This window comes from Rothia nasimurium (genome assembly GCF_928381705.1).
Taxonomy (GTDB): Bacteria; Actinomycetota; Actinomycetes; order Actinomycetales; family Micrococcaceae; genus Rothia; species Rothia nasimurium_G.
In genome coordinates, this window is sequence record NZ_CAKMSR010000008.1 from 1 (window position 1) to 57,512 (window position 57,512).

General features: G+C 61.4%; 52 protein-coding genes (1 of these 52 running past the window's edge). 33 read left to right on the top strand and 19 right to left on the bottom strand.

All coding sequences use genetic code 11. From position 1 onward, the window contains the following. The first annotated feature begins 128 nt into the window (after positions 1–128). Positions 129–635, top strand: coding sequence for a hypothetical protein (locus tag L6762_RS07640; protein WP_237186490.1), 507 nt, complete (start codon positions 129–131; stop codon positions 633–635). Positions 636–684: 49 nt separating this feature from the next. Here the strand turns inward: L6762_RS07640 and L6762_RS07645 are convergent, their stop codons facing one another. Further along, the gene (locus L6762_RS07645; protein WP_237186491.1) at positions 685–1,374 is read right to left on the bottom strand and encodes a TetR/AcrR family transcriptional regulator; all 690 of its coding nucleotides are present in this window, start codon (positions 1,372–1,374) and stop codon (positions 685–687) included. A 163-nt stretch (positions 1,375–1,537) separates the two neighbouring features. On the opposite strand from L6762_RS07645, the gene L6762_RS07650 reads away from it, so the two are divergent. The 9 genes from L6762_RS07650 to L6762_RS07690 all read left to right on the top strand — a co-directional run bounded on the left by L6762_RS07650 (position 1,538) and on the right by L6762_RS07690 (position 13,408). Further along, entirely contained in the window at positions 1,538–2,968 is a 1,431-nt protein-coding gene (locus L6762_RS07650; RefSeq protein WP_237186492.1) for a flavin monoamine oxidase family protein, read from the top strand. Between the two features lie 3 nt (positions 2,969–2,971). Then, the gene (locus L6762_RS07655) at positions 2,972–3,871 is read left to right on the top strand and encodes a universal stress protein (RefSeq protein WP_237186494.1); all 900 of its coding nucleotides are present in this window, start codon (positions 2,972–2,974) and stop codon (positions 3,869–3,871) included. Between the two features lie 222 nt (positions 3,872–4,093). Next, entirely contained in the window at positions 4,094–5,650 is a 1,557-nt protein-coding gene (locus tag L6762_RS07660) for an APC family permease (protein WP_237186495.1), read from the top strand. A 140-nt stretch (positions 5,651–5,790) separates the two neighbouring features. Further along, complete coding sequence (locus tag L6762_RS07665; RefSeq protein ID WP_237186497.1) at positions 5,791–7,278, top strand: NAD-dependent succinate-semialdehyde dehydrogenase; 1,488 nt, start codon at positions 5,791–5,793, stop codon at positions 7,276–7,278. Positions 7,279–7,387: 109 nt separating this feature from the next. Then, a complete protein-coding gene (gabT, locus tag L6762_RS07670) occupies positions 7,388–8,734 on the top strand; it encodes a 4-aminobutyrate--2-oxoglutarate transaminase (protein WP_237186507.1) in 1,347 nt (448 codons plus the stop codon). Positions 8,735–8,887: 153 nt separating this feature from the next. After that, positions 8,888–10,264, top strand: a complete 1,377-nt coding sequence (locus L6762_RS07675) for an NAD-dependent succinate-semialdehyde dehydrogenase (RefSeq protein WP_237186509.1) — start codon at positions 8,888–8,890, stop codon at positions 10,262–10,264. Between the two features lie 124 nt (positions 10,265–10,388). Next, positions 10,389–11,846, top strand: a complete 1,458-nt coding sequence (locus tag L6762_RS07680; RefSeq protein WP_237186538.1) for an amino acid permease — start codon at positions 10,389–10,391, stop codon at positions 11,844–11,846. A 168-nt stretch (positions 11,847–12,014) separates the two neighbouring features. Beyond that, positions 12,015–12,791 carry a sulfite exporter TauE/SafE family protein gene (locus L6762_RS07685; protein WP_237186540.1) on the top strand — a complete coding sequence of 259 codons (777 nt, stop codon included), beginning with the start codon at positions 12,015–12,017 and terminating at the stop codon, positions 12,789–12,791. Positions 12,792–12,805: 14 nt separating this feature from the next. Next, positions 12,806–13,408 (top strand): rhodanese-like domain-containing protein, encoded by a 603-nt coding sequence (locus L6762_RS07690; protein ID WP_237186542.1) that lies wholly within the window; start codon positions 12,806–12,808, stop codon positions 13,406–13,408. A gap of 102 nt (positions 13,409–13,510) precedes the next feature. On the opposite strand, the gene L6762_RS07695 is transcribed toward L6762_RS07690, so the two are convergent. After that, a complete protein-coding gene (locus L6762_RS07695; protein ID WP_237186546.1) occupies positions 13,511–13,768 on the bottom strand; it encodes a metal-sensitive transcriptional regulator in 258 nt (85 codons plus the stop codon). A gap of 129 nt (positions 13,769–13,897) precedes the next feature. Here L6762_RS07695 and L6762_RS07700 point away from each other — a divergent pair, with 129 nt between their 5' ends. Continuing rightward, complete coding sequence (locus tag L6762_RS07700; protein ID WP_237186552.1) at positions 13,898–15,286, top strand: MBL fold metallo-hydrolase; 1,389 nt, start codon at positions 13,898–13,900, stop codon at positions 15,284–15,286. A 22-nt stretch (positions 15,287–15,308) separates the two neighbouring features. Here L6762_RS07700 and L6762_RS07705 read toward each other — a convergent pair whose 3' ends face one another. The 3 genes from L6762_RS07705 to L6762_RS07715 form a co-directional block, all read right to left on the bottom strand. Beyond that, the gene (locus L6762_RS07705) at positions 15,309–16,964 is read right to left on the bottom strand and encodes an alpha-keto acid decarboxylase family protein (protein WP_237186554.1); all 1,656 of its coding nucleotides are present in this window, start codon (positions 16,962–16,964) and stop codon (positions 15,309–15,311) included. A gap of 156 nt (positions 16,965–17,120) precedes the next feature. Then, positions 17,121–17,360, bottom strand: a complete 240-nt coding sequence (locus tag L6762_RS07710; protein ID WP_336603591.1) for a toxin — start codon at positions 17,358–17,360, stop codon at positions 17,121–17,123. Next, a complete protein-coding gene (locus L6762_RS07715) occupies positions 17,357–17,608 on the bottom strand; it encodes a ribbon-helix-helix protein, CopG family (protein ID WP_083091871.1) in 252 nt (83 codons plus the stop codon). The genes L6762_RS07710 and L6762_RS07715 overlap by 4 nt, the downstream gene beginning before the upstream one ends. A 46-nt stretch (positions 17,609–17,654) precedes the next feature. On the opposite strand from L6762_RS07715, the gene L6762_RS07720 reads away from it, so the two are divergent. After that, positions 17,655–18,644, top strand: coding sequence for an alpha/beta hydrolase (locus tag L6762_RS07720; RefSeq protein WP_237186564.1), 990 nt, complete (start codon positions 17,655–17,657; stop codon positions 18,642–18,644). Between the two features lie 99 nt (positions 18,645–18,743). Then, positions 18,744–19,490 (top strand): VIT1/CCC1 transporter family protein, encoded by a 747-nt coding sequence (locus L6762_RS07725; protein ID WP_423817094.1) that lies wholly within the window; start codon positions 18,744–18,746, stop codon positions 19,488–19,490. Positions 19,491–19,668: 178 nt separating this feature from the next. Here L6762_RS07725 and L6762_RS07730 read toward each other — a convergent pair whose 3' ends face one another. From L6762_RS07730 to L6762_RS07740, 4 genes are all read right to left on the bottom strand, one after another. Next, the gene (locus tag L6762_RS07730) at positions 19,669–21,465 is read right to left on the bottom strand and encodes a DUF2326 domain-containing protein (RefSeq protein ID WP_237186572.1); all 1,797 of its coding nucleotides are present in this window, start codon (positions 21,463–21,465) and stop codon (positions 19,669–19,671) included. Beyond that, the gene (locus L6762_RS12070; RefSeq protein ID WP_423817095.1) at positions 21,452–21,706 is read right to left on the bottom strand and encodes an ABC-three component system middle component 8; all 255 of its coding nucleotides are present in this window, start codon (positions 21,704–21,706) and stop codon (positions 21,452–21,454) included. The genes L6762_RS07730 and L6762_RS12070 overlap by 14 nt, the downstream gene beginning before the upstream one ends. After that, positions 21,669–22,655 carry an ABC-three component system protein gene (locus L6762_RS07735; protein WP_237186580.1) on the bottom strand — a complete coding sequence of 329 codons (987 nt, stop codon included), beginning with the start codon at positions 22,653–22,655 and terminating at the stop codon, positions 21,669–21,671. Before L6762_RS07735 ends, L6762_RS12070 begins: the two co-directional genes overlap by 38 nt. 259 nt (positions 22,656–22,914) lie before the next feature. Then, positions 22,915–23,865: a sucrase ferredoxin gene (locus L6762_RS07740; protein WP_237186589.1), complete on the bottom strand. Its 951-nt coding sequence runs from the start codon at positions 23,863–23,865 to the stop codon at positions 22,915–22,917. Positions 23,866–24,012: 147 nt separating this feature from the next. Here L6762_RS07740 and L6762_RS07745 point away from each other — a divergent pair, with 147 nt between their 5' ends. The 5 genes from L6762_RS07745 (at position 24,013) to L6762_RS07765 (ending at position 28,122) form a co-directional block, all read left to right on the top strand. Then, positions 24,013–24,420, top strand: a complete 408-nt coding sequence (locus L6762_RS07745; RefSeq protein WP_237186591.1) for an RNA-binding S4 domain-containing protein — start codon at positions 24,013–24,015, stop codon at positions 24,418–24,420. 2 nt (positions 24,421–24,422) lie between these two features. Next, on the top strand, positions 24,423–24,944 hold the full coding sequence (locus L6762_RS07750) for a GNAT family N-acetyltransferase (RefSeq protein ID WP_237186593.1): 522 nt from the start codon (positions 24,423–24,425) through the stop codon (positions 24,942–24,944). 196 nt (positions 24,945–25,140) lie between these two features. Next, positions 25,141–25,548 carry a GNAT family N-acetyltransferase gene (locus L6762_RS07755; RefSeq protein WP_237186607.1) on the top strand — a complete coding sequence of 136 codons (408 nt, stop codon included), beginning with the start codon at positions 25,141–25,143 and terminating at the stop codon, positions 25,546–25,548. A gap of 185 nt (positions 25,549–25,733) precedes the next feature. Beyond that, the gene (locus tag L6762_RS07760) at positions 25,734–26,573 is read left to right on the top strand and encodes a shikimate 5-dehydrogenase (protein ID WP_237186610.1); all 840 of its coding nucleotides are present in this window, start codon (positions 25,734–25,736) and stop codon (positions 26,571–26,573) included. 94 nt (positions 26,574–26,667) lie between these two features. Next, positions 26,668–28,122 (top strand): MATE family efflux transporter, encoded by a 1,455-nt coding sequence (locus tag L6762_RS07765; RefSeq protein ID WP_237186612.1) that lies wholly within the window; start codon positions 26,668–26,670, stop codon positions 28,120–28,122. Here L6762_RS07765 and L6762_RS07770 read toward each other — a convergent pair. From L6762_RS07770 to L6762_RS07780, 3 genes are read right to left on the bottom strand one after another with little or no spacing between them, the layout of a single operon-like run. Further along, positions 28,119–29,963, bottom strand: coding sequence for a hypothetical protein (locus L6762_RS07770; protein WP_237186626.1), 1,845 nt, complete (start codon positions 29,961–29,963; stop codon positions 28,119–28,121). The genes L6762_RS07765 and L6762_RS07770 overlap by 4 nt on opposite strands. A gap of 27 nt (positions 29,964–29,990) precedes the next feature. Further along, the gene (locus L6762_RS07775; protein ID WP_237186632.1) at positions 29,991–31,823 is read right to left on the bottom strand and encodes an HSP90 family protein; all 1,833 of its coding nucleotides are present in this window, start codon (positions 31,821–31,823) and stop codon (positions 29,991–29,993) included. Positions 31,824–31,825: 2 nt separating this feature from the next. Then, on the bottom strand, positions 31,826–32,299 hold the full coding sequence (locus L6762_RS07780) for a YbjN domain-containing protein (RefSeq protein ID WP_237186634.1): 474 nt from the start codon (positions 32,297–32,299) through the stop codon (positions 31,826–31,828). A 151-nt stretch (positions 32,300–32,450) separates the two neighbouring features. Between L6762_RS07780 and L6762_RS07785 the strand changes: the two genes are divergently transcribed. Next, entirely contained in the window at positions 32,451–32,924 is a 474-nt protein-coding gene (locus L6762_RS07785) for a nucleotidyltransferase family protein (protein ID WP_237186636.1), read from the top strand. 109 nt (positions 32,925–33,033) lie between these two features. On the opposite strand, the gene L6762_RS07790 is transcribed toward L6762_RS07785, so the two are convergent. Beyond that, complete coding sequence (locus L6762_RS07790; RefSeq protein ID WP_237186637.1) at positions 33,034–35,622, bottom strand: YhgE/Pip domain-containing protein; 2,589 nt, start codon at positions 35,620–35,622, stop codon at positions 33,034–33,036. A 53-nt stretch (positions 35,623–35,675) separates the two neighbouring features. Then, positions 35,676–36,284 (bottom strand): TetR/AcrR family transcriptional regulator, encoded by a 609-nt coding sequence (locus L6762_RS07795; RefSeq protein ID WP_237186646.1) that lies wholly within the window; start codon positions 36,282–36,284, stop codon positions 35,676–35,678. 116 nt (positions 36,285–36,400) lie between these two features. Here L6762_RS07795 and L6762_RS07800 point away from each other — a divergent pair, with 116 nt between their 5' ends. The 4 genes from L6762_RS07800 (at position 36,401) to L6762_RS07815 (ending at position 40,326) form a co-directional block, all read left to right on the top strand. Beyond that, positions 36,401–37,885: a phospholipase D-like domain-containing protein gene (locus L6762_RS07800; RefSeq protein WP_237186648.1), complete on the top strand. Its 1,485-nt coding sequence runs from the start codon at positions 36,401–36,403 to the stop codon at positions 37,883–37,885. Between the two features lie 118 nt (positions 37,886–38,003). Next, the gene (locus L6762_RS07805; protein ID WP_237186651.1) at positions 38,004–38,465 is read left to right on the top strand and encodes a helix-turn-helix domain-containing protein; all 462 of its coding nucleotides are present in this window, start codon (positions 38,004–38,006) and stop codon (positions 38,463–38,465) included. Between the two features lie 53 nt (positions 38,466–38,518). After that, positions 38,519–39,112, top strand: a complete 594-nt coding sequence (locus L6762_RS07810; RefSeq protein WP_237186666.1) for a putative toxin-antitoxin system toxin component, PIN family — start codon at positions 38,519–38,521, stop codon at positions 39,110–39,112. A 200-nt stretch (positions 39,113–39,312) separates the two neighbouring features. Continuing rightward, positions 39,313–40,326, top strand: a complete 1,014-nt coding sequence (locus L6762_RS07815) for a TPM domain-containing protein (RefSeq protein ID WP_237186668.1) — start codon at positions 39,313–39,315, stop codon at positions 40,324–40,326. Positions 40,327–40,433: 107 nt separating this feature from the next. On the opposite strand, the gene pdxT is transcribed toward L6762_RS07815, so the two are convergent. Further along, entirely contained in the window at positions 40,434–41,072 is a 639-nt protein-coding gene (pdxT, locus tag L6762_RS07820; protein ID WP_237186670.1) for a pyridoxal 5'-phosphate synthase glutaminase subunit PdxT, read from the bottom strand. A 124-nt stretch (positions 41,073–41,196) separates the two neighbouring features. Next, positions 41,197–42,114, bottom strand: coding sequence for a pyridoxal 5'-phosphate synthase lyase subunit PdxS (gene pdxS / locus L6762_RS07825; protein WP_237186672.1), 918 nt, complete (start codon positions 42,112–42,114; stop codon positions 41,197–41,199). Between the two features lie 533 nt (positions 42,115–42,647). On the opposite strand from pdxS, the gene L6762_RS07830 reads away from it, so the two are divergent. From L6762_RS07830 to L6762_RS07845, 4 genes are all read left to right on the top strand, one after another. After that, complete coding sequence (locus tag L6762_RS07830; protein WP_237186680.1) at positions 42,648–44,099, top strand: glycoside hydrolase family 16 protein; 1,452 nt, start codon at positions 42,648–42,650, stop codon at positions 44,097–44,099. A gap of 201 nt (positions 44,100–44,300) precedes the next feature. Then, positions 44,301–45,902, top strand: coding sequence for a PLP-dependent aminotransferase family protein (locus L6762_RS07835; RefSeq protein WP_237186682.1), 1,602 nt, complete (start codon positions 44,301–44,303; stop codon positions 45,900–45,902). Positions 45,903–45,960: 58 nt separating this feature from the next. Continuing rightward, complete coding sequence (locus tag L6762_RS07840; protein WP_237186685.1) at positions 45,961–46,596, top strand: hypothetical protein; 636 nt, start codon at positions 45,961–45,963, stop codon at positions 46,594–46,596. 68 nt (positions 46,597–46,664) lie between these two features. Then, positions 46,665–47,060 (top strand): hypothetical protein, encoded by a 396-nt coding sequence (locus L6762_RS07845; RefSeq protein ID WP_237186692.1) that lies wholly within the window; start codon positions 46,665–46,667, stop codon positions 47,058–47,060. A gap of 90 nt (positions 47,061–47,150) precedes the next feature. Here the strand turns inward: L6762_RS07845 and L6762_RS07850 are convergent, their stop codons facing one another. Continuing rightward, complete coding sequence (locus L6762_RS07850) at positions 47,151–49,046, bottom strand: FAD-binding monooxygenase (RefSeq protein ID WP_237186699.1); 1,896 nt, start codon at positions 49,044–49,046, stop codon at positions 47,151–47,153. Positions 49,047–49,279: 233 nt separating this feature from the next. Between L6762_RS07850 and L6762_RS07855 the strand changes: the two genes are divergently transcribed. The 6 genes from L6762_RS07855 (at position 49,280) to L6762_RS07880 (ending at position 56,024) form a co-directional block, all read left to right on the top strand. Then, positions 49,280–50,821, top strand: a complete 1,542-nt coding sequence (locus tag L6762_RS07855) for a fumarylacetoacetate hydrolase family protein (protein ID WP_237186705.1) — start codon at positions 49,280–49,282, stop codon at positions 50,819–50,821. Positions 50,822–50,843: 22 nt separating this feature from the next. Continuing rightward, entirely contained in the window at positions 50,844–51,542 is a 699-nt protein-coding gene (locus L6762_RS07860) for a GntR family transcriptional regulator (RefSeq protein ID WP_237186790.1), read from the top strand. 46 nt (positions 51,543–51,588) lie between these two features. After that, on the top strand, positions 51,589–53,106 hold the full coding sequence (gene hpaE, locus L6762_RS07865; protein WP_237186706.1) for a 5-carboxymethyl-2-hydroxymuconate semialdehyde dehydrogenase: 1,518 nt from the start codon (positions 51,589–51,591) through the stop codon (positions 53,104–53,106). 79 nt (positions 53,107–53,185) lie between these two features. Beyond that, positions 53,186–54,292, top strand: a complete 1,107-nt coding sequence (hpaD, locus tag L6762_RS07870; RefSeq protein ID WP_237186707.1) for a 3,4-dihydroxyphenylacetate 2,3-dioxygenase — start codon at positions 53,186–53,188, stop codon at positions 54,290–54,292. 155 nt (positions 54,293–54,447) lie between these two features. Next, complete coding sequence (gene hpaH, locus L6762_RS07875) at positions 54,448–55,233, top strand: 2-oxo-hept-4-ene-1,7-dioate hydratase (RefSeq protein ID WP_237186708.1); 786 nt, start codon at positions 54,448–54,450, stop codon at positions 55,231–55,233. After that, positions 55,218–56,024, top strand: a complete 807-nt coding sequence (locus L6762_RS07880) for an HpcH/HpaI aldolase family protein (protein WP_237186709.1) — start codon at positions 55,218–55,220, stop codon at positions 56,022–56,024. Before hpaH ends, L6762_RS07880 begins: the two co-directional genes overlap by 16 nt. A gap of 103 nt (positions 56,025–56,127) precedes the next feature. On the opposite strand, the gene L6762_RS07885 is transcribed toward L6762_RS07880, so the two are convergent. Next, positions 56,128–56,898 carry an enoyl-CoA hydratase/isomerase family protein gene (locus L6762_RS07885; protein ID WP_237186710.1) on the bottom strand — a complete coding sequence of 257 codons (771 nt, stop codon included), beginning with the start codon at positions 56,896–56,898 and terminating at the stop codon, positions 56,128–56,130. Between the two features lie 13 nt (positions 56,899–56,911). Next, on the bottom strand, positions 56,912–57,512 hold the 3' portion of the coding sequence (paaE, locus tag L6762_RS07890; RefSeq protein WP_237186711.1) for a 1,2-phenylacetyl-CoA epoxidase subunit PaaE. 551 nt of this gene lie beyond the right edge of the window; 601 of the gene's 1,152 nt are visible here — the last part of the coding sequence; its start codon lies beyond the right edge, outside the window — the gene reads right to left on this strand; the stop codon is at positions 56,912–56,914.

Below are 57,512 nucleotides of genomic sequence, written 5' to 3' on the forward strand. Positions count from 1 at the left end.
CTCACATCAAGACTTGGCGGATTCTTCATACGGGGTTTAGGCGGCCGTTGGGGTTGTATGGGCGGGTGTTTGCGGTGGTGCGGGGGTTGGTGTTTTTGGCTGCGGGTGGGACTTTTGAATAAGCCTCTATGTCTACCACCATTAACCGCCGCGGTCTTGTGCGCGGCGCAGCCTGGGCAGCACCCGTTGTTGTGGCCACCGCAGCTGTTCCTGCCTACGCGGCATCCTCTCTGGTCTGCCCGACTGACTATATGCTCAACAACCCGGTCATAGACCAGGAAGTATCGGCAGACACTGTAGATGGTTACTACATTGTTCTGTTTTCTTATGCCTTTACTTCAACAGGTAACTACAACACCATTACCTTTGTCGCGAGCGATGAAGTATCGGTTTTTCAGTCATACGATGCTCAGAACTACACCATCGGTTCAGATAGCCGCACCATTACTGTTGTCAATGATGGTGCTCTTGATGCACTTGGTTTTGATGTATACGTTAAGGTTCCTGCGTCCAAGGTTATAGAAGCAGGATCTACTGGCGGTTACACCACCTCTGTGAATTTCACTATTGATGGTGAATGTGCAACTAGCGATGGTTTCTCGGAGTTCAGTGGGTCAAATACTATCCGTAACTAGATTATGGATTTGCAAAGAGGTGGGCTATGGGCTCACCTCTTTGTGTTGTTCAGAGTCCTAGTGTGGCACTTAGCCCCGTGAGCAGCGCTGAGAGGCCTATATTAAAGGCTTCATCCTGGGGGGTGTCTCCCAGTGCTTTGTAGGCCTCTGCCATGGTGGGGTGTTCGGCGGCGTGGTTGCCGGGGTTGAAAATATCCACGGGTGCATGCAGGTCGGTGGCTGCCCCTAAGAGGAAAGCCTCGATAGCCTCTACGGTGAGCAGGGCTTGCCTGGGGCTCATGCCGAAGGCGGTAAAGGCAGAAGTTACCTGCTCATACATGGCCAGGGTTGCAGGTGCCCTGCGTACCGGCGTCACCGCCAGCGTCATCACGACCGCGGGTGCCACTGAAAAGGCCTGTCGATACGATCTAGCCCACCGCTCGGTTGCCTCCAGCCATAGTGCCCGCGCCCCCAGGGAGCTGACGGTTCCGCCGCGAATCTGGGTGGCGGCGTCCTGCAAAGCCTGTGTGTCGATGCTCTGCGCCACCTGGTCCGAAATTGCCGCCAAAACCTCATCGCGCGAGGCCACATGGTTGTAGAGGGAAGATGGTGCGACCCCCAATGCCCGCGCCAGCTTCGCCATGGTGAAATCACCCTCTGTAGCCATGAGCTTCTGAGCGGTTTCGGTGATTTTATCCGAGGTCAGTAAGGACGCGCTGGGGCGGCCGGCATTGCGCGGTGAAGTGGGAGTAGGGGTCATGAATATAACGGTAGCACTGTGCCAGTAGGCGGGTGCTGATGAGGTGTGAAGCTGCCCCACCTATATATTTTCGTAAGGTACTTCACAGGCATTAGGGTTCAAGCTACACTAAAACGAACGGTATTCGTTTAGTGTAGCTAGCGCTGCAGAAAGGCTGAGCACCATGGCTCCCCAGGAAATTACCCGCGATGTCGTCATTATCGGCGCAGGCCCCTCGGGTCTTACCGCCGCCTACCGTCTGCAGCAGGCCGGGCACTCGGTTGCCGTCCTCGAAGCCCGCCACCGCGTCGGTGGCCGCACTTGGAATGGCGACCTTGATGGTGCCTTTATCGAAATTGGTGGCCAGTGGGTTTCCCCAGATCAGACTGCTCTCAAAGCCCTACTCGACGAGCTCAACCTCAAAACCTTCTCCCGCTACCGCGAGGGTGACTCCATTTACAAAACCCTCGATGGTCAGGTCAAGCGCTACTCTGGCGACATCTTCCCTGTTGATGAAGCCACCAAGGCCGAAATGCTGCGCCTCATCGACATGATGGACGAAATCGTCGCCGAAGTTGGTGCCGAAGCCCCCTGGGCCCACCCCCGCGCCAAGGAGCTCGACTCCGTCAGCTTCCGTGAGTGGCTCAAAACCAAGACCGATAACGAAGAAGCCCTCAACAACATCTCCCTCTTCATCGCCGGAGCCATGCTGACCAAGCCCTCTCACGCTTTCTCAGCCCTGCAGGCTATTTTGATGGCGGCCTCCGCAGGTTCTTTCTCTAACCTGGTCGACGAAAACTTCATCCTCGACAAGCGCGTGCTTGGCGGTATGCAGAAGGTCTCCCTCACCCTGACCGAAAAGATCGGCCACGAGAACATCATCCTGGGCCACCCCGTGCGCGTGCTGCGCTGGCAGGAGGAGGGGGATTACCCCGTCCTGGCCGAAGCTGAAGACTTCACCGAGGACGGCGTCGCCAACCCCGATGGGGCCGTGAAGGTTCGCGCCAAGTACGCCATCATGGCCGTCCCGCCCAACCTCTACTCCCGTGTCTCCTATGTACCTGCCCTGGATCGCCGCCAGCACCAGATGCACCAGCACCAGTCGCTGGGCCTGGTTATCAAGGTGCACGCTGTCTACGACCGCCCCTTCTGGCGCGAGAAGGGCCTGTCTGGCACCTCCTTCGCCTGTGACAACCTGGTGCAGGAAATCTACGACAACACCAACTACGATCCGGCTACTGGCCAGGAAGAAGAGCGCGGCACCCTGGTTGGCTTTGTCTCTGACGAAAAGGCTGACCGCATGTTCACTCTCTCAGCTGAGGAACGCAAGCGTGCCATCCTTGAATCCATGGCAGAGATGCTGGGTGAAGAGACCCTGAACCCCATCCGCTACTACGAATCCGACTGGGGGGCTGAAGAGTGGACTCGTGGCGCCTACGCCGCCAGCTTCGACCTGGGCGGCCTCTCTCGCTACGGTGCCTACCAGTCAGACCCTGTTGGCCCCATCCACTGGTCTTGCTCCGACCTGGCAGCTGAAGGCTACCAGCATGTTGACGGCGCGGTTCGTATGGGTGAAAAAACCGCCGCTATGATTAGCGAAAAACTCAAGGGATAAAACATGCGTTACGTTGTCGGCTATTCTCCCTCGTCCCGGGGGCGGGATGCGCTCAATCTGGCGGTTGCTCTCGCCTCATCGCTGGGTGCTGAGCTTGATGTGGTCTATGTGCTCAAGCAGCAAAACCCGCGCCTAGCTGCCCCGCGTTCTAACTTCGGAGCCATGTTGCAGGAGCAGGCTGTGGGCTGGCTTGAGGAGGCCCAGCAGCGGGTGCCCACCAGTCTCAAGGCCCGTTTCCACCTGCGCCAGGCGGAGTCCACCGCAGCCGGGCTGATGGAGTTCGCTAGCGCTATCGGGGCCGGTGCCATCATTGTGGGTGGTGCTAAGACCGGTGGCTGGCTCTTCCACTCCATCGGCTCAGTAGGTAATGCCCTGCTGCACCGGGCTTCAGTGCCGGTGATTCTTGCGCCCCACAACTACGATGCGGCTACCCATATCACCCAGATTGACTGTGCGGTTTCCCCCGATATCGACTCGATTGGCCTGGTGGAAGAAGCTGTGGCTACCTGCAACCGCACCGGCCTTGCGGTGCGCCTGGTGTCCCTCATCGAGGACGCCGCCGCTGACGGTTCTGCTGCCCGTGAAGCTGAGGAGGGTGTGCGGGACCTGCTGGAGCAGTCCTCCCTGGTACCCGAGCGTCCGGACCTCATCACTGTTGCTGTCGGGCACGGCGCCAGTGTGCCTGATGCCGTGGAATCGGTGGACTGGTCTGCCGGGTCCGTGCTCATGGCTGGGTCGTCTAAGCTGGCTCAGCGTGGGGAGCTTTTCTTGAGTTCTAACACCGCCAAGATTCTCACCCGCCTGCCGATTCCCCTGGTGGTTGTTCCCCGCGACTATTCGCCAGGACGCCGCGGCTCGGCTCAGGAGCCCTGGACCGGCTCGATTCCCGTGGTGGGTCGCTAGTTCCTCATGGGTGTGCGTGCGCCGCGCTGCTCGATGCCTACTCCTTGGGTGGGTGTCGGGCAGGGTGGCGCACCTTGCATTCTGGGGCGGTTGCTGTGTAAAAATTTCGTTACGCACTTCACAAGAACCACTTAAGGTTGTAATCTAACTAACTAAACGAATGATGTTCGTTTTACTGTTCTGCTTGCAACCTCTGAAGGTGATAGTGAAAAGGAGTCAGTGATGACCCAGACCCCAGCTACCTCGGGAGCCAAACCCCACGGCTCCGTCGACGTCAGCGCCGCCAACAAAAAAGGCCTCTCCTCGGGTAACGTCACCCTCTTCTCCTCCATCATCATCGGCATCTCCGTTGTAGCTCCCGCCTACTCCCTCTCAGGTGCCCTCGGCCCCGTCGCCGCAGAAGCCGGAATCTACATGCCCGCCATGTTCCTCATCGGCTTCATCCCCATGCTCCTGGTCGCCATCGGCTACCGCGAACTCAACGCCGCCATGCCAGATGCCGGAACTACCTTCACCTGGACCACCAAGGCCTTCGGCCCCTACATCGGCTGGATGGGCGGCTGGGCCCTGCTGGTTGCCACCATCCTGGTGCTCTCCAACCTGGCCGGCATCGCCGTTGACTTCTTCTACCTCTTCCTCTCCCAGGCCCTGGGCAACCCCGACATCGCAGACCTCGCCTCCAATAACCTGGTCAATATCGCCACCTTCCTCGCTTTCATGGCCTTTGGTTGCTACATCACCTACCGCGGCCTGGATGCCACCCAGAAACTCCAGACCGTCCTCATCATTTTCCAACTGATCGTCCTGGCCCTCTTCTCCGCCGTCGCCCTCTACAAGGCAGTCACCGGCACCGGCTTTGCTAACCTGACCTTCAGCTTGGAGTGGTTCAACCCCTTCGGCATCGACTCCTTCTCAACCCTGGCTGCTTCCATGTCGCTGGTCTTCTTCCTCTACTGGGGATGGGACGCTGTGCTCACCATGAATGAAGAAACCGAGGGTAAGCACACCACCAGCGGAACCGCTGCCGTCGGCACGATTCTGACCATCGTCGTCCTCTACCTTTTCCTCTCCGTCGGCACCCTCTCCTTCGCGGGCACCAGCGAGGACGGCCTGGGCCTGGGGAATCCCGACAACCAGGAAAATATCTTTGCCGCCCTCTCCGGCCCCGTGCTCGGCTCCCTGGGTATCCTCATGTCCATTGCCGTGATGGTCGCAGCGCTTGCCTCCCTACAGTCCACCGCTGTCTCCCCGGCCCGCACCCTGCTGGCCATGGGCTACTACCGGGCACTGGGCCCCAAATTCGCCCGACTGTCGCCCAAGTACCAGGCACCCTCCTACGCCACTATCGCCTCCTGCCTGATCGCCAGCATCTTCTACGTGGCCATGCGCTTTATCTCCACCTCGGTACTCTGGGACACCATCGCGGCTCTCAGCCTCATGGTCTGCCTCTACTACGGTGTTACCGCCTTCGCCTGCGTCTGGTACTTCCGCAAGACCTCCCTTAAGAGCGGGGCTCGCAACCTCTTCAACCAGTTCATCTTGCCCCTTATTGGTGGCATCATCCTGGTGGTCTTCTTCGCCCAAACCTTCGTTGATTCCATGGACCCCGCCTACGGCTCCGGCTCAGAAATCGGTGGTATCGGCCTGGTCTTCATCCTCTCCCTGGTCCTCCTTGCCCTCGGTGTTGCCGTCATGTTCTACCAGCGGGTCAAGCGCCCCGACTTCTTCGCAGGCCGAGTACCCATGGACGTTGAGCACATGCTTGACCTGCCCGAATAAGCTCCGCCCCGGGGCGGGCGTCCGCTCAGGGCGTGTGAGACAGGCTACCTGCCGACCGGTAGGGGGCGTAAGATAAGCAGAAGAATGGGTCTAATGACGCACCCATCACATATATAGTTCACGAAAGGTGCACACCGGCTATGACCGTAGATGTGAAAGAACTTTTGGCAAAGGTGCCTACCGGCCTACTCATCGATGGGCAGTGGTGTGAGGCTTCCGATGGGGGAACCTTCGACGTTGAAAACCCCGCCACCGGTGAAGTCATCGCAACCCTGGCCTCCGCCACCGAAGAAGACGCCCTCGCCGCCCTCGACGCAGCCTGCCGGGCAGAAAAAGAAGCCGGTGAGCACGGTTGGGTCGCCACACCCCCGCGCGAACGCGCAGAGATCCTGCGCCGCGCCTTCGAACTCGTCACCGAACGGGCTGAAGAGTTCGCCACCCTCATGACCTTAGAGATGGGCAAGCCCTACGCCGAAGCCCTCGGCGAGGTCAAATACGGCGCTGAGTTCCTGCGCTGGTTCGCCGAAGAAACCCCCCGCCACTACGGCCGCTCCCTCGACATGCCCGAGGGCACCCTGCGCATGATCACCCGCCGCAAGCCCGTCGGCCCCTGCCTGCTGATTACCCCCTGGAACTTCCCCCTGGCCATGGGCACCCGCAAGGTCGCCCCCGCCATCGCAGCAGGCTGCACCATGGTGCTCAAGCCCGCCCGCCTGACCCCGCTCACCAGCCAGTACTTCGCCCAGACCATGCTCGACGCTGGCCTGCCCGCCGGCGTCCTCAACGTCGTCTCCTCCAAATCGGCAGCAGCTATCTCCGAGCCCATCATGAGCGATTCCCGCCTGCGCAAGGTCTCCTTCACCGGCTCCACCCCCGTCGGCAAGGACCTGCTCAAAAAGGCTGCCGACAACGTGCTGCGCACCTCCATGGAACTGGGCGGCAACGCCCCCTTCCTGGTCTTCGAGGACGCCGACCTCGACCAGGCTGTCGCTGGCGCCATGGCTGCCAAAATGCGCAACATCGGCGAAGCCTGCACCGCCGCCAACCGCTTCATCGTGCACGAATCCCTAGCCGAAGAGTTCTCCCGGAAGTTCGCCGAAAAAATGGGCGAACTTAAGGTCGGCAACGGCCTGGACGAAGGCGTTACCTGCGGCCCCCTCGTCGAAAAGAAAGCCCAGGACTCCATGGTTGCCCTCGTCGAGGACGCCGTCGCCAAGGGTGCCCGCGTACTCACCGGCGGCGAAAAGGGCGAGGGTGCAGGCTACTTCTTCAAGCCCACCGTGCTCGTTGACGTACCCCTCGATGCCCGCGTCGCCCGCGAAGAAATCTTCGGCCCCATCGCCCCCATCTTCACCTTCAAGGACGAATACGAGGCCTACGCCCTAGCCAACGACACCGAATACGGCCTGGCCTCCTACGTCTACACCGAATCCATCAACCGCCTCTACCGCGCCAGCGACCATCTAGAGTTCGGCATCATGGGCTTCAACGCTGGTGTGGTATCCAACGCGGCTGCCCCCTTCGGTGGTGTCAAGCAGTCCGGCATGGGCCGCGAAGGCGCAGCCGAAGGCATCGACGAGTACTCCTCCATCCAGTACATCGGCATCCGCGACCCCTACGCCAACTAAAACCCCAAACCCCGCGGACGCCCACCCCGGCGCCGTTGCCCCAGTGCGGGCGTCCGCACCCCAACTTTTTGTAGTTACACAAAATCCATCACTAAAGGAACCCTCAACCATGGCCGACATCGCCTACCGCCTACCTCAGCAGATCAGCCTCAAGGGCACCGTCCCCGGCCCCAAATCCGCCGAACTAGCCGCCCGCCGCGCCGCCAACGTCCCCGCCGGTGTAGCCTCCACCCTGCCCGTCTACGCAGCGGACGCCGACGGCGGCGTCATCGTCGACGTCGACGGTAACTCCTTCGCCGACCTCGGCTCCGGCATCGCCGTCACCTCCGTCGGCGCCTCCGCCCCCAAAGTCGTAGACGCCGTACGCGAAGCAGCCACCCACTTCACCCACACCTGCTTCATGGTCACCCCCTACGAAGGCTACGTAGCCGTCGCCGAAAAACTCAACCAGCTCACCCCCGGCGACTTCGACAAGCGCACCGTACTCTTCAACTCCGGCGCCGAAGCCGTCGAAAACGCCGTCAAAATCGCCCGCGCAGCCACCGGCCGCAACGCCGTCGTCGTCTTCGACCACGCCTACCACGGCCGCACCAACCTCACCATGGCCCTCACCGCCAAGGCCGCCCCCTACAAGAAGGGCTTCGGCCCCTTCGCCCCCGAGGTCTACCGCGCCCCCATGAGCTACCCCTACCGCGACGGTGATCTAGGTGGCAAGGAAGCCGCTGCCCGCGTCATCAACATGATCGAAAAGCAGATCGGCTCCGAATACGTTGCCGCAATCCTCATCGAACCCATCCAGGGCGAAGGCGGCTTCATCGTCCCCGCCGAAGGCTTCCTGCCCGAGCTGGTCACCTGGGCCCGCGAAAAGGGCATCGTCTTCATCGCGGACGAAGTCCAGGCAGGCTTCTGCCGCACCGGCAGCTGGTTCGCCTCCGACCACGAAGGCATCGAACCCGACCTCATCACCACCGCCAAGGGCATCGCCGGCGGTATGCCTCTCTCCGCCGTCACCGGCCGCGCCGAACTCTTCGACAAGGTCCAGCCCGGCGGCCTCGGCGGCACCTACGGCGGCAACCCCGTCGCCTGCGCCGCAGCCCTAGCCGCCATCGAAACCATGGAAGAGTGGGACCTCAACGCCCGCGCCACCCGCATCGAAGACATCGCCCGCGAAAAGCTCGGCCCCCTCGTCGACGAACTCGACATCGTCGGCGAAATCCGCGGCCGCGGCGCCATGTTCGCCGTCGAATTCGTAGCAGACTCCGACTCCAAGGAACCCCACGCCACCGCCGCCAAAGACATCGCAGCAGCCTGCGCCGAACACGGCGTCCTGATCCTCACCTGCGGCACCTACGGCAACGTCGTGCGCCTGCTGCCCCCGCTGACTATCAGCGAAGAGCTCCTGGGCCAGGCCCTGGACATCTTCGTGGAAGAAATCCGCAAGGTCGCGGGGAACTAATCACCTGTTTTGTACGGGCAGGGCAGGTGCCCCTCTATCGGCTAACCTTCTCGAGCTCGCGCGGGGCGCTCGCTCGATTCATGCCAGACCCAGCCAGCCGACTGCCGGGGCACCTGCCCCGCCCCAACCTACAAACACAAAGGAACTAAACCCATGAGCTACCGACTTGAAGACCCCACCACCGGCGAGGTGCTCGAAACCTTCGACACCCTCACCGACGAACAGGCCGTCGAGGCTGTAGAGCGTGCCCACGCCGCCTACCTTTCCTGGCGCACCACCAGCGTCGAAGAGCGCGCCGCTATCGTCAACCGCATCGCCGAGCTCTTCGAAGAGCGCAAGCAGGAACTGGCCGAAATCATCTCCCAGGAGATGGGTAAGCCCATCTCAGAAGGTATCGAAGAAGCCGAATTCTCCTCCGCTATCTTTGCCTACTACGCCGGAATCGCTGCTGACCATCTCAAAGACGAGCCGATTCCCTCAGAGACCGAAAACTCCGAGGCCTACATCCAGCGCAAGCCTCTGGGCGCCCTGCTGGGTATCATGCCCTGGAACTTCCCCTACTACCAGGTCGCCCGCTTCGCTGCCCCCAACCTCATGCTGGGCAACACCATCGTGCTCAAGCACGCCGAAATCTGCCCCAAATCAGCGCTCGTAATCGCTGAGATTATGAAGGACGCCGGGCTGCCCGAAGGTGCCTACGAGGCAGTTTTCGCTAGCCACGACCAGATCGAAACCATGATTGGTCACCGCCACATCCAGGGTGTCTCACTGACCGGCTCCGAACGCGCTGGCGCTATCGTTGCCGGTATTGCCGGGCGCAACCTCAAGAAGGCCGTACTCGAACTGGGCGGCTCCGACCCCTACATCGTGCTCGACACCGACAACGTCGCTGAAGCCGCCGCCACAGCCTGGGGCTTCCGCATGTACAACACCGGCCAGGCCTGCAACTCCAACAAGCGCATGATCGTCATGGCCGACATCTACGACGAGTTTGTCGCCGAACTCGTCAAGCTGGCCGAGGCCATGAAGCCGGGCAAGCCCGCTGAGGCGGACGAGACCACCTACATGTCCCTCTCCTCCCGCTCGGCAGCCGAAGGCCTCAAGAAGCAGCTCGACGAGGCCGTTGCCGCCGGTGCCACCCTGCGCGTCGGTGGGCAGCTGCTGGACGATAAGAGCGCCTACCTCTCCCCGGCCGTCCTCACCGATGTGCCTGTTGGCTCTGAGGTCTACTACCAGGAGCTCTTTGGCCCCGTCGCCACCGTCTACCGGGTAGAGAGCGATGAGGAAGCCATTGAGTTGGCCAACAACACCCAGTACGGTCTGGGTGGGGCTGTCTTCTCGCAGGACGAGGCTCGCGCCCGCCGCCTGGCCCAGCAGATTGACGCTGGCATGGTCAACGTCAACACCCCCGCCGGCGAAGGTGCCGAAATCCCCTTCGGCGGCGTGAAGAACTCCGGCTACGGCCGTGAACTCGGCCCCTACGGCATGGACGAATTCGTCAATAAGCGCCTCTACTTCGTCCAAAAGTAGCGCCGTACAATAAACATACGTTGCAAGGACGCAGCCGCCCGCCACCCTGCCCCCGGCAGAGTAGGCGGGCGGCGGCGTCCTTAAAAATTCCCAGCGCACCCAGCGCGCACCCCTAGGAAAACACATGACACAACCCCACTCACCCTACGACGACGCGGTCTCGCCCGAGACCTCCGTCGGCATGCGAGTCAACCAGCACACCGCCCCACCCATCACCGGGGACGCCACCGTGCGCAAACTCCGCCCCCGCCACGTCACCATGATTACCCTCGGCGGCATTATCGGCGCCTCCCTCTTCGTGGGCTCCGGTAACGTGATTCGCTCCGTCGGCCCCGCCGCCCTCATCTCCTACCTCATCGGCGGCCTGCTGGTCTTCCTCGCCATGCGCATGCTGGGCGAAATGGCTGCTGCCCGGCCCGCCATCGGCTCCTTCATGGAATACGCCCGCGTAGGCCTGGGCAACTGGGCTGCCTACCTGGTCGGCTGGCTCTACTGGTACTTCTGGGTCGGCGTGCTCGCCTATGAGGCGGTACTCGGTGGCGAAACCATCGCGGGCTGGTTCCCCGGCGTGCCCGCCTGGGCCGCCTCCCTCGTCCTTCTCGCCATCTTTGTGGGCACCAACCTCATCTCTGTGCGCACCTTCGGTGAAGTCGAATTCTGGTTGGCCTCCATCAAGGTGATTGCCATCGTGGTCTTCTTGGCCGCCGGTCTGCTCTTCGCCCTTGGCCTGTGGCCCGACTCCACTAACACCGTCAACTACCTGTGGAGCCATGGCGGCTTCGCCCCCAACGGTTACGGCATCGCGCTCACCGGTGTCGCCCTGGTGATCTTCTCCTACTTCGGTACCGAAATTGCCGTCATGGCAGCGGCCGAATCGGAAGACCCCGCCAAGGGTATCCGCCAGGCTTCCTCGACCGTTATCTGGCGCATCCTGCTCTTCTTCGTCGGCGCTATCGCCGTGATCTGCATGGTGATTCCTTGGGACGAACTGCCCGAACCCACCAACGTGTCGGTCGCCCCCTTCACCCTGGTCTTTGAGCGCCTGGGCGTGCCCGGGGCCTCGGTCATTATGCAGCTGGTTATCTTCACCGCCGTTATCTCGGTGCTGAACTCCGGCCTGTACTCTGCCTCCCGCATGGCAGCAGCCCTCTCCCAGCAGGGCTTCGGCCCCGACCTGCTCGCTAAGAAGTCCCGCCGCGGCGTGCCCGTCTACGCCCTACTGGCATCCACCATCGGCGGCGTCATTGCCTCCATCGTGAACTTTGCCGCCCCCAACTCGGGTATCTTCGAGTTCATCATGAACTCAGCGGGCCTGGTCGCCCTCTTCGTCTACGTCTTTATCGCCCTGACCCAGTGGAACATGCGCCGCAAGATGACCCCCGAAGAAGTTGCCGGGCTCAAACTCAAGATGTGGCTCTTCCCCTGGCTCAACATCGTGCTCATCGTGGGCATTCTCTTCGTGCTGATCGTGATGCTGGGCAGCGAGTCGGGCCGCACCCAGGTCTACACCTCGCTCATTGTCACCGTAGCCATGCTGGCCCTGTGGCCCCTGGCCCGTAAGAAGGTGGCGGCGAAGAGCTAGATCGCCTTTGCAAGGTATTCCCAACCCCACGCCCTGTCACGAAATTGCGCGGACGCCCGCAGCGGTTTGTGGCAGGGTGTGGAGTTGGGTGCCTTAGCGAGGGCAGCCTTGTTTTTTATATACCCCTGGGGGTATTATCTCTAGGGTGAAGAAAGAGAAAGAGGAACTGTGCTGTTAGCTCTTGCAGGCGGCCTGGCTATAGGTTTGCTCATGGGTGCCCTGGGCGGGGGTGGGGCTATTTTAGCGATTCCCCTGTTGGTCTACGGGTTCGGGTTTAGCCCGGCCCAGGCGACCCTAGCTTCCCTCGTAGTCGTGGGTATTGGTGCTGTCGCCGGTGTGCTGACCCAAGCCCGCTCTGTTGACTGGCGTCGCGGCGCTTTCTTTGGGGCGCTTGGTTTGGCTGGCGCCTACAGTGGTCGAATGTTAGCCCATGGCCTCGATGGGCGGCTGCTCCTGCTGGCCTTCTCTACCCTGTTGCTGGTAGTGGCCAGTCTAATGGTGCGCAAGGCACGCAGAAGCTCTGTGCGAGCCCAGGGTATGAACGCCACCTCCCGCCCCTCCGCCTTCCGGCAGGGCGCTACGCTGATGGGGGCGGCTACAGGGGTTGGCTTTTTGACCGGCTTCTTTGGTGTGGGTGGCGGTTTTGCTATCGTGCCCGTCCTGACTCTCATCTTGGGGCTCAGCATGGCAACTGCTGTGGGGACATCCCTGCTCGTTATCCTCATCAACAGCCTCGTTGCCCTCGCCCTGGGAGCTGGGGCTCTGCCGTCCTTGGATTGGTCAGCGCTCGCACCCCTGCTGGCTGCAACTGTGGTGGGTACCCTGGTGGGTACCTGGGGCGGCAAGAGGCTGCCCCAGCGGGCCTTGCAGATGGTTTTTGCTATCTTCCTTTACATTGTTGCGGTCTACATGGCAGCTACCACTCTCGTTGAACTGATGGCATAAGGAAAGGAAAAAATATGTCAGATACTACAAGCGTCCTCCCCTCCACTCTTGAGGTGCAGCAGTTGGCACAGAACATCAAAGACTCTCATGTGGCCCTGCTGCTCGATGTGCGCACCGCAGCGGAATACGAGGGTGCCCATATTCCCGGGAGTGTAAACGTACCCCTGGCTCTGATTGAAAAGCATCCTGAAGAACTGAGCGCCTTTATCGATAATGAAGCTGTCATTATCTGTCGTTCCGGTGCTCGCGCCACCCGCGCCCAGAAGCTCCTGGCTGGGGCTGGTGTTACCCGCACCAGCGTTCTGACCGGTGGTATGGAGGCCTGGAAGAAGGCAGATCAGCCAGTCAATGTGGGCCCGGCCCGCTGGGATCTCGAGCGTCAGGTGCGCCTGGTTGCGGGTTCTCTGGTGCTGGGTGGGGTAGCAGCTAGCACCATTTTCCCGAAGGCTAAGTACCTGGCCGGTGCCATTGGTGGAGGCTTGACCTTTGCTGCAGTCAGTAACACCTGTGCCATGGGCGCGGCGCTCTCCAAGTTGCCCTACAACAAGGGTGGGGATGTGACCCTGCGCGAAGCCAAGCGTCGCCTGGCTGCCACTGGTGCCCCTCAAGTGAGCTAGGCCCCGGTTTGGTGTAAAGACGCCGCACCCCGGTTCTCGCCCCGCACCTTGCTGGTGCTGGGGTGGGAGCCGGGGTGCGGTGTTTTGATTTGTGGGTGGGGCCTAGGCCAGGGAGAGGAACATTTTCTCGAGCTGTTCGGGGGTCATCTCGGGCTTATCTGAGGTAAGGCACTGCTGGAGTCCGCTGGCGACCACGGCAAAGCTGGCGCGGTCGACCGCTTTAGAGGCGGCGGCGAGCTGGGTGACGATTTTTTGGCAGTCATCGCCCTCTTCGAGCATGCGAATGATGCCGTTAAGCTGCCCCTGGGCGCGCTTGAGGCGGTTGATGACGGGTTTCATTTCTTCCGGGTTGAGTTGCATAGCTCCTGCTTTCTAGTAAAAACTTTCTCTCTATTATACCCCCGGGGGTTTATTTTCGGGTGGGACTCTGGTATCTTTTAAATACCCCCAGGGGTATTTTTTAAACGAGTGTTACCGAAAGGACCTACCGTGCTCTTTGAACGCATTTACGAAGAAGGCCTTGCCCAGGCCAGCTACTTTATCGGCTGCCAGCGCAAGGGCGAAGCCATCGTGGTCGATGCCCGTCGCGACATCCAGGTCTACCTCGACCTCGCCGCCAAAAACAACATGAAAATCGTGGCCGCCACCGAAACCCACATCCACGCCGACTACCTCTCCGGAACCCGAGAACTGGCGTCCGCAACCGGCGCCACCATGTACCTCTCCGGCGAAGGCGGGGACGACTGGCAGTACGACTTCGACGGCACCCGTCTCTACCACGGCGACACCATCCAGCTAGGTAAAATCACCGTCACCGCCCAGCACACCCCCGGCCACACCCCAGAGCATCTTTCCTTCCTTATTACTGATGGCGCTGTGGCTGATGCCCCTGGCTACATGCTCACCGGCGACTTTGTCTTCGTCGGCGACCTGGGTCGCCCCGACCTGCTTGATGAAGCGGCCGGCGGCGTCGATACCCGCTTTGCCGGTGCCCGCGATCTGTTCGCCAGCCTCAAAAATGTCTTCATGCCCCTGCCCGATCACGTACAGGTGCACCCTGCTCACGGCGCAGGCTCCCCCTGCGGTAAGGCTCTCGGTGCAGTGCCCTCGAGTACCGTCGGCTACGAAAAGGCCTACGCCTGGTGGGCCCCCTACGTACGCGACAATGACGAGCAGGGCTTTATCGACGAGCTGCTCAACGGCCAGCCTGACGCCCACGCTTACTTTGCCCGCATGAAGAAGGAAAACCGGGTCGGGCCAGCCCTCATCGGCTACCCCGCTCCCGAGCCCGCTGAACTTACCGCAGCTCAAGTGGCAGAAAAACTTGAGACTGATGAGGTAATCTTCGTTGACACCCGCGGTCAGAACGAGGTGCACAGTGGCACCGTAGAGGGTTCCCTGAACGTTCCGGCAGGCCCCCAGGTATCTAACTTCGCCGCCTGGGTCGTGGACCCCGAACGCGAAAGTCGTCCCCTGGTCGTCCTCGCCGATGCTGAAACCCAAGCAGTTGACCTGCGCGATGCCCTCTACCGGGTAGGCATCGATACCGTGCGCTACTACACCACCGACATCGAACCCCTGGTGAACTTCACCTCGCCCCTGGTCACAGTGGACGAGCTGGACGCCACCGACCGCGACGCCCTGGTCGATGTGCGCGCTAAAAACGAGTACGCCGCAGGCACCATTCCCGGTGCCCAGCAACTTTCGGGAGGTTCAGCCCTCTGGCGTCTTGATGAACTGCCCGCCCCCGGCTCAACCTTGCTGACTTTCTGCCAGTCCGGCGTTCGCAACTCGGTGGTTGCTAGCGGCTTGCGCAGAGCCGGTTACACCGTGCTTGAGCTAGAAGGCAGCTACGCCGCCTGGGCGGCGCAGAACTAGCCGGGTGCGGGCCCACCTACTCTTAGGAGTTAGCGCGGGTGAGCGCGGCGGCGACGTCGGCCAGCAGGGCGGGCACGTCATCCTTATCCATCATGACCTCCAGGAAAACCAGCTTGTCGCGCGTGGCCTGGGTCAGGGCGGTCGCTTCCAGTAGCTCAGCGGCGGTGGTCACGCGCAGCATGAGCACGTCGTCCTCGGTTGCCCCCAGCGCTGCCGGGATGAGCTGCCAGTTATAGCGGCGAATATCGTTGTAGGGCTGGGTGGGGCCGTGAATGGCACGCTCTACCGTGTACCCGTCATTGTTGATCAGCACCACTACCGGGTTGGTCTTCTGCTCCAGCATGGTGCCGATCTCCTGGAAGGTCAGCTGCGCCGAGCCGTCGCCAATGAGCAGGACGCCGCGCGCACCCCGGTCTGCGATGGAAGCCCCCAGCATGGCCGGCAGGGTATAGCCGATCGAACCCCACAGGGGCTGGCCGATAAACATGGAATTCTCGGGGAAACGGCGGGAGGCCATGCCGAAGAAGGAGGTGCCCTGGTCGGCCACCACAATGTTGCCCGGTGACAGTTCGCGGGAGAGCAGGGACCAGAGGACGTCCTGGGTCAGCGGGGCGGTCATGTCAATGTCTTCGTGGGTTTCTTCATCCCAGGGCAGCAGCTCCTTGGGGGTTGCGCCGACCTCGCGGGCGACCTCCCGCACAATATCCAGGGCGGTATCGAGTGTGAGCGGGGCGTAGGTCTTCCTGCCAATCTTGGCGGTCTGGGCACCCAAGAAGACCGTGTTTTCGGGGAGGTTCTGGGAGAAACCTGCGGTGGTGGTGTCGGTGAAGGTCACGCCTGCACAAATTAGGGCTTCTGCCTGCTCCACGGCGTCCTTGGTGCGGGCAGACGACACCACCCCGGCGTAAATACCAGCAAAAGCCGGCTTGGACTCGTCCACCAGGGTCTTGCCCCACATCAGGGTGGCGTAGGGCAGGCCGGTTGCCGCCAGCATCTCGGTCAGGTTAGCCTGCGCACCCATGCGGTGAACCAAAAGGTCAGCAAGCACCGTGGTCTGCTTGCCCGCCAGCACTTCAGCCAGGTCAGCGCGGAAGGCTTCAACAGCACCGGGGGACGAGAGGGCCTTGGGCACCTCCAGCGGGCCGCTCGGCGGGGCCACCTCAACCCGGGCAACGTCGGTTGCCAGCAGAATGTAGCCGGGGCGCTTCTGAATCATCATCTCGCGCAGCACGCGGTCAATTTCGGCGGTAGCGGTGGCGTGCTCAAGGTTAGCAACCGCGCAGGACACCTCAGAGGCCATACGAATAAAGTGGGTGAAATCGCCATCACCCAGGGTGTGGTGCATGGTCAGGTGGGCGGCCTGGGCGTCCTTGGACGGGGCACCCACGATATGCAGGACGGGCACGTGCTCGGCGTAGGAACCGGCCGTTGCGTTAATAGCGGAAAGCTCACCCACACCGTAGGTGGTCACCAGGGCGCCGATACCGCCTACGCGAGCGTAGCCATCCGCCGCGTACCCGGCGTTGAGCTCATTCGCGTTGCCCACCCAGGTCAGTTTCTCGTGCGCAATCACATGGTCGAGGAACTGCAGGTTAAAGTCGCCGGGCACACCGAAAATATCGGTGGCGCCCAGGGAAACAAGGCGGTCAAGCAGGTAGTCGCTGACGGTGTAGGTCATGGATGGTGTCCTTATAAATCTAAGAAGAGGAGCAAGGGGTCTTTTGCATGAGATACCTGCGGGGTGTTGCCGGTATCACTTCTATAAGAATGTTAGCGGTGGATAGTTCTACGCCCTCATGTTTTGGGTGGAAAAGGTTCTAGGTTAAAAGATTTTTTACAAAAGCTCCCAGTACTGCTTTCGGGCCTTCATGGAGTGAATGACAAGTTCATTCCCGCTATCAAAGATAAGAACAACGAGCTCAAGCAATCTGCCATTAGTGTCGAATCCCAGGCGCAACTCCCTCCAGGGGTTCTCTTCGTCTAGGGCCTCTGAGAAGACGTACGTTTGGGCGGCTGCCAGGGTATCTTCTGCTGGTATTCCATGTTTGAGAGCGGAGTGGTGAACTGAAATCATGCATCAACCCAGGCCTGGACAGCGGCGCGGATAGCTTCTGAACGGTTAAGATGCTCAACCTCAGCTTTATGTAAGAGGGCTGCAAGGAGCTCCTCCTCCATGCGGACGGGAATGACCGATGCAGGAGCGCTCCCGAGGCTTGGGCGGCCACGTTTCTTAAATCGTTCTACTGCGTAACCCGCTTCAGCCTCGTCAGCCCAGGCTTGAATCTGCTCTTCTGTTACCGGGGTGCCGTTGATAGTTTCCATATAAATATCGTAATACGAAAATGCGTGCGAGAGTATAGTGGGTTTTATGACACAGCCAGACATTCTCGGCGCCCCCTACACCGCCGAAACCATCGACCTGGGCCGCGACGCAGAAGGCCCCATCGTTGCCACCCTCGTCCACCGACCCGCAGGCGCCGACGGGGCGGACGCGGCCCCCCAGCTACCGGCGTCCGCGCAGGGGAAGGGCGGGGTGGCACAGCCCGCCGTGCTCTACCTGCACGGCTTTGTGGACTACTTCTTCCAGAAGGACCTCGGCGACTGGTGGGCAGCCCGCGGCCACGACTTCTACGCCCTTGACCTGCGCAAATATGGGCGCTCCCTGCTACCGGGGCAGACCCCCTTCTACACCGAAAACCTCGACGACTACTTTGAAGACCTCACCGCCGCCTGGAAGCTCATCACCGGCCGCGACGGGCACCAGCAGGTTATTCTCATGGCCCACTCCACCGGTGGCCTTATCGCCTCCCTCTGGGCCAGCCGAACCGCCCCGCCCGAGCTGGCCGCCCTCGTCCTTAACTCACCCTGGCTCGACCACTTCAACAACCCGGTTGAGCGTGCCCTCATGACCGGGTCGGTGGCGGCGCTCGCGCGCCTCAAGCCGCGCACCATCGTGCAGAAGGAGCAGGAGGACGCCTACGCCCGCTCCCTGCACGCTGAGCACGCAGGAACCTGGCAGTTCAACACCGCCTGGAAAACCCTCAACTTCCCACCCGTCTACGCGGGCTGGCTGGCAGCTGTGCGCCGGGCCCACCGGCAGCTACAGCGCGGCCTCGACATCCAGGCCCCCGTTCTGCTGCTAACCTCGGCCCGCTCCGGCAAACTCACAAACCCCACCGACCGCCACGACTTCGACGCTGTGCTCAACGTGCAGGGAATCCGCCGCTGGGGCCTGGGGCTGGGTAGGGACGTCACCAGCCGCGTCATCGACGGTGGAACCCACGACCTCGTCCTCTCACCCGAACCCGCCCGTACCGCCACCTACCGGGCTATCGGCGAGTTCATCGACTGCCTCTAGGTAGCCCAGCCTGGCCTCACCGGCCGGTTAAGCACCGCCGAACAGGGGGTAACTGTGCGCTCGCTGGAAAGTGCCCGAGAGCAAGTCTAGGATGAAAGTATGATGAACCAAGCGAAGGAAACCGCACCCCATTCCCACACCGGTGAAGCTCACGACATGGTCGGAGCCTACCAGGAGAAGCTCAACCGCCTACGGGCCGCTGTGCTGGGTGCCAACGACGGTATTGTGTCGGTGGCTGCTACTGTGGTCGGCGTTGCCGGTGCAACTGCTAGCACATCGGCTATTGGCGCGGCCGCAGCGGCTGCCGTGGTCGGTGGTGCCATTTCTATGTCCCTGGGTGAGTACGTTTCAGTCTCCTCCCAGGTAGACAGCCAGGAGACCCTGATCGCCAAGGAAAAGGGTGAGCTGCGCGACCTACCCGAACAAGAGCTGGACGAGCTGACCGAAATCCTGCAAGAGCGCGGCATCTCCCCGGAAACTGCCCGCAAGGCGGCCATCGAAATGACCGAGAAGAACGCCCTCAAAACCCACCTGCACTTCGAGCTGGGTATCGACGATGAGGACATCCCTTCCCCCTGGTCAGCGGCCTTTGCCTCAGCCGGGTCCTTTCTCATGGGTGCCCTGCTGCCCACCCTGCTGATTCTGCTCTTCCCCGAGTCGATTCGTATTCCGGTGACCTTCGCCGGTGTGCTGATCGCCCTGGCTATTACCGGCACTCTGGGGGCTAAGTGGGGTGGCTCCCCGCACTACGGCAAGGCGGCGGTGCGCGTCGTCGTCGGTGGCGCCCTGGCCCTGGCTGTTACCTTCGCTGTGGGTTCCCTGCTGGGGGCAAGCGGCGTGATCTAAAACTTCGGGATTCGGCCCCTGATTCTTTGAACCGGGGCGGACGCCAGCAGGCGGGTCTGCGCGAGCAGGCCCGCCTGTGTGCTGTTTTGGTAAAGGGCTAGACCTAATCCTATCTATAAAAATGCTGCAAATGATAGAAGGGTTCACCCAGGGTGAGAACCTTTACAGAGGCCTCGGATTACCATGACCGCAGCTTGAAAAGCCTGCCCATATCTCCTTCATCGTGAAGCCTGAGCACAATCTCATTCTCGGAGAAGACCGAGGTTCCATCGATGCTTGGGGGCATATCTGTATCAATAAGCGTGATGATTTGTTGTATTCCAAGATTTGAGTATTCCCGCATTACATCAAGAAGTTTCGACTTCTTGCGCTTATCTAATGATTCGAACACTCCATCATGGAAGACAAATGAGGGGAAGCCTTTGCCGAGGTGTGCCCTGAGTACTGCTAAGTCGAACGCAATACATAGAAGTTTCTTATATGTATAGCCTCGTTGTGCACTCGTGGTATTCCCTGACTCGTCAAGAATCTCAGCTTCAAACTCTGGATGATACTGCTGATTCAACGATACCGTGAGCAGCGCATTTTGATTAAGCACGTTATCAATTATCTCGTCAAAGAGCAGCCGGATAGTCCGATAGATGCTGTCGGTACCTGGACTATTCTTCTCCTCGAACTCCCTTTCCAAGGTAGATTCTAAGTGAGCCTTCTCTTCAACAGCGTTACGGATTTCTGATCGTAGCCTTTGGAGGGACTGGAAGTGCTCGCGTTGCCGGGTCAGGGAAACGATATCTGAACGTAGCTCAACTAGCTCATCTGAGGTTTCCTTGTACTTGCGCACAACGTCGGTATCGCTCAAGAAAGACAAATTCTCAGATCTAAGTTTGCCGAGTCGATTGAGCTCTATTTCCACTTCCTTGAGCCGAGACTCAACTTCTGCCTTCTCCTCCAATAGGTAACCACGACGCTCTTCAGTAATCGCCGCATTAAACGCAATTAACTGTTCGTAGTCACGCTTAATTTGCCCACTGAAAAGCACTCCAGCTTCCTCAAAGAGACGCGCGGCGCGCTCTGGATCAAACGCTATCTCCCCATCGTCTAAGGAGGATAGTATTTTCTTCCTGTTGTACATAAGCGTGTATCGTTCGGCATTCAGATTGGCGATTTCCTGATCAATCTGGTCGACAAGGTCTTTCGTTTTTGCCTTGTCTTGATCCCGAAAATCAAAACTATCAAGTTTCATCTGCTGCTTCTCCGCTTGCTGTTGCTTTAGAAGCAAAAGACCCTCGACTCGACTAAGGTCCTCAACGGATCCCCCGAGCTCAGACTGAATAGTCCTCTCATTGGAGCGAAGGGTATCAATCTGCGCCTCTTGCCTGTAAAAGTCAGAAAATAACTGAGCGTCAAAACCTAGGATATGAGCCACATACGGCTTCCAATCGGCATGCTTTGATGCGAATCGCTTGAGTTGAAAAACGTCAGAATAATCGTCCTGAGTGCGCAGAAAGTAACCCAGGCCCTTACGAAAGTCCCAAGGGCGAACGGCGCTTAGATTTAGAAGACCGTCCAGGATTACTTTAGAGCGATCGAACGCGACTTTGTAATGATCCCACTGCTCTTCGGGCAGGTGCTGAAAATCCTGGCCAGGTGAGGCATGTCGCTTAAAGCTAATCTTGGTTGCTTCCCTAACCGACCTTCGGATAGTTACGTAAGATCCTGACTCAAGTTCAAGTTCGAGATAAAAAACAAAGTCGTCGAATAGCTCCTCGTGTTTGAATAGGAACATCCTCGCGTCACGCCGCGCGAGTAGACAAAAGTCGAGAAGTAGACCAAGGGTAGTCTTCCCCAGATTATGCGTGTCCTTATTGCGGTTCTCTGGTACACGAATCTCCGCAAGAACAACGTTCAGACCATCATTAAAGTCGATTGGAGTAAACGCCTCATCGCGATTCGAGTAGATTCTAGACAGTTTCATTGGGACCTACATACTCGAACGAGTCAGTCTTGGAGCGGTACTCGATGAGACCCATTAGGTAGAGAAAGTTCACTGCCGGAAGGAATAAGACATCGCCTCCGGCCACCCGTTTCTTTGCCGTAGTACGAAGAGAGTCGTAGTCTTCGAGTCGCTTGCGCTTGAGGGTTTCCAGAACTATGAGAGCAACGTTGAGCACTGTTCGGTCAGGATGCGAGTGTTTCGTCGGCCTCAACATTGTCATCTCCTTTCACTCCGATGTCACAGTTCCAGTACATATAGAAGAGCAATGCTCTAGTCAGACGCTTGTGCTGCTTTTGTCTCAGTATGGGGTCTCTATTAAAAAGCAAGTCGATGAGATAGTCCATAACCTGATCGAAAGACTGATAGTCCTTTCGATGGGCGATGATTCGCAACTCAAGTTCGTCGACTGCTGACTCATAGGCACTGAGCAACTCATCATTTTCGGGAGCGGCAAGAAACTGCCGAATTTGTTCGGTTTCTTTCAAGTATTTACGCAGGAGTGTATTCGAGTAATCGTCACTCATCCCGTTCAGTCGATTCTTCGTGGCCAGATCAACTCGCGGGGCAGGTGGGTCATCGAGTATTGATACTATCTCGTCACGATGCTGGGCGAACGCAGCGACAATCTCTGCGATGTCCTCTGGGCTGATGATTAGTGGGGAGTCAATGGGATCTATGCCCGCGATCTCCGGTATGTTGCTGAATCGCTTCAGCCAAACCTCGATCTGCTCAATCCCGCAAAGATATATAGAGCTAGTGGGAACTCCACAGGCGGAGGAAATAGCCTGACGAATTGTAGATTCTCCATTACCGGTTAGTCGCCGATTCGAGAAAAGTATGTAGTGGTCGAGTTCGCCTGAGTCTTTCAGTAATTTGATCTTCGGGATCTCCTCGGCAATGACGCAAGTCTTGTTTGTTGCGCTGTAGAAATCAGACTCAGTGAAATACCTGTTAAGACCGTTCGTGTGTTTTGCTTGAATTATCACACAACCTGTCCAAGGCGCAGAGGTGCTCGGATAGAGTTGCGCGGTTCCTTGGAACCTTGCATCGCGTCCGCCATCTGGCCCCGTGGCAAAACCTTGCACGCCGATTCCGAGAATCTCTTGGCATATCAAAATGACTAACTCTTCGAACTGGCCAGGGGAGAGATTCTCGTATGCGTACTTCACCGGAATCACTCCCTTTTGTTAATAATTTTGTGCGCGTTTTCCCCGTTCTTTCAGGGGCGTGTGTACAGTCTCTCGTTGCTAATCTTAGCTATAGGTGGAGGCTCCTGGAATGGATGACACACCTTGGAGCTTTCACCGCACCACCGGCTACCATAGCTTCATTACCATCAGACACTCTTTACTTTTGTAGGCGGGTCTGCGTGAGCAGGCCCGCTTTTGTTGTGCCGTCCTGGGTACTCCCCGGGTGGTGGACTAGGGGTTAGGAGGTTGGCCCCGGGTGCAGGCTGACGACCTCCCAGCTGAAGGCCTCCCCGGCATTCTTACCGCAGGACGCCGGCCGCGGCGGCAGCTCGATGCGGCGGGCGGTGACTACCCAGAAGCGTCCGTCGCGGTGGGCTACGTGGGATGCGTAGAGGTCGGGTTCGGTGGCGGTCATTTCGTTGGGACTCAGGTCCTCGGAGCCTACCTGCTCACCGGTGTCCGCCAGGAGGGAGCGGACGGCCACCTCGGCCACCTGCTCGATGGGGGAGTGGGAGGAGCGGCCCCGCAGACCGGCGAGTTTTACCCGGCCCTGCCGGGCGCCCTGGGCCAGGGTGAGGGCCTGCTCGAAGTTCAGTCGCCCGTAGGTGTAGCCGGTGGGCAGGCTGATAGCGACCGGGGCGAAGCGGTGCCCGCCGGTGTGGGAGCACTCCCAGACGGTACCGTCAGCTAGTTGCTCGGCAACAAAGGACGCGATGGGTCGGCCCCGTACCGCGCAGCAGCGGTCGCGCTTAGAGTGAGTGCAGACAAGGGTGAGTGTTTCACGTGAAACAACCGCACCGGGTATATTTCCGGGGGTTTCGAGGGGGAGGGAGAGTAAATCCTCCGCGCCTGTTACCTCAAACGAGTAGAGCCGGGCGGGTGAAAAATCCCTACCCCCGGTAACCGCAAGGAAGGCGCGGCGGCGGGCGCCGACGTCCTTAACCTTCTGCCCCTCACGACCGGGCTGCCGAATCAGCAGCAGGCGGGCACCCACCTGCGCCATCTTCTCTTTAAGGGCGGCTGAGAGTTCTGCCCCAAAGACGGTTCCATCGAGAATATCGCGGCCCCAGCCGCCGGGGTGCTCCAGCAGAACCCAGAGCGTCTCGCGGGCAGCGGTGCCCGGTAGGTTCTCATCAACCGGCAGGGAGCAGGAATCGGCAGGAATAACAGGTGCGGTAGGGCTAGTCATGGGCATAAGTGTACGCCAGCGCGGGCTCCAAGGGGCGGCGAGTGTGCGTCATATCGCCGAGAGTGCGCACGGCTGCTGCACGCTCAGCGATATGACGCACGCTCGCGCAGGTCAGAGCTTCGCCTGCTCATTGGGTAGCCTAGATACATGACTTCACCCGCAGACTCAGCCCCCGTAGAGCCGCAGCCACCTGTGCGCATCGACGCCTGGCTCTGGTCGGTGCGCGTCTTCAAAACCCGCTCACTGGCGTCCTCCGAGGTCAAAGCCGGGCACGTGCGCATCAACAGCGAGCACGCCAAGCCCTCCCAAAAAATCAAACCCGGCGACACCGTCACCGTGCGCTACCCCGGCTGGGAACGCGTGCTCATCGTGCGCAAAACCATCTCCAAGCGCGTGGGTGCACCCGTGGCCGTCACCTGCTACGACGACATCTCCGCCCCCAAACCCGCCTACCTCACCAGCGGCGCCCTACCCCGCCGTGACCGGGGCGCAGGCCGGCCCACCAAAACTGAGCGCCGCGCCCTCAATAAGCTCCGCGGCTATGAGAAAGAATAAGTATGCCCCACACCCTGCGCCCGGCCGTCCTTGCTGACGTTCCCGCCCTCTCCGCCTTCGCTAGCGCGCACTTCCCCGACGCTGCCCCGCCCGTGGTGCCCCGCGAGTTCGTGGCGGCCTTTGTGAGCGAAAACCTAGATGAGGCGTCCTTCACCCGCTACATCGAAACCGGCTCCTACAGCTTCACTCTGGCCGTCAATGAAGCAGACGAGATTATCGCCTATTTCGGTATTGACCACGAGGCACCCCAGCCTGCCGAAATTCCCGGCAAGGCCGCCTACCTGAGCAAGTTCTACCTCTCCGCAAAAACCCGCGGAACCGGCCTGGCTAGGGAACTCATGGACGCCGTCATTGCGGCTGCCCGCGCTGACGGCAAAGACGGCTTGCACCTGGGCACCCACCAGCTCAACCACCGCGCCCAGGCCTTCTATGAAAAGATGGGATTCACCCGGGTGGGTGAGCGCACCTTCCAGCTCACTGCCACCGAAGTCGCCCACGACTACATCTACCACCTGTCTATTTAAAACCTGAAGATTGTGCAGGTCGGTGCGGTATTATGACTCTACGCCTTGCCTTCCCCCACTCGCTCGCAGCGGCAGGGCTCGAGGAGAATAATGAATTTTGAGATCCGCCCACCTGTGCCCGCAGAGGCCAGAGCGTGGGAAGAGCTGCGCATGACGTCCTGGCGTCACGCCTACGCAGGCACATTTACCCCCCGAAATGTTCGCTAAGCAGGAAGAGCAGCTGGACGCCCGCGCCACCGGATTTGCAGAGTGGCTTGATTCCACCGGTGGCACCGGTGAAGATATTCAGCAGCAACTGGGCCAGCACCGCCGAGCCCTGGTGGCGGTAGAAAAGGACGCCGCGGGCAAACTCCTGGGTCTGGCCTTCGCCTCCCAGATGCCGTATGAGGTGCAGAAACTTGAAATGCTCTACCTGCTGCCCGAGGCCTTCGGCACGGGAGTTGCCCAGGCTCTGCTGGGCGAGGTGCTCGACCCCGGCCCGGCCGAACTTGAGGTGCTCTCCACTAACGCCCGCGCGATTCGTTTCTATGAAAAAGAAGGCTTCACCATCGCCCGCTCTGACGAGTTTGCGGGCCGTAAAACCTACATCATGACCCGGCCCTAGCGGCCCCACTTTTGACTGTAACGCTAAATGCCATGGGCGCGGTAACGATTCGCGCCCATGGCATTTATCGTTACACTCAGCCGAGGTGGAGCGGCGCGCGGACGCCGGTGGTAGGGTGAAAGAGTCAGGCCGGGTTAGCCCCGCTGTGAGGAGCCCGGTTCGAACCTCACCAAGGAAAACACCCTATGACTAGCTCGCCCGCCGCGTCCGGCCGTCCGCCCCTGAATCGCGACACCACCGTCTGCATCTCCCTCTCAGCCCGCCCCTCAAACCACGGTATTAAGTTCCACAACTATCTCTATGAAAAGTTTGGCCTGGACTTTCTCTATAAGGCCATGACCACCACCGACATTGAGGCCGCTATCGGCGGTGTGCGGGCCCTGGGCATTCGGGGCTGCTCGGTATCGATGCCCTTCAAGCAGGCAGTGATTCCCCTGGTCAACGAGATAGACCACTCCGCTGAAGTGATTGGTGCAGTCAACACCATCGTGAACACTGACGGCTACCTCAAGGCCTACAACACCGACGTGATTGCGGTGGCCTCCCTGCTGGCTTCCCACCGGGTAGATCCCGACCTGCCCTTCTTGCTGCGCGGTTCGGGCGGCATGGCGGCGGCTGTGGCCGGGGCCTTCTATGACGCGGGCTTCCGCACCGGCACCATTATCGCCCGCAATGAAGAGACCGGCCGCGCCCTGGCTGACCGCTACGGCTACACCTGGGCTGCTGAGGTGGGCGATCTGACCGCCCCCGTGATTGTGAACGTCACCCCCATCGGCATGGAGGGTGGTCCCGAGGTAGACACCCTGGCCTACCCCGCTCCCACAATTGAGGCTGCCCAGGTGGTCTTTGACGTGGTGGCTATGCCCGTTGAAACCCCGCTGATTCGCGCTGGCCGGGCTGCGGGCAAGGAAGTGATTACCGGCGGCGAGGTCATCGCCCTGCAGGCTGCTGAACAGTTCAAGCTCTACACCGGGGTCGAGGTGAGTGACGCCGATGTGGCTGAGGCTGAGGCCCAGGCCAACTAGGTTCTTGAAAGTAATCGAAACCTTCATCAGCGCGTTCTTTGCACACGCAGATGAAGGTTTCGCTTACCCATACGGACGCCGGTAGGGTGGTTTTATGCCCTCCACACAGTCTTCTTCGCCCCGGCAGCCTTCACTGAACCGTCAGATTCTTGCCCTGGCGGTGCCCGCTTTTGGTGCCCTCATCGCTGAGCCCCTGCTGGTGCTGGCCGATTCTGCCATCGTGGGCCACCTGGGCAGTGCCCCGCTAGCTGGCCTGACGCTGGGTTCAACCGTGGTGCAGACCCTGGTGGGCTTCATGGTTTTTCTGGCCTACTCCACCACCCCGGCGGTGGCCCGGGCCGTGGGAGCAGGCGATACCCCCAGCGCTTTTGCTGCCGCCCGCAACGGCCTGTGGGTGGCTGCTGGCCTGGGTCTTTTCTTCGCGGTGCTGCTGGCGCTGACCGCAGGCCCCCTGCTGCGTGCGCTGGGGGCGGGCGGGGACGTCCTGACCCACGCCACCGCCTACCTGCTGCCCTCCCTTGCGGGTCTGCCCGGCATGCTCCTGGTGCTGGCGGCGACCGGTGCCCTGCGCGGTTTCCAGGACGCCAAAACTCCCCTCTACGTTGCTACCGCTGGCGCTGCCCTCAACGTGCCGCTGAGCTGGGCCCTGGTCTACCCGGCAGGCTGGGGTGTGGCTGGCTCAGCGGTGGCGACAGCGGTGGTGCAGTGGGGCATGGCCCTGGCACTAACCTACGCGGTGGTTGTGCGGACGCGGACGCCCGGCACGGCTACCCGCTCTTCCGGCTTATCGGCGCGAACCCCCGGCTGGCTACCCGACCGCGCCGGACTAGCCGCTGTCTTTCGGGTGGGGGCCTGGCTGATGGTGCGGGCGGCCTGCCTGCGGATTGCCCTGCTGGCTACGGTCTTTGTGGTGACCAGTCAGGGGGAGAAAAACCTGGCCGCCTACCAGCTGACCATGGCCTTCTTTAACCTGCTGGCCTTCGCCCTGGACGCCCTGGCCATTGCCGCCCAGGCCCTGCTGGGCAAGGAGATGGGCGCACAGGATCTTTCAACCCGGCAGGGGCAGAGCGCGGTGGTTCAGCTCAAAAACCGCCTGGTGCGGTGGAGCCTGGCCTTTGGCCTGGTTACGGCGCTGGTCTGCCCGGCGGTCGGGTTTGGCCTGGCCTGGGTGTTTACCCCTGACCCCGAGGTGCAGCGCCTCTTTGCTCTGTCGCTGCTGGTGCTGGCGGTGGGCCAGCCTCTGGCCGCCTATGTTTTCATTCTGGACGGCGTGCTGATTGGCGCCCAGGACGTGCGCTACCTGGGTCTGGCTGGGCTCTTCACCCTGGCGGCCTACCTGCCGGTGCTGGCCGGGTTGTACCTCTGGTTTGGTGCCGGTACGGACGCTCCCGCCCCGCTTGCCGGGGGCACCTCCTGGGGCTGGGGCGGGCTGGTCGATGGCCCCACCCTGGCCTACCTGCTGCTCTGGTGCTCCTACGCCCTGTGGTATATGGGCGCCCGCGCCCTCACCCTGGGCTGGCGGGCCCGCAGTGGGGTATGGCTGCGCTAGCCCGCCATAAGCTCAGCCAGCAGGGCCTCGACGCGGTGTTCCTGGCCGGTGGCGCGCAGCAGCTCAATGCAGGCGTCCAGGGCAGCAGCACGGGACTTCTTCAGCCTCAACGGCTCAAAAAACTCTGCCGCCAACTCATAGCGGCCAATTGCCAGCTCACTTTGCCCGGCGGCAGTCGCAGCTTCAGCGGCGACCACCAGCAGGCGGGCTGCCCGCTCCAGACACTCGTTCTCGCGGTAGGTTTCTACCAGCTCATCCACGAGCTGCTGGCTCGCAGAGTCATCGGCCGCCAGTGAAAGACGGGCAGCGAGATCCTGAGCCTGCATCACAGTCAGAAGGTCGGGGTGAGCCGCCTGCCGAGCCAGCTCCTGTAGCTCATTGACCGGGGTACGAAGGGCTTCAAGATCATCTACCCGTTCAGCAACCGGTGCCCACACGCGCACTACCTCGGCCAGCAGGGCAGGGGCGGCACCGCCGTCCGCCAGCAGAGGCCAGGCCGTCTCAAAGAACCCGTGGGCCTCAAGCGCCTGCGCCCCCGTGACAGGCCCACCGGCCAGCACCAAGAAAGCAGCCTCGGCATAGGCCATACCCGCCTCAAGGGAAGCCCCCGCCGCCTCATGCTCGCGGGCCACCGCCAGGTAGGACTCCACCGGGGTAAAGGACAGGGGAGTAGCGTCGGTCGCGCTCGCACCACCGGTCTGGGCACCTTCGGCGGCGTCCGCTTCGGTCAAACTAGCCGAACCAGCCCCGTCCGCCCCCGTAGGTAGCACAATGGGCACTAGGGCGGGCAGCTCGGTGGCGGCCTCCAGGGAGTCCGAGAACCGGGTATTACCCGCCCGGCGGTCAAAGGCCTGCGCCAGCGGCCGGGATTTGGCCAGCGCCCAGTCGTAGAGCTCCTTCAAGGTAGACCGTTCGACCTGACCGGCAGGCCGCAAGCCGGTGGGCATATCCCCGTGGTCTTCTAAAGCCCAGGCCAGGCCAGCGACGATATAGCGCAGGAAGTTGCGGTTATCGCCGGGATCCCCCGCCAGGTCAAGAGCGCGTTTGCCATGGTCAGCCAGCAGGTCAAAAGCCGCTTGAAGGTTCTGGCCGCGGGCCAGCACCTCAAACTCAACGCCCAGGTCGTCCGGATCATACTGGTCGCGATTAGCCGCAGCCCGCAGTAGGTGACGACCGGCTGCTTCGCCGTCCCCCAAATGCAGGTAGGCAAGGGCCAGCTGCCGGTGGGAGGCCGCAGGCTCCCGGTTACACAAATCTTCGGTGGGGGCACCCAGGCGGACGGCCGCCTCAAACTCCCCGTCGGTCACGTGGTCGCGCAGAATCCCGCCGTGCCTGCAGGAGCCGCAGTCCATCTCGTCCTCACCGTGCGCCAGCCAGCGGGCGCGCCAGGTCTCGGCGGCCTCGTCCTCACCGATATGGGCAGCCCACATGTACTCGGCCCGGTCAGGGGCCATCTCGCCCATGCCTGCCAGGCGGTAGCGGCGGCGCATCTCATCGAGCAGCTCGCGCGCCTGCTCCTTAGAGATCTGCGGGTAGGCGGTCATATCGCCGATAATCCACTTGAACTGCCAGAAGAGGGTGCGGGCGGTGAACTCGTCAAAGTGCTCGGGGTGGGCGTCATAGAGACGCAACAGCTTAGAGAACACCGCGAAGGACGCCGGGGTCGGCTGCCCAAAAACATAGGCCTCCACCAGGTTGAGGTAGGCCTCGGGCAGCATGGATTCGGGGCCCTCCCGCTCTAGGGTGCGGGTGATGTACTCCATGGCGGCGGTGCGGGCGCTACCGTAGGGCAGGTCGCGGGTTGCGGCAATTTTCTGGGCGGCTTCGTGGGTGGACCACACAGTCTTCTCCCTTGTTGGTAGCTATCTTTAGGGCTGGCGCAGGGCAGCTTCAAGCAGCTGAGCCAGGCTATCGCTGAGCAGGTTGGTTTCGGCCCCGCGCAGGCCCTCACCGGCGAGCATGAGGGCAGAGAGGTAGAGGGTCGTCAGGCCCGGCTCAAAGGACGCGTGCTCCGGCTGATGCAGTAGGCGGCGGGTATTCTCGTTGGCGTCGTTGAGCACCAGGGTGCGGGTCGGCTCGGCTGCCGTCTCGGTGAAGGAGCCGAGTAGCCCACCCCAGGCGCCACCGGCGTCCTCAGCCTCCTGGGCCAGGTCGCGGGCGCGCTCGGCTTCGGCATCGCGCAGCAGCACCGCGGGTACCTCGGCGGGGTCAAAGGTACGCAAGAGGACGCCGCAGTCCTGGGCCGCCAGTACGGCCCGGGCGCGCTCCAGGCCGCGCAGCACCTCGAACTCGCGTTCCATCTCAACCGCTGCCAGGGTCTGGGTGACGTCCTTGCTGGTCAGCTCGGTGACCTTCCAGCGGGGGCGGTCAGCCAGTTTAGCCAGCAGGTCGGCGTCGTAGACGTAGCCGCCGTTGACCACCCACAGCCCCTGGGCCCGCGCCACCGGAGCCACCCTGCGGTAGGCCTCGGTGGTGGGGGTGTAGAGCACCTGCCCGGTTTCTTCAATGACTTGGGTGAGCGTAGCGATACCGCCGGTGGTTTCAAAGGGCAGGGAACGCGCTACTACATCGAGCATGTCGTCGCTGGCTAAGGCCACCGCGCGCAGGGCTAGGGAATGGGTTTCAACAAAACGGTCACGCAGGGTACTGGGTTCAGAGAGGGTAGCGGTAATCCAGGTTTTGAGCTGCTCACCGATAGCCTCACGGGTGAGTAGAAGGATTTCGTCCTCGCGTAGCTGCTCGCGGGAGGCCGTTGGGGTCAGGGACTCCGAGTTCACCACGGCCCGCACAAAGAAAGCCCAATCGGGTAGCAGGGTATCTTCGCGGGTATTGACCAGCATGTTCTTCACGTAGACGCGGTGGCGGCCTGAACCCGGTGACACAGCCTGCGGCAGCACATAGGCCACACCGGTTGTGCCGGTGGCAGGCACATCGATCTCAAGAGCCGCCAGGGGAGTAAATCCCAGGGTTTTCTCGGCGTAGTTGGTCAGGGCCAGGGCTCGTTCGTGCTGGTTGGGCTGGTGCTCACCCTCCCCCTTAGCCCAGGGCAGGGCAGGTAAGGAAATGCGGCGCCAGATCCGCTGACCGGCAGCCGTTACTCGAACCGCCACCTCCACCGGGAGCATATCGGCGTAGTCGCTGGCCAGCGTCACCACCGTTTCCTCGGCAACCCAGTGGGCGGCGTCCGCCCGCGCCTTCAGGCGAATCGTCGTGCCGACCTCGGGAACCTGCCCGGCGGCGTCCTCACCGCCGGCTAGCTGAAGCACCTCAAAGGTGCCGTCCGCATGACCCAGCCAGCGCACCGGGGCAGCTCCCGGCAACACACTCTGAGAGGTGACCTCAACCGTATCGGCAATCAAAAAACAGGCCAGTAGGCCAATACCGAACTGGCCCAAAAACTCGGCGCGCCCCTCGTTAAAGACTTCATCGCGCTTAGAAGTACGGCCAATCGTCGCCAGAAACTCCTCAGCCTGCTCGGCCGTCAGACCCACACCGGTGTCGGTAATGGTGATGCCGGTGCCGTCCTCCCAGGGTTCTAGCAGCACCCGGGCCGGGGCGTCGGCGTCCTGCTCCCGGCGGGCAGTAATAGCATCGACCCCGTTCTGAATGGCCTCGCGCAGATAGACCTGCGGGCCTGAGTACAGGTTCTTCGACAGCAGCTCAACCAGGCCGCCCAAATCAACCTTAAAACGTTGTGACAAGGCTATTCCTCCTCCCCAAAGCCAAAGGCGGAGGCAAGGTTCTCGAAGTACTCTAGTGAAGTCTGCATAGCAGCCCGTAGGTGCTCGTCAATCTGGGCGTCCGTTGCCCCGCCTACATACACCATGCTCAGCTCAACCGGCAGAATCACCAACCCCTGACCGTCCTCTTCAATCCGGTAGGAGAAGACCTTGGGGAAGAGGTTCTGCTGGTTCCAGGCATTGGTGAACTCGTTGAGGGCAGGCAACGCCTCCAGGGGGAAGGTACCCCGGTAGCTACCGCGCACGCTCAGCAGATCCCGGGCGGGGGCGTTAGAGAGGGTGTAGTAAAAGTAGCCCCGCTCAAAATGGAACACGGCGGTGCCGTCGTCGCCCAGCTCGTAATCCACCTCAAGGCGGTCAAGGGCAGCCAGCATACGCTCGTTAGTAATCGGCATGAGTAGCTGCGCGGCAGACTGGACGGAATCAAAGTACCCCATGGTTCCTCTTTCAACGGTGGAAGATACTGGTACGGTTCTCTCTATCCTATAGGTTCGGGCAAAGGTGGGTTGGGGTGGAGGATGGAAGCCGACGCTGAGATCTGTCGAGACCGCCCTACAGATTGCTGATAGCATTTGCTATCTTAAAACTATGGATACCGTGCAGTTGGCCCGGGCGGCTCACACCGCCCAGCAAAAGATAGAAGAAGGACGCCAGCAGCTCGTGAACGCTGTGCGTTCGGCTTATCGGGCGGGCATGTCACAGCGGGCTATCGCTCAAGTCGTTGGGCGAAGCCAACCAGAGGTTTCCCGTATCATTCATTTTCATGGAACCTCGCCTCACGGCCGCGTTCTTAGAGAGCGCCGGGCAGAGCTCATAGACTATTTCGAAGAACACGGGGTAGATAACGTGAGGGTCTTTGGGTCTGTAGCAACTGGTCAAGATAAACCCACATCAGATATCGACCTGCTTGTCACAGCGCACAGGCCTCTCGGCCTGCTTGCACAGAGCCGTTTGCAGGCTGAAGCTACACAGATTCTGGGCGCCCCTGTTGATATTGTTTTTGACCATGCGATTCGCCCCGATGTGCGTGACCGAATTGTGAATGAAGCGGTGCTCTTATGAGTAGAACGATTGAACGGAGCCTTTAACCCTCTACGCCCCTTCGCTCCTGACTCCGGGGTGATGCACCGGGGGCAGAAACGAAAGGGCGTAGGTTAGGGGCCTTGATTCTTTAGGCGCTCGCCAGGGCGGCCCGGCGGGCCTGGCGTTCGGCTTCTGCCTTATCTTCGCGGCGGTGGCGAATCCAGATGCTCAGGGCAGTGCCCGCAACAGCCAGGGTAATCCAGCCCAGCAGCCAGACAATACCCGTTGCAATACCGATGGAGCCACCGGCAATCAGGGAGCGGAAAGCCTCCAGCGCGTGAGTCAGCGGCAGCCAGGGGTGGATAGCCTGCAGGAAGGCCGGGGCGGTCTCAATCGGGTAGGTACCGCCCGCCGCACCAATCTGAACCACGGTCAGAATCAGGGCGATGAAACGGCCGGGGGCATCCAGCAGGGCAATGAGGGCCTGGTTGATGGCCAGGAAGGTGATGGAGGTCAGGACGGCAAAGCCGGTTAGGCCCCAGAAGTTCCTCTCTTCAATGCCCACCCAGTAGTGGATAACGGTAGACATCACGGTGCCCTGAACAATACCCATGAGCAGCACCGGTACCAGGGCCCCGCGCAGGGTTCGCAGGCCGGAGTGACCGCCGCGGGCGAACTTGCGGGAGATGGCCGGGTACATCATGAAGTAGGCGATAGCGCCGACCCACAGGCCCAGGGTCATGAAGTAGGGGGCCAGGCCATGGCCGTAGGTGGGCACCTCGTTCAGGCGGGTTTTCTCAATGGTGACGGGGTCGCTGGTGACCGCGCTGAGTTCGCTGGCCTGGTCGGTGGTGTAGCTGGGAACCTGCCCCACGGCGTCCCCCAGGGAGGTCGCTAGCTGGGTGTTGCCGTCCTCTAGCTCGTTCAGGCCGTTGGCCAGGGAGGACGCCCCGTCCACAGCTGAGCCTGCCCCCTCATTGAGGGTTGCGGCGCCGCTGGCGAGGCTGGTGGCGCCCGATGAAAGGCTGCTGGTTCCTTCAGCGAGGGTCTGGGCGCCGTCGTTGAGGGTGGCGGACCCGCTAGCCAGGGAGTTGGTGCCCTCGGCCAGGGTGGACGCGCCCGATGAGAGGGTGCCGGTGCCGTCCGCTAGGGTGGATGCACCGCTGGCCAGAGTGCTGGTGCCCGAAGCGAGTGAGGCTGCCCCGTCATTGGCCTGGGAGATAGCGGTGACCAGGGCGCCCAGGCTGGTGGAGAGGGTTCCTGCCTTGCTGTTGAGGGTTGCAGCTCCCTGGCTAAGGGCGTCTGCCCCGTTAGAGAGGGAAGTTGCGCCGCTTGCCAGCTGGCCTGCCCCGCTGTCGAGAGCGGACGCCCCCGCAGCCAGCTTGGTCAGGCCGCTTGAGTCGGTGCCCACCAGGGTATCTGCCCCGGTGGCGAGCTGCCCGGCGGCTGTGTCTACAGCCCCGGCCCCGCTGGCAAGGGCGGACGCCCCCGCGTTGAGCTGCTGCAGGGCAGCGAGTTTCTGCTCATCGGTGAGGTTGCCCCAGTTGTCGATGAGGGCCTGGGAGCTGGTCGAAAGGCCCTGCGCGCCGCTGGCAAGGGTGCCGGTGGCGGTGTGCAGCTGCTCCGCGCCGTCGGCGAGATTCTGGGCACCGGTGACGGCGGCGTCCGCACCATCCGAGAGGGTGGTGGCGCCGCTTGCGAGCTGCCCGGCGGCGTCCTCAAGGCTCTGTGCGCCGCTGGCAAGGTCAGAGGCGCCGGACGCCAGGGAGCCGGTGCCCTCGGTCAGGGCGGGGAGCTGCTCGGGTAGGGCAGATACGGCGGAGTTGATCTGGCTCAGGCCGTCCGAGAGGGAGGCTGCACCGCTGGCGGCACTATCAGCACCGTTCGCCAGCGAGGTGGCACCGCTGTTCAGTTCTGCGGCACCGGAGGCCAGGGAGGACGCGCCGTTGTTCACCTGAGTCGCGCCGTCGGCTAGGGAGGCTGAACCGGACGCCAGCGAGCTAGCGCCATTGTTCACCTGAGTGGCGCCGTCCGCCAGGGTGCTTGCCCCGGAGCTCAACTCGCCGGTGCCCGACTTGAGGTCGGTCAGGCCCACCACGAGCTCGTCGGAGCCATCCTTAGCGCTGGTGGAGCCATCAGCGAGCTGGCTGGCGCCGTCCGCTGCCTGCCCCAGGGAGTCGTGGATATCGGTGAAGCCCGCGTAGATGTTGTTGAGGTACTCGGTGGACACCTGGCTGGCCAGGGTGTCGGTGACCGCCGTGCCCAGAGAGCTGGCGATATTGCCCGAGATGATGTTGGAGCCGTCATTGGTGGTGATATTTAGCTTGGCGGTCTGGGCTGCCGCCGCGTCGTTTTCAGACACTGACGCGACGTTCGCAGAGAAGTCAGACGGAATCGTCAAAATAGCCTGGATGTCACCGTTTTCGAGCTTGGTCTGCGCTTCGTCTGCGCTCATGGTCGACCAGTCAAAATTCTGTTTGCTGTCGTTGCTCAGAAGCTCGTCGGTGAGGTCTTGACCCAGGTTAAGGGTGCTGCCGGTGGCTGTGGTTGCCGGTGAATCTTCGTTCACAATGGCAGCCGGAACGGCGTCGATGGTGCCCGTGGGGTCATAGTTAGCCCAGGTTAGAATGCCTGAGTAAATCGAGGGGATGATAATGACGGCCAGCAGCACCAGGTACTTCATGGGGCTGAAGCGATGCGGGTGCAGCTTGGGGCGTTTAGCGCGTGTTGAGGGCACGGGATCTCACCTACTTTCGGCTTGTTGGGATCGTGAAAAGTCTGTTTCTCGGGTTAGGAAATCACGGCTTGCATCATCTGGGCAAGGTGTTCGCCGGTGGCTTCTGCGGTGTTTTCGCCGGTGAAGTCGGTGGCCAGCCAGCGGACGGCCAGCCAGGCGACCCCGGCGGCAACGAACTGGACGTAGTCGCTGGTGAGGTCGGGGTTCTTGGCGATGAAACGTTCGGCAACGGCCGGTCGGCTGAGAAAACGGTGGCTGAGGAAGTCGATGAGCTCGGCGACCAGGGAGGAGTTGCCCGAGATAGCCAGTACATTGCGGTAGAAATCCGCGTCGGCCTGCAGCTGCTTGAGCAGGTTGGTGCTGACCTCGCTGGTAAAGACAGCAACGGACGCAGCGGGGTCGGCTGGTAGTAGGGCGTCGAAGGCAGCGCTGAGTTTGGTGAGGGCCGCGGCGTGAATGAGCTCGTGGACGTCGGTGAAGTGCTGGTAGAAGGTGGGGCGGCTGACCCCTGCGGTCTTGACCAGGGTTGTGATGCTGAGGTTGCCGGGGTCGCTGGTGCCCAGGGCCTCGGTGGCGGCGTCGATGAGGGCTGCGCGAGAGCGGGCCGGACGCGGGTCGGCGGCGCGGGCGTCCTCTGCGGCGGGTGCCAGGGTGGGGGTCATAGCGGGTATCCTCTGCCAACAATTTTTCTTACAGATGTAAAGTTTACACTTGTAAAAAATATCGGCAAGCGGTGAGTGTGTGAGATAAGAAATAGCTGTCTAGGTAGATTATAGGCATGAGCACACTGCCCCGCCCCCTCGCCTTTGCCGCCCTGGCCTGCGGTGCTGCCGCAGCCGCGTCCGCCCTCTATCACCGCTACAAACCCCTGCCAGCTGGCCTGGATGTTACCGGGCCCTGGCGAAGCGGGCAGGTAGAGCTGTTGGCAGATCTCACCTACACGGCTGACGGTGAATGCCGCTCTGACCAGCAGATTTTCACCGCTGTTGAGGGGGTCATTGAGCGGGCTACAAGCTTCTTGGTGCTCGATATGTTCCTCTTCAATAGCGACTATGACCGCTCCAGCGGGCGCACCTACCCGGCCCTCTCCCAGCGCCTTACCGAGGCCCTTCTTGCCAAGCGGGTCGCTGCCCCCGATGTGCCCATCGTGCTCATCACCGACCCCATCAACACCTTCTACGGCAGCTACCCCCTGCCTCATCTAGAGCGACTGCGGGCCGCCGGGGTGCAGGTGGTTGAAACCCGGCTAGAGGCTCTGCGTGACTCTAACCCCGCCTACTCCAGCTTCTATCGGGCAGCCCTGGCGCACCTGCCGGAGCTCCCTGCCGTGCTGCCCAATGCCCTGGCACCGGGCGGGCCGCGTGTCTCTGCCAATGCCTATGCCCGGCTCTTTAACTTCAAGGCCAACCACCGCAAGGCGGCCCTGTCTGAGGCCGAGGCTGTGGTGGCGTCCGCCAACCCGCACGACGCCTCTGCGCCCAACTCCAACCTGGGTTTGCGGGTCACCGGTGCTGTGGTGGGCGACCTGCTGGCCAGTGAGCTGGCGGTTCTAGACTTTTCTGCTCCCGACCTTGCCCGTTCCCTGCGGGGGCTAAGGTTTGCTGGGGGTGTTAAGCTCCCGGGGCAGGCGTCTGAGGTGCAGTTGGTGACCGAGGGCGGTATTCGCACTGCGGTGCTGGAGCTGCTGGCTGGTGCTGGCGCGGGGGATCGGGTCTGCCTGGGCATGTTCTATCTATCGGAGCGCGCTGTCATTGCTGGGCTTAAGGTTGCTGTGGCCCGTGGCGCTTCGGTGCAGGTGGTGCTCGACCTCAACATTGACGCCTTTGGCCGCACAAAAACCGGCCTGCCCGCCCTGCCTGTTGCACGAGAACTAGTACGGGCCGGGGTTCAGGTGCGCTGGTACGCCACAGGGGGCGAGCAGTTCCACCCCAAGTATTTGGCGGTTCACCGAGGGGCGGACGCACCCGCCCCGGCAGATTCTGGCGGCTTTGAGCTTCTGAGCGGGTCGGGTAATTTCACCCGCCGAAATATTTGTAATTACAACCTAGAAACCAGTCTGCGGGTGCGCGCCGCGGGTGACTCCGCCCTAGCCCAGGAGTTCTCTGCCTACTGGTCCCTGATCTGGAATAACGAACCGGTAGGCGGTGCCCAAACCACCTTCACCCTGCCCTACGCAGCCAAGGCGGGTGGGGGCGTCCTAAAATCGACCCTGCAAACCCTGGCCTACCGCGCCCAGGAGGCGACGGGACTAAGTACCTTCTAGATGTGAATGACGCAAAGTGTGTAATAAGTGCAATAAATGAAAACCCTTGCACTTATTTCACTTAATCCGATAGTCTGAGGGTGCATCAAGCGAAGAATCACTGTTACCGAGGAATACTATGACTGCGCAGGCTCTCAAAAATACTGCGACTATCGAAACAAGCCAAGCTATGGCTCAGGAAGCCCACAACCTTCTTGCTCACCTTGAGAAGTCACCCAAGCTGTCTGTGTCGCTGACTGTATCTGGCGAGGCCAGTGAAGTGCTGGGGCCAGAGCTGGTCGCAGCGTTGAAGGCAACCCTGTCAATCATCAGTCAAGGAGGTCAAGCGCAGGTTGTCTCCGTACCCAAGGATCTGACTACGACTGTGGCGGCCCGCCGCATCGGGGTTTCTCGCCCAACTCTTATGAAGCTCATTCGTGAAGGTCAGATTCCTGCCCATCAGGTAGGCACCCACTGGCGTGTTCGCACAGCTGATGTTGATGCCTACAGGGCGCAGCTACTTGCTGCGAAAACCGCCGAGCAGAAAGCTGCCTTCGAAGAGCTCATGAAACTTGACGAAGAGCTTGGAGTTTTAGACTAAACAAAATAGAAATATCGCTGCTTATGCTACCCATATCTTTAAGATGGGGTGGTATGAGCAGCGATATCTATCGGATAGTTCTCGACACCAACGTACTCATGAGCAAGACGTTGAGAGACTGGATTTTCCTCACCTGTATAGAAACAAACAATCTTTTTTATCAGGTCTATCTTTCGCAGGGTATCTTGGACGAGTTTGGTTACCATTGGCGTAAACAACATCCACACCATGACGATGCTGTGCGGCAACGTTATATGCAGCAGATTATGGCTAGCGTGACAGATATCGTGGAGGGGTTTGAGGTAAATATTCCTGCTGGTTACCCTGACGAGCATGATGCGCATGTTCATGCGGCGGTGCTTGCATCTAACGCAGATGCTCTTATTACCGATGACTCTAAGCTGATAGTTTTTGGTCAAAGTTATCAGGGGGAGCACCTTCTGCCCTATGACACCATGAGCGCTGATGACTTTCTTATGCAGATGGCTCACTTTATACATCCAGAGGCCCTTGACTCGGTATACCTAAAACAAGAAGCCTACCTTGAACGTAGGGATTCTAATGCGACCGTGCCTAGCATGCTTCGAAAAGCAGGAGCTTTGAATTTTGCTCGTTATCTCCAAACAGTGGTAATTCCGCGTTTATGATGCGGAGTCTCTTGGGGCAGATTGAAAACTTTAGGGCTTGCTCTTTGATGGGTCATGCTGGGTTGGGCGGTGGGTTCAAGGAGGTACGAGTCTTTCTTTATTTCATTCTGCCGGGGGAGTTCTTTTATCAGCAGGCTTGCTAAGCTGGCGGTAAGAGCCGGTAAAGAAGCCTGCTACCCGATGCCAGAAAGGACGCAGCCGTGAACCCTCAGACCGACATCACAAGCCCCCAGATCCAGAACAAGAAGCCGCACCGCAGGCTCGCCACCCTGCCCGCGGTAGCGGCGGCGGGCGTCCTCGCCCTTGCACCCCTAACCATGACGGCAGCCGAAGCAGCAGACCTACCTGCTGCGCCGGCGTCCGGCAACATTCGCGACGACGCCAACCTGCTCACCGACGCCGAAGAGAACACCCTCAACGACCTCATCGACCAGAAAAACCGGGGCACCGACCGCACCCGCTTCGCCATCTACACCACCGACCAAAGCCCCGGTGACCTGCCCGCTTACGCCACCGACCTAGGAAACGCCTGGGGCGTCGGCGATCAAGGCAAAGATAACGGCGCTGTGCTGGTCATTGATATGGAGGGCCGCGAAACCTTTATCGCGGTAGCAGACGGCGCCGGGGACTACATCAGCGACTCCGAGGCAGAAACCATCGCCAGCGACGTACTGGGCCCCTACCTCACCGACGGCAACTATGCCGCCGGTCTAGAGACCACCATCGACGAAATCTATGCCGCCGCAGAAACCGAGAGCGCAGATAGCAACCTGATTCTCTGGGGCGTCCTGGGCACCCTGGGTGCCGTTGCCGCGATTATTGTTGGGTGGGTTTTCCGCGACTACCGCAAGGTCAAGCGGGATGCCGAGGACGAGATGCGCCGGGCCAAGGAGGAGAACCCCGGCCTGAGCATTCCCGACGATATGCGCCGTGACTACATCAAATACCGCTACGCCAACCGCACCGCCCCGGCAGACCCCGACCAGCGCGAGGCCGAGCTCGCCGAGCAGGAAGCGGAGAACAAGGAGACCTACACCCGCTACGCCCCCACCTTTAGCACCTGGCTACCCCTCTGCGCGACCATGCCCCACCTCTACTCGGGCAGCAATCACGTGCCGGAAAATTCGGGAGCATCAGGGGGTAGCTTCTCGGGCGGCTCGTCCTTCGGTGGCGGCGGGGGCTTTAGCGGCGGCGGTGGAGGCGGACGCTTCTAGCCGCGGCAGCTCAGCCCACTCATGCTGAAGGTAATCGAAAACTTCATCTGCGCGTTCTTTGAACGCGCAGATGAAGTTTTCGATTACCTACAAGAAGCGAGTAGAAACTAGGACGCCCCCGCCCGGCTAGCCAGGTCCAGCAAGACCCGGTGCACGGTGGTGTCGCCGGTGAGTTCCGGGTGGAAAGAGATGCCCAGTAGGTGGCCCTGTTGCACCCCGACCACCTGCCCGGCGTGACGGGCCAGTACGGTGACGTCCTCACCCACCCGGGTGACAATGGGTGCGCGGATGAAGGCGGCCTTCACCGGTACCTGCCCGCCTGTGCCGGTCAGCTGACCGGAGTCGTCCGCCTCGGTAGCGCCCCAGGTCAGCTCGGTTTCTGCCGAGTCAACCTGGGAGCCAAAGGCGTTGCGGCGCACGGTCACATCGAGCAGACCCAGGGTTTGCTGGGCTGCCGCCGGGTCCTCAATCCCCTGAGCCAGAAGAATCAGCCCGGCGCAGGTGCCCAGGGTGGGCAGGCCACCCGCGATAGCGTCAATGAGGGGCTGGCGCAGGCCAAAAATCCTGGTCAACCGGTCAATGGTCGTCGATTCCCCACCGGGAAGAACCAGGGCATCCAGCCCCTCCAACTGCTCGGGGCGCTTGACCAAAACCACCTGCGCCCCCAGCTTCTCCAGCAGGGACGCGTGCTCAGCGACCCCGCCCTGCAGGGCAAGGACGCCAACAACGGGGCGGTATCCATTCATGGGAATCCTATCTCTCAAAAGGTCTAGAGGCGCTCGCTGAGCTCGCCCTGTCTTCGCCTCGCCGCTACGCTATGCTCGGCGGTAAAAATGATTTTTTGATTCGCCTGGGGGCGAAAAATCATTTTTACCATCCACGCTCCGCCAGGCGGTGGGGGGCGGGCAGGTCTGCCACGTTGATACCGACCATGGCCTCGCCCAGGCCGCGGGAGGCGTCCGCAACCGCTGCAGGGTCGTTGTAGAAGGCGGTTGCCTTGACGATGGCCTTGGCACGGGCCTCGGGGTTGCCAGACTTGAAAATGCCGGAGCCAACGAAGACGCCGTCCGCACCCAGCTGCATCATCATGGCCGCATCTGCCGGGGTTGCTACACCACCGGCGGTGAAGAGTACGACGGGCAGCTTGCCGGTTTCGGCGACCTCGCGCACCAGCTCGTAGGGGGCAGCGAGTTCCTTGGCCTTGACGTAGAGCAGGTCGGGGGCGGTGGCGTGCAGAGCCTGCAACTCGGCAATCTGGGTCTTGATGGTGCGAATGTGCTTGGTGGCCTCAGAGACGTCACCGGTGCCAGCTTCACCCTTGGAGCGGATCATGGCAGCACCCTCGGTGATGCGACGCAGGGCCTCACCCAGGTTGGTGGCACCGCACACAAAGGGCACCTTAAAGGCGCGCTTGTCGATGTGATTGACGTAGTCAGCGGGGGAGAGAACCTCGGATTCGTCGATGTAGTCAACCTTGAGGTGTTCAAGAATCTGGGCTTCTACGAAGTGGCCGATGCGGGCCTTGGCCATGACGGGAATAGAGACGGCGTCGATGATTCCCTCGATCATGTCGGGGTCGCTCATGCGGGCTACGCCGCCCTGGGCGCGGATGTCGGCGGGGACGCGTTCGAGAGCCATGACGGCTACGGCGCCGGCGTCCTCTGCGATTTTTGCCTGTTCGGGGGTGACGACGTCCATGATGACGCCGCCCTTGAGCATGTCGGCCAGGCCGCGCTTGACGAGGGGGGAGCCGGTAACGGTGGTTTCTGTGGTCTTGTTTTCAGTCATGGTTTCAACTGTGCCCGCCAATGTGGTCTAAGAATAGGGCCAGTTTCTAGCAAAGTTTTTAGACCACAGGTAGGGAGGCGGACGCCCGTCGGCACGTTTTGGGGGGCAAGCTGTCCCCAAAATCTAAAATTTTTGGCCCTGCCAGCCAGCTGATGAAGAGGTTTGGGGGACAAACTTCCCCCAAAATCTTTGAAAAAATGAGCTATTTTGCTCAAAAAACCCACCCCTGGGGACAGCTTCAAATTTTTTTCCAAAAAATTTTTTCACCAGACAAGCGCGCTTTCATAAGGGTAAATAAAATTACTTCACGAGGAAAGTGGTAGTTTTGTCCCCATCTCGCCTTGTTTTGTCCCCCAAACGTCCTATAAAGTTTTCAACCGAAGCACAAAGGGCTAACCCAAAGCCCACAGGCTCCACCCAGGAGCCACACGAACCCACCCCAGGGTTCACCCGGATTCCCCCAAGAATCCACACCCCGGCTCTCCCCAAGAGTCTCCCGTCCCAAACAAATACACACGAAAGAGACCCAAACCATGCTTTCTGTATCCCGCCGCAACTTCCTGTCACTGACCGCCGCAACCGCTGTAGCAACCGCACTGACCACCCAGGCAGCGCACGCAAACACCGGTACCGTGCTCAATGGCAACGGCCTGGCATCAGGCGTCCTGCGCTTCACCCCCCTGGCAGACGTCGCCTACACCTCCCCCTTCGCTCAGGCCTTCACCGATGCCCGCTCCTTCACCCCCATGGGCGCCAAAACCTCCGACGCTCTAGTTGAGGCAACCTACACCACCTCGCGTCCTGCCGCTGGCACCGTTTATACTCGCGTCATCGCACGACGCGTTACCACCGGTCGCGACTACTACACCGCCCTGCTGACCATCGGTAACACCGGCCAGCTGACCCTGCTGATCGAGCGCGTCATCAACAACCGCACCGTCATCCTGGGCCAGAAGGTCCTTGCGGCTACCGCCCCCACCTCAACCTTCTCTTACGAGCTGGCTCTCTCGGTGCGCGCTACCCGCCTCGTTGCCCAGGTTATCGTTGACGGCCAGGCCGTTGAAACCCTGGTAGCAAACGACAACGTCATCCCCTTCTACGGCACCCCCCAGGGCACCGGCACCGGCATCAGCGTTTACGCAGGCCGCACCGTCCCCTCCACCCACGTTGTCTCTGTTGCTAAGGCCAAGGCAGACAACTGGGGTGAGCACCGTGGCGCTCTGACCGCTTCAGGCTGGGGCAAGCTCATCTTCGAAGATGACTTCAACAACGGTGCAATCGACGGCGCTAAGTGGCGCGTACGCGATAAGTCCTACGTAGGGTACGACTCCGGTGTGAACCTCAAGGAAGCCGTCACCATGGGCGACTCCTCCGCCAAGATTTGGCTGAAGAAGCTGGCTACCCCCGTCACCTACAAGGACGGCAAGCTGCGCGAATGGGCCACCGGCTACATCGACACCATGGGCAAGTTCTCCGCTGAGAGCTTCCGCCTGGAATACCGCGCTAAGCAGCCCGCCTCAAACCCCACCCACATCGGCGCCTGGGGCGGCATCTGGATGCGCCCCAACAACACCGCTCTGCTCGGTGAAATCGACATCTCCGAGTCCTACGGCTACGCTTCCGGCAAGCAGAAGGTTGATATCTCCAACCGTTCCGAGGGCACTGTGCACTACGGCCAGCAGCAGGGTAACAAGGCTAAGAAGAACGCCCTGATTCCCGTACTGGGCCAGAACCTTGCCGATGAATACCACACCTGGGCAGTTGAGAAGACTCCTGCCGGTATCAAGTTCTTCTTTGACGGGGTTGAATACCTGTTCGTCTCGTCAGAGGATCCTCGCTACCAGGCCGCACTGCCTGCTGGTGAGAAGTTCAACATCCGTTTGTGCATGCAGGCAGGCAATGCCTACTGGGGCGGCCTCGCTGAGACCACCGCGGATTGCGCAATCGAGGTTGACTACGTACGCGTTTGGGAGTACGTAGGCTAGTCAGATTCCCTGGGAAGAATCTGATGCGAGAGGGGGTACCGGCGCCAGCAGCCCGGTGCCCCTTCTTCGTTTTGTTTGGGATAGGTGCCCGCCGCGTGTGCTTCGCGGCGGGCATTTTTCGTGGTGGACATTTGTCGTGGGGTGCGGACGCCGGTGGGCTAGTATCGGGGGAGCGCGGCTTTGATGTGAGGGGAGTGTAGCGTGGCGGGGTATTCGCGGTTTGATCAGTTGCCGGTGAGCGTGTCGCGGTCGGCGCCGGGTTCTTTGCCGTCGCAGGTGGCTGAGCAGATTCGGGCTCTGGTGCTGGGTGGTTTTCTGGTGGCGGGGGACCCGCTGCCTTCTACTCGCGCGCTGGCTGATCGCCTGAATGTTTCACGTGGAACGGTTGTTTTTGCCTATGAACAGCTGGTGGGTGAGGGCTATTTAACCAGCGGACGCGGCGGCACCCGCGTGGCTGGAAACCTCACTCTGAGTGCCCCGCAGTTTCCTGGGGTTCCCGCCTCCGTGGGAGGAGCGGGTCCCGTCCAGCCCCCTGCTGGGAGCGGAGAAATGGGGCGGACGTCCGCGCACAGGAGGGTGCCGATCACCTCTCCTGCTGACACGGCTAACCGTGACCTCATCGACCTTCGCCCCGGTAGTCCCGATACCTCTCTGGTGGCAAGCTCCACCTGGCGGGCTGCCTGGCGACAAGCCGCTGCCAACCCGGGTACTGCCCACCCGCCGGCGGGTTCCTACGAACTGCGGGTGCAGCTGGCTGAGCACCTGAGACTCATGCGGTCGGTGCTACGCACCCCCGATGACCTCTTGGTAACTGCCGGTGCCCGCGACGGCTTCCGCCTGATTCTTACCGCCCTGCGGCGCCGGGTGCGTAACCGTCCGCTTCGAATCGCGGTCGAGAACCCCGGCTACCCCTCCCTGCACCGCATCCCCCTTGCCTTCGGTCATGAAATCCTACCGATTGAGGTTGATGAGCAGGGCCTTAACCCCGCCCACTTGCCTACGGGGCCTCACCGGCCCGACCTCGTCCTCATAGCTCCTAGCCACCAGTACCCGCTGGGGGCTTCTATGCCGCTGGCGCGCCGCCTGGAGCTACTGGCCTGGGCACGCGCCCACGACGCCCTGCTGGTTGAAGACGACTACGATTCTGAGCTGCGTTACGTGGGAGATCCTCTGCCCGCGCTGGCGGCCCTTGACCGCCCGACTCTGCCGGGCGGGGCCGAGGCCCACCCTGCCCGCTGGGCCTCCGACCGGGTGGTGACACTGGGGTCTTTTGCGAAGATGCTGGCTCCCGGCCTAAACCTGGGCTATGTGGTGGTGCCTCGGCACTTGCTGGCTGACCTGCTAGAACTGCGTGCCGATTTGGGTAACCCGGTGTCGTCGGTCGTGCAGGATGCCATGGCGGCCTTCCTTGCTGCGGGCGGGGTGCGCCGCCATACGGCGCGCATGCGCCGGGTTTACCGCGGACGCCGGGAGCAAGTGCTCACAGCCTTGGAGGGTCTAGCCGGTCCGCAGGTACTACCCATGGACGGAGGCCTGCATACAGTTATTTACCTCCCCGGTACTGACCCTGCCCGGGGCACAAGCCTTGAGCAGGACCTGGTTGCCACTGCCCATTCAACCGGTGTACTGGTGGCCCCGCTGGGGGACTACTGGTCAGCCCGGGCAGAAACCGGTGAAGGCCTCTATGGGCTGGTTCTAGGTTTTGGTGCGGTCAGTGACCGCAAGCTGGCTCTGGGTCTGGCGCGTCTGCGGCAGGTGCTTGAGGGCTACTCTTTCGAGGGAGATGCCCCAACAGGCCAGTAGCGCGTAACAGGCTGCCGGTAGCTCAGCGGCGGTCAGCTTGGCTGGTTAGACTGGTGGGGTGACTTTTGATTCTCAGCACTCCGATTCCAAGCCCTCCACGCCCCACCCGGCTAGCACCGGTCAGCAGGCTGCCCCCAAGCGTCCGGCTGATCCGGCACTTGCTGCTGCCCTGACAGGTCCCACCCTGGTGCACGCTCTAGTGTTTCTAGCCTTCGGTCTTACCACGGTCTTTTGGCAGCAGCCGACCCTGGGCGTCATTACCGTCATGCTGGGGCTCTATATGCTGGGCTATGCGGGGGCGTCCTATCTGACGGCGCAAACCCTGCGCCGCGTGGGTGATTCCAGCACCGCCCAGGCCTTTACATCTATTGCCCTGGTGCAGGCCGCCGGTGGTGTGCTAGCTTTTGTGGCCCCCCGCGGGGAGTTCTGGCTGACCCTCATCGCCGCCTGTGTGTTGGGTTTGACCGGTGTGCTCAAGCTACTTGCCGGTATGCGCACTAAAGCCAGCAACCCCGCGGCCCGCGACTGGCAGCTAGAGGGAACTATCGTGACACTTTCAGCTGCTGCTCTGCCCGTGGTTTCTGAGATTGGCGATAAGGCCATTATGGGAACCGCCGGTGGCGGCGCCCTGGTGGCCGGTATTTTCTTGGTAGTTGGGGCTCTGACCCTGCGCGCGGACGCCCGTCGCGGCTAGGAGCTGTCGGGCAAAAGTGGCGCTCACCCCGTAGACTGGTGGAGAGTTTGTTTTCAGGAGGAATGGTCTTGGCTCAGAAGAGTGAATCACCCAATCGTGGGTTTAAGGCGCAGGTGCGCGGTCCGCTGATTATTGCGGCGGTCTTGGCTCTGGTGGCTTTCTTAGGCATCGTGGTTTTTGCAACTGGCGGTACAAATAACACCCCGAACGTGGTCTTGGCTCTGACTGTTGCGGGTGCCGTCTTCGTGGTCACCCTGGTCATGTGTGCAACCCTGATTTTGGTGGAACGTCCTAACGACCCCGAGCTGGGGGAGGGTACCGGCATCAACCGGTCCTCCGCCAAGCTGTACGCGGAGGCTAAGGCCCGCCGTGAAGCTGAAACCAAGCGCCGTGAGGCTGAGGAAAAGGAGCGCTTGGCCAAACGCATTGACGAGGCTAACGCTGCCCAGGACGGCCAGCAGTAGCCCTGTCGTCAAGGCAGAAAGGTCGGGGCGGGTACCAGTAACGGTACCCGCCCCGACCTTTTACTGTTAAGACTCTTAGTCTTGAGCGCCTTAGGCTTCAGGGTTGAGAAGGACCCCGTCGAAGTAGGCGGCCAGAGCCGCATGATCGGCCAGGGGCAGGACTGCGCCTACATACTGGTCGGGGCGGACCACCACCATCACGCCGTCGCGGGAGAGTTGGCGCTCCTCGAAGATATCTTCATCGGGTAGGGCGCAGTAGATGTTCTCCCAGTACTCAAGCTGATAGGTGCCCACCAGGGGCCGGAAGGCCACCGGTGCGTCCGTGACCTCAAAGTCGGTGTAGTTCTGCTGGTAAACCACCACCGGCTCAATCAGGGCATCAAAGTCAGCACCCTTAGCCCGGTAACGCACGAAGGGGGAGGCAGCGTCCTGGGTCAAGAAATCGCTCAGGGCCCGCACCTTAGAGTCAGCGGACGCGGGGTGGGCGGCGTCCGCAAAAACGTAGAGGCGGTAGCGTCCGTCGGCCATAGCCTCATGCCCCAGGTGACGGGGGTAGGCGTTCTCACGGCGGTTGACGCGGGCGGAGCGGAAGCGCTTGCCCACGGGAAAGCCTTCAGCCAGGTGCTGGTGCTCGGTGCTGCCGGTGAGAAGAGAGGGCTTGTATTCGGTCATGAACCCGGCCGGGAACTCGGCGGTCTTGACGTAGAACTCTTCCAGGTATTCGGGGCTGGGTAGGTCTTCAGGCTTGGCGGCCATGAGGGTAGACCACTCTTTGTCGAAGTCAATGAGGTTTTTGGCGATTTCCTGGCGTTCGCCGGAGTAGGTGTCGAGCAGGGCCTCGGGGGCGCGTCCTGAGAGCACATGGCCTAGTTTCCAGGCGATGTTGAAGCCGTCCTGCATGGAAACATTCATGCCCTGCCCGGCTTTGGCTGAGTGGGTGTGGCAGGCGTCGCCGGTGATGAAGACGCGGGGGGTGCGGGTGCCGCGGTCGCAGGTGTCGACGTCGTCGAAGTGGTCGGTGAGGCGGTGGCCCACTTCGTAGACCGAGTGCCAGGCGACGTGTTTCACGTCGATGGAGTAGGGGTGGTAGATGGCGTTGGCCCGGTCGATGATGTCTTCGATGGGGGTGGAGCGTACGGCATGGTTGTCGTCAAGGGGCACTTCGCCCAGATCGACGTAGACGCGGGCCAGATGGCCGCCCTCACGGGGGATATGCAGGATGGAGCCCTTGGTGGAGTTAATAGCACACTTCATGCGCCAGTCGGGGAAGTCAGTGTTGACGACCACGTCCATGACGCCCCAGGCGTGGTTGGCGGCGTCGCCGGAGAGGGTGCGACCGATGGCCTTGCGGACGCCGGAGCGGGCCCCGTCGCAACCGATGACGTACTTGGCGCGAACGGTGCGTTCTTCGCCGTAGTGTTCGCCGGTGGTGTGGCGGACGGTGACTTTCACGGGGTAGTCCTGTCCGTCCTCAATGTCTAGGCCGACGAATTCAATGCCGTAGTCGGGGGTGATTTTGCCGGGGGAGTTACGGGCGAAGTCTGCGAAGTAGTCAAGAATACGGGCCTGGTTGATGATCAGGTGGGGGAATTCGCTGATGTTTTGGGGGTCGTCGGGTGTGCGGGTGGTTCGGATGATGTGGTTGGGGTTGGCCGGGTCGGGCTTCCAGAAGCTGGTTTCGGTGATGTGGTAGGCCTCGCGGATGACTTCTTCGGCGAAGCGGAAGGCCTGGAAGGTTTCGACGCTGCGGGCCTGGATTCCATCGGCTTGGCCGAGTTCGAGGCGCCCTGCCCGGCGTTCGATGATTCGGGTGTTGACGGTGGGGAATTGGGAGAGCTGGGCGGCGGCAATCATGCCGGCGGGTCCGGAGCCGACGATGAGGACGTCCATGGTCTCGGGGAGCTGGTCAGGGCGGTTGATGCCGTACCCGGCTGCTTCTTCGAGGCGGGGATCGCGGGAAATATAGCCGTTGTGGTGGAAATGCATGGTGCTCCTTAGGGAGTGGGTGCGGCACTGCACCCCAGCAAACATGTGATGGGTGACACTTGTTCTGAATCATATACGATGTACAGCAAGGCTTGCAAGGCTTGTCTAAAACTTGCCATGAGGTGGAGTAAGACTTTTATAAAAGCCCCTTGCTGTGACGTGAGTTACTTGCTAGTGTGTGAAAATGATATACGATTCCAGACAAGGTTGATAGAGCTCAACGAGGAGACTCCATGACTAACGCACCTTCCAGCCACCCCGAAAGCCAGGGGGGCGCAGCTTCCGTCCCCGTGACACCCGGCAAGATTATTGCTGTGCACGTAGCTTACGAATCTCGCGCCGCCCAGCGCGGTCGCCGTCCTGCCCAGCCTTCTTACTTCCTGAAGCCCACCAGCTCCCTGGCCGCTTCCGGTTCTGCCGTTGAGCGCCCCGAGGGTACTGAGCTGTTGGCCTTCGAAGGAGAAATTGCCCTGGTCATCGGTACCCCCGCCCGTCACGTTCCTCCCGAAGAAGCCTGGAATCATGTAGCCTACGTGACCGCCGCTAACGACCTGGGGATTTACGATTACCGGCCCGCCGATAAGGGCTCCAATCTGCGCTCCAAGGGGCGTGACGGCTACACCCCTCTTGGCCCTCATCTGATTGATGCCCGCGCGGTTTCAGAAGACCAGCTTCGCATCCGCACCTGGGTCAATGGTGAGCTGGTGCAGCAGGACGACACCGCCGCAGCCAACATGATTTTCCCCCTTTCCCAGTTCGTCGCTGACCTCTCCCAGCACATGACTTTAGAGACCGGTGACGTCATTCTGACCGGCACCCCGGCCGGGTCCTCCGTTATTGTTCCCGGTGACCTTGTTGAAGTGGAAGTCGATGCTCCTACCGCTGCAGGAAACCCCACCTCTGGCCGTCTGGTGACCCGTGTTATCTCAGGTCGGGGTGACTTCAAGGAGACTGTTGGAACCCTGCCTGCCGTTGATGAAAAACAGACCGAAGAAGCCTGGGGGTCCCGTGAGGCGGCCGGGCTACCCCCACTAGCTGAGGCAGAAACCCAGGCACCGGCGTCCGCTCTCACCCCCGAGCTGCGACGCCTCCTAGAGGCAGTACCCACCGCCGGGCTCTCAGCCCAGCTCCGCGCCCGCGGCCTCAACAACATTGTGATTGAGGGAGTTTACCCCCAGACCCCCGGCACTAAAATTGTTGGCACCGCCAAAACCCTGCGGTTTGTGCCCAACCGCGAAGACCTCTTCAAGACCCACGGCGGGGGCTACAATGCTCAAAAACGCTGCTTCGACGAGGTGGCCGAAGGCGAGATCATCGTCATCGAGGCCCGCGGGGAGTCCGGCTCCGGCACCCTGGGCGACATCCTGGCCCTGCGCGCCAAACACCGGGGAGCCGCTGGCGTCATTACCGACGGTGGGGTACGGGACTACGCGGCCGTCAAGGATATCGGCCTGCCCGTCTTCACCCAGGGTCCCCACCCCGCTGTTCTGGGGCGTAAACACGTGCCCTGGGAAGTCGATGTCGCTGTGGCCTGTGGAAACGCCACCGTCCTGCCTGGCGATATCATCGTTGGTGATGACGACGGCGCTATTGTTATCCCCCCGGCCCTCGCCGCCGAAGTTGCCCAAGCCGCCTTCGAAAAAGAACAGGAGGACGCCTGGGTCGCCGAACAGGTCGCAGCCGGTCACCCTGTGGACGGGCTCTTCCCACCCACCGGCGCCTGGAAAGAAAAGTACAAAGACTGGCTGGCCCAGAACCCGCCCGCTCAGCCCTAACCCGCTAGGAACCACCGTGAACATCGATCTCTACCCCGGGCAGCCCCTGCAGGTGACCCTCAACTACGAGAAGGGTCTATCTAAAGCCGAGACTGCCTACACCTGGGTGCGCGAAAAAATCGTGAACGGCGATTTTGCCGCCGGCCACCGCCTGGTGCTGGCCTCTATCGGCCGTGAACTCGATATGTCGGTGGTTCCTGTGCGAGAGGCTATCCGCCAGCTTGAAGCAGAAGGCCTGGTCACCTTCGAACGGAACGTAGGTGCCAGAGTCGCCATGGTCGACAGCTCCGCCTACGTAGAGAGCATGCAAACCCTCGGCATTCTAGAAGGGGCAGCCACCGCCCTAGCCCTGCCCCACCTCACTGCCGAAGATATCGCCGCTGCCCGCGACTACAACCACCAGCTTGCTACCCTCCTTGAAGATTTTGACCCCAAAACCTTCACCGACCTCAACCACCGCTTTCACCAAATTCTCACCCACCGCTGCCCCAACCAGCACCTTGTCGATCTTGTTGGCAGCGAGTGGGACCGCCTGGGCAACCTGCGCGAATCAACCTTCTCTTTTGTGCCCGGCCGAGCTGCCGAATCGGTGGCAGAACACGAACGAATCATTGACCTTATCGACCGTGGCCAGCCAGCCCACGAGGTCGAACAAGCTGTACGAGACCACCGCCAGGCGACCCTCACCAGCTACCTCAGCACTATCCCCGAGCCGGTATAACCCGCCCACCGGCGTCCGCCCCTCACACCACACAAAGGAGTTACCTGTGAGCACTACTGAAACCACTACCGCACCCGCCAAGCCCGCCGGTCTGCCCGAGTGCATCCAGCACTACATCAACGGCCAGTTCGTTGACTCCATCGACGGCGAAACCTTCGACGTGCTCGACCCCGTCACCAACCAGCCCTACATCCAGGCTGCCTCGGGTAAGAAAGAAGACATCGAAGCCGCTGTAGCCGCTGCCCGTACCGCCTTCACCGAGGGCCCCTGGCCCCGTATGCTCCCGCGCGAACGTGCGCGCGTGCTCATGAAGATCGCCGACATCGTCGAATCCCGCGAGGACGCCCTCGCCCAGATGGAATCCTTCGACTCCGGCCTACCCATCACCCAGGCTAAGGGCCAGGCCCGACGCGCCGCCGAAAACTTCCGCTTCTTCGCCGACCTCATCGTCGCCCAGACCGACGACGCCTTCAAGGTCCCGGGTCGCCAGGTCAACTACGTCAACCGCAAGCCCATTGGCGTCGCCGGCCTGATCACCCCCTGGAACACCCCCTTCATGCTGGAATCCTGGAAGCTAGCCCCCGCCCTGGCAACCGGCAACACCGTCGTCCTCAAGCCCGCTGAATTCACCCCCCTTTCGGCCTCCCTCTGGGCCGGAATTTTCGAAGAAGCAGGCCTACCCGCAGGCGTCTTCAACCTGGTCAACGGCTTCGGTGAAACCGCAGGTGACGCCCTGGTCAAGCACCCCGACGTCCCCCTCATCTCCTTCACCGGCGAATCCAAGACCGGCCAAATTATCTTCGCCAATGCCGCCCCCTACCTCAAGGGCCTCTCCATGGAACTCGGCGGCAAGTCCCCGGCCGTTGTTTTCGAAGACGCCGACCTCGAAACCGCCATCAACGCCACCATCTTCGGCGTCTTCTCCCTTAACGGCGAACGCTGCACCGCAGGCTCCCGTATTCTGGTCCAGCGCAGCATCTACGATGAATTCGTTGAACGCTACGCAGCCCAGGCCAAGCGCGTCAAAGTCGGTTTGCCCTCAGACCCCGCAACTGAAGTCGGGGCCCTGGTCCACCCTGAACACTACGACAAGGTCATGTCCTACGTAGAAATCGGCAAGACCGAAGCCCGCCTGGTTGCAGGCGGCGAACGCCCCGCCGACTTTCCCGAAGGCAACTTCGTCCTCCCCACCGTCTTCGCCGACGTCGCCCCCGACGCCCGCATTTTCCAGGAAGAAATCTTCGGCCCCGTCGTTGCCATCACCCCCTTCGACACCGATGAAGAGGCCCTAGAGCTGGCCAACAACACCAAGTACGGCCTGGCCGCCTACATCTGGACCTCCAACCTGCAACGCGCCCACAACTTCTCCCAGGCCGTTGAGGCGGGCATGGTCTGGCTCAACTCCAACAACGTCCGCGACCTGCGTACCCCCTTCGGCGGCGTCAAAGCCTCCGGCCTGGGCCACGAAGGCGGCTACCGTTCCATCGACTTCTACACCGACCAGCAGGCCGTCCACATCAACCTCGGCGAAGTCCACAACCCCGTCTTCGGCAAGGCCGACTAACACCCACCCCATCTCCGCGGCCGCCGGGTGCGCACCGTAGCCTCCCGGCGTCCGCCCCATCCCAAGAAAGCAAAAACCCATGTCACCTACCTTTGTCGACTACCCCGTCATCGTCCCCGACGAAAACGCCCCCGACATCGTCCGCTGTGCCTCCATGGAACTGGTTGTCACCGACCTCGAACGCTCCCGCAACTTCTACGTCGATGTGCTCGGCCTTGTTGTTACTGAAGAAGATGCCAACACCATCTACCTGCGCTCCCTGGAAGAATTCATCCACCACAACCTGATTCTGCGCAAGGGCGATACCCCCGCTGTAGCCGCCTTCTCCTACCGCGTCCGCACCCCCGAAGACCTCGATAAGGCAGAAAAGTTCTACACCGCCCGCGGCTGCGAGGTGCGCCGCAAGAAGGACGGCTTCGTCAAGGGCCTCGGCGACTCCGTGCGCGTGCTCGACCCCCTCGGCTTCCCCTACGAATTCTTCTACGAGGTGGAGCACGTCGAACGCCTGGCCTGGCGCTACGAACTCCACACTCCCGGCGCCCTCGTCCGTCTCGACCACTTCAACCAGGTCACCCCCGACGTCCCCAAAGCCATCGAATACATGGAAGACCTCGGCTTCCGCGTCACCGAAGACATCCAGGACGAAGCCGGCACCTCCTACGCCGCCTGGATGCGCCGTAAGCCCACCGTCCACGACACCGCCATGACCGGCGGCGACGGCCCCCGCATGCACCACGTCGCCTTCGCCACCCACGAAAAGCACAACATCATCGCCATCTGCGACAAGCTCGGCGCCCTGCGTCTCTCCGACCACATCGAACGCGGCCCCGGCCGCCACGGCGTCTCCAACGCCTACTACCTCTACCTGCGCGACCCCGACGGCCACCGCGTCGAAATCTACACCCAGGACTACTACACCGGCGACCCCGACAACCCCCGCGTCACCTGGGACGTCCACGACAACCAGCGCCGCGACTGGTGGGGCACCCCCGTCGTCCCCTCCTGGTACACCGACGCCTCCCGCGTGCTCGACCTCGATGGCAACCTCGTGCCCCTGGTTGAACGCACCGACGACTCCGAAATGGAACAGACCATCGGCGCCGACGGCTTCTCCTATACCCGCGCCGGCGAAGAAGATATGCCCGACTGGAAGAAGGGCGAATACAAGCTGGGGCACCAGCTGTAAAGACTGAAATACATAAGTTCGGTGCTTCGGGATATGCTCTAGCCGACTGACCCTCTTGGGGCTCGCGCGGGGCGCTCGCCCCAATTCACGCCAGACCCAGCCAGTCGGCGGCGAGCATATCCCTCAAGCACCTCCCGCAGTATTGAAAGCTATCTATGCTCACTAAAGAACAGCTCACCAAAATTGCTGATGACCTGGCCGAGGCCGAGGCGAATCGCACCATGATTCCACGCCTGACCGCCACCTACCCCGACATGACCGTTGAGGACTCCTACGCGGTGCAGAACATGTGGCGGGCCCGGGGTGAGGCCGCTGGCCGCCGCCTTATCGGCCGCAAAATCGGGCTGACCTCCAAGGTTATGCAAGAGGCCACCGGCATTACCGAACCCGACTACGGGGCGATCTTCGCCGACCAGGTCTACGAAAACGGCTCGGTCATTGAGCACTCCCAGTACTCCAACGTGCGTATTGAGGTTGAGCTGGCTTTCGTGCTCAAGGACGACCTGACCGGCCCCAACGTCACCATTTTCGACGTGCTGCGGGCCACCGAATATGTGGTTCCAGCCCTAGAGATTCTGAGCTCCCGCATTGAGATGGAGGGCCGCACCATCGTCGACACCATCAGCGATAACGCTGCCCTGGGTGCCATGGTCTATGGGGGCAACCCGGTTGACCCGGCCTCTATTGACCTGCGCTGGGTTTCAGCCCTGCTCTACCGCAACGAGCAGATTGAAGACACCGGGGTAGCTGCCGCCGTCCTGAACCACCCGGCCAACGGTGTTGCCTGGCTGGCCAACAAGCTGGCTGCCCACGGGGACTCTCTCACAGCCGGTGAGATTATTCTGGCCGGCTCTTTCACCAAGCCCATGTGGGTGCACCCGGGTGATACCGTCCACGCAGACTACGGAGACTTAGGGGCGGTAACGTGTCGCTTCGTCTAGATAAGCCCTTCGGCCAGCACCTGCACACCCTCGGACGCCCCGCAGTGGGCATGTGGGTCTGCTCAGGTTCACCGGTGGCCGCTGAAATCTGCGCCGGTTCCGGCCTGGACTGGCTGCTCATTGACGGTGAGCACGGGGTTGTCAGCCTGGAGACTGTGCAGCAGCTTCTGCAAGTCACGGCCGCCTACCCGGTGCAGACCATGGTGCGCCTGCCCTCCCTGGATGTGGTTGCTATTAAGCAGTTCTTAGACGCCGGCGCCCAGAACCTGCTCATTCCCATGGTCGATACTGCCCAAATGGCCCAGGACGCGGTCGCTGCTACCCGTTATCCTCCGGCGGGGGTGCGCGGGGTGGGCTCTGCCCTATCCCGTTCAGCCCGTTGGGGCGGGGTGCCCGGCTACCTGACCGAGGCTGAGAAGTACATTTCGCTTTTTGTGCAGATTGAGTCTGCGGCGGCCGTGGCTAATGCTGAAGAGATTTGCGCGGTGGACGGCCTAGCCGGGATTTTTGTCGGGCCCTCAGACCTGGCTGCCTCCATGGGGCTGCTAGGTCAGCAGAACCACCCGCAGGTGGTGGACGCCGTGAAGCGAGTTATCGAGCTAGCCCGTACCGCCGGGGTGAAGGTGGGCGTGAATGCCTTTGACCCAGCGCAGGCAGAGGACTATCTGGCTGCCGGTGCTGATTTTATTCTGGTGGCCGCTGACGTGCAGCTCCTGGCCTTGGAGTCTAAGAAGCTGGCTGCCCGCTTCGTCCAGGACGCCACCCCCGGCTCCGCCGACGTGGGCTACTAGAGCCGAATCCAGCGTCCTTGCTCCTTGGTGAGAGTAAGAAAAAACTTCATGAGCACGTGCAAAGAACGTACTCATGAAGTTTTCTCTTACTCTCGATAAAAAGCTACTTACCCCGAAAAACCGGCGTCCGCTTCTCCGTGAAAGCCGCGAACCCCTCGGCGTAGTCCGCAGAGGAGCACAGGTCGCCCTGCGCTTTGTTCTCAGCTTCAACAGACTCCCAGAGTCCCACCCGGGCGTCGCGCACCTGGGCCACCAGCTGCTTCGAAGCCACAAAAGCCCCGGTCGCCCCAGCCGCCACCTTGGCCACCTTCTCGCGGGTAAAGTCCAAGAGCTCCTCGGCGGGAACAGCCCGGCTAAAGAGCCCAGCAGCCACCGCCTCAGCCCCAGAAATCAGGTCAGCCGTATAAATCAGGTCCAGGGCCCGGTGGGCACCCAGCCGCTCCACAAAGAGGGCGTGCCCACCAGAATCCAGGGTGGCGCCCAGATTGGCAAAGGGGGAGCCAATCTTGGCGTTCTCAGCCACATAGACCACGTCCGTCGCAATAGCCAGACCCAGCCCAACGCCCAGGCAGGGGCCTTGCACCGCCGCAAAGGTCGGGGCAGGGAAGGTGCTTATCTTCTTCAGCAGCGGGGTTACCTGACCGGCCAGGTAGGCGTAGGCGTCGTCCTCAGCAGGCACCAGCCCGGCGATATCCCGCCCGGCGCAAAAACCTCGCCCCTCCCCGCGCAGAAGCAGGGCGCGGACGCCCGCCGCAGCCGCCTCGTCGTAGGCGGCAGAAAGCTCGGCCAGGGCAGCCTCGTTCACGGCGTTCATTTTTTCGGGGGCGTTCAGCACAACCTCGGCAACAGCGCCCTCAATGGTTAAATCAATCAAGGCTACACCCTTCCTAGGCGTCGAAGTCCACGGTCACGGCGTCGGAGCAGGGGCGGGTCTGGCAGGTGAGAATGTAGCCGGCATCGACCTCGTCCTTTTCCAGGGCGTAGTTTTCCTCCATCTTGACGTCGCCCGAAATCACCTTGGCGCGGCAGGTTCCGCAGACGCCACCGGCGCAGGCGAAGGGTACGTCGGCGCGTACGCGCAGGGCGGCGTTGAGAATGGTCTCGTTGGCGGAGATGGGGGATTCAACGGAGGAGGAGGTGCCGTCCAGGTTGAAAGAGATAGCGTAGTTGGCCCCGGCCGGGTCGGCTTCGACGGCTCGGCCCTGCTGACCGGCGGGGGTTTCGGGTTTGCCGGTGGTGAAGAGTTCGAAACGGACGTCGTCCTCGCGGACGCCACGCTCGGCGAGGGTGTCGCGGCAGAGCTGCACCAGTTCGAAGGGTCCGCAGAGGAACCACTCGTCGGCCTTGTCCACCTGAATGACGTGGTCCAAGATGGCGTTGAGTTTCTCGTCGTCGATGCGGCCGCTCATGAGCGGGTTGATGCGCTGTTCGCGGGAGAGCACATGGTGGGCGGCGAAGCGGGTGGGGTAGCGGTCCTTGAGGTCGCCG

Excerpts from the sequence above, each read along its gene's own strand:
- L6762_RS07680 (WP_237186538.1), top strand. The coding sequence starts at position 10,389 with ATGACACAACCCCACTCACCCTACGACGACGCGGTCTCGCCCGAGACC.
- L6762_RS07690 (WP_237186542.1), top strand. The coding sequence starts at position 12,806 with ATGTCAGATACTACAAGCGTCCTCCCCTCCACTCTTGAGGTGCAGCAG.
- L6762_RS07725 (WP_423817094.1), top strand. The coding sequence starts at position 18,744 with ATGATGAACCAAGCGAAGGAAACCGCACCCCATTCCCACACCGGTGAA.
- L6762_RS07675 (WP_237186509.1), top strand. The coding sequence starts at position 8,888 with ATGAGCTACCGACTTGAAGACCCCACCACCGGCGAGGTGCTCGAAACC.
- L6762_RS07665 (WP_237186497.1), top strand. The coding sequence starts at position 5,791 with ATGACCGTAGATGTGAAAGAACTTTTGGCAAAGGTGCCTACCGGCCTA.
- L6762_RS12070 (WP_423817095.1), bottom strand. The coding sequence starts at position 21,706 with ATGACAATGTTGAGGCCGACGAAACACTCGCATCCTGACCGAACAGTG.
- L6762_RS07780 (WP_237186634.1), bottom strand. The coding sequence starts at position 32,299 with ATGGGGTACTTTGATTCCGTCCAGTCTGCCGCGCAGCTACTCATGCCG.
- L6762_RS07745 (WP_237186591.1), top strand. The coding sequence starts at position 24,013 with ATGACTTCACCCGCAGACTCAGCCCCCGTAGAGCCGCAGCCACCTGTG.
- L6762_RS07710 (WP_336603591.1), bottom strand. The coding sequence starts at position 17,360 with ATGATTTCAGTTCACCACTCCGCTCTCAAACATGGAATACCAGCAGAA.
- L6762_RS07730 (WP_237186572.1), bottom strand. The coding sequence starts at position 21,465 with ATGAAACTGTCTAGAATCTACTCGAATCGCGATGAGGCGTTTACTCCA.
- L6762_RS07655 (WP_237186494.1), top strand. The coding sequence starts at position 2,972 with ATGCGTTACGTTGTCGGCTATTCTCCCTCGTCCCGGGGGCGGGATGCG.
- L6762_RS07855 (WP_237186705.1), top strand. The coding sequence starts at position 49,280 with ATGACTAACGCACCTTCCAGCCACCCCGAAAGCCAGGGGGGCGCAGCT.
- L6762_RS07715 (WP_083091871.1), bottom strand. The coding sequence starts at position 17,608 with ATGGAAACTATCAACGGCACCCCGGTAACAGAAGAGCAGATTCAAGCC.
- L6762_RS07830 (WP_237186680.1), top strand. The coding sequence starts at position 42,648 with ATGCTTTCTGTATCCCGCCGCAACTTCCTGTCACTGACCGCCGCAACC.
- L6762_RS07740 (WP_237186589.1), bottom strand. The coding sequence starts at position 23,865 with ATGACTAGCCCTACCGCACCTGTTATTCCTGCCGATTCCTGCTCCCTG.
- L6762_RS07755 (WP_237186607.1), top strand. The coding sequence starts at position 25,141 with ATGTTCGCTAAGCAGGAAGAGCAGCTGGACGCCCGCGCCACCGGATTT.
- L6762_RS07785 (WP_237186636.1), top strand. The coding sequence starts at position 32,451 with ATGGATACCGTGCAGTTGGCCCGGGCGGCTCACACCGCCCAGCAAAAG.
- L6762_RS07800 (WP_237186648.1), top strand. The coding sequence starts at position 36,401 with ATGAGCACACTGCCCCGCCCCCTCGCCTTTGCCGCCCTGGCCTGCGGT.
- pdxS (WP_237186672.1), bottom strand. The coding sequence starts at position 42,114 with ATGACTGAAAACAAGACCACAGAAACCACCGTTACCGGCTCCCCCCTC.
- L6762_RS07640 (WP_237186490.1), top strand. The coding sequence starts at position 129 with ATGTCTACCACCATTAACCGCCGCGGTCTTGTGCGCGGCGCAGCCTGG.
- L6762_RS07765 (WP_237186612.1), top strand. The coding sequence starts at position 26,668 with ATGCCCTCCACACAGTCTTCTTCGCCCCGGCAGCCTTCACTGAACCGT.
- L6762_RS07720 (WP_237186564.1), top strand. The coding sequence starts at position 17,655 with ATGACACAGCCAGACATTCTCGGCGCCCCCTACACCGCCGAAACCATC.
- L6762_RS07705 (WP_237186554.1), bottom strand. The coding sequence starts at position 16,964 with ATGACCTACACCGTCAGCGACTACCTGCTTGACCGCCTTGTTTCCCTG.
- pdxT (WP_237186670.1), bottom strand. The coding sequence starts at position 41,072 with ATGAATGGATACCGCCCCGTTGTTGGCGTCCTTGCCCTGCAGGGCGGG.
- L6762_RS07850 (WP_237186699.1), bottom strand. The coding sequence starts at position 49,046 with ATGCATTTCCACCACAACGGCTATATTTCCCGCGATCCCCGCCTCGAA.
- L6762_RS07760 (WP_237186610.1), top strand. The coding sequence starts at position 25,734 with ATGACTAGCTCGCCCGCCGCGTCCGGCCGTCCGCCCCTGAATCGCGAC.
- L6762_RS07810 (WP_237186666.1), top strand. The coding sequence starts at position 38,519 with ATGAGCAGCGATATCTATCGGATAGTTCTCGACACCAACGTACTCATG.
- L6762_RS07795 (WP_237186646.1), bottom strand. The coding sequence starts at position 36,284 with ATGACCCCCACCCTGGCACCCGCCGCAGAGGACGCCCGCGCCGCCGAC.
- L6762_RS07660 (WP_237186495.1), top strand. The coding sequence starts at position 4,094 with ATGACCCAGACCCCAGCTACCTCGGGAGCCAAACCCCACGGCTCCGTC.
- gabT (WP_237186507.1), top strand. The coding sequence starts at position 7,388 with ATGGCCGACATCGCCTACCGCCTACCTCAGCAGATCAGCCTCAAGGGC.
- hpaH (WP_237186708.1), top strand. The coding sequence starts at position 54,448 with ATGCTCACTAAAGAACAGCTCACCAAAATTGCTGATGACCTGGCCGAG.
- L6762_RS07645 (WP_237186491.1), bottom strand. The coding sequence starts at position 1,374 with ATGACCCCTACTCCCACTTCACCGCGCAATGCCGGCCGCCCCAGCGCG.
- hpaD (WP_237186707.1), top strand. The coding sequence starts at position 53,186 with ATGTCACCTACCTTTGTCGACTACCCCGTCATCGTCCCCGACGAAAAC.
- L6762_RS07805 (WP_237186651.1), top strand. The coding sequence starts at position 38,004 with ATGACTGCGCAGGCTCTCAAAAATACTGCGACTATCGAAACAAGCCAA.
- L6762_RS07695 (WP_237186546.1), bottom strand. The coding sequence starts at position 13,768 with ATGCAACTCAACCCGGAAGAAATGAAACCCGTCATCAACCGCCTCAAG.
- L6762_RS07750 (WP_237186593.1), top strand. The coding sequence starts at position 24,423 with ATGCCCCACACCCTGCGCCCGGCCGTCCTTGCTGACGTTCCCGCCCTC.
- L6762_RS07650 (WP_237186492.1), top strand. The coding sequence starts at position 1,538 with ATGGCTCCCCAGGAAATTACCCGCGATGTCGTCATTATCGGCGCAGGC.